This window comes from Gordonibacter sp. RACS_AR68, assembly GCF_030418485.1.
In the GTDB taxonomy this organism is placed as follows: domain Bacteria; phylum Actinomycetota; class Coriobacteriia; order Coriobacteriales; family Eggerthellaceae; genus Gordonibacter; species Gordonibacter urolithinfaciens.
In genome coordinates this window covers 1-56,288 of sequence record NZ_JAIPUP010000009.1, presented here as the reverse complement: position 1 = coordinate 56,288, position 56,288 = coordinate 1, and the positions used below count along the sequence as shown (strand labels likewise).

Sequence of the window (56,288 nt, the reverse complement as noted above, 5' to 3'; positions counted from 1 at the left end):
ATTCATCTCGCAATATCCGGTTTTCAAGGTTCCCGCCTCCCCTTCCGGGGGGCCTCGCCGCCTCCCTTCCGGGCGAGCGGCGCAAGGAGATACTTTACCTTCCCGTTGCCATCCTGTCAAGGACTTTTTTCAGGAACTTTCGTTCCGAGTCCGTCCGGGAGGCCCCGGGCCGCGTCCTCCTCGAAAACGCAGCCCGAATATAATACGCTCCCCGCCGCGGCCTGGCAAGGGGGTATTTCGGAAAATCTTCGGGACGGGGGCGCCGGGAGGGCGTTTTCGCAGGCGGGGGGCGGGAAAGAAGATCCCGCGGCCTCCCCTTCCCGGGAGGCCGCGGGGCGCGGGCGGGGCGGAAGGGGGGATCCGGGGGCCGCGGGGAGGCGCGCGGCAAGCCGATGCGGCGGCATCGGGCCTTTGGCGCGCTGCCGTGGCGGCGGGAGGGGCGGGGCAGGATCCCGAAGGGGGGTTTCCTACAGCGCCTCCAAAAACGCGGCCACGGCGTCGATCTGGCCCTCGGGGGTCGAGGCGCCGGCGGTGATGCCAACGGCGCCGCAGCCGGCGAGCCAGGCGGGGTCGATCTCGTCGGGCGACTCTATGTGATGGGTGCGGGGGCAGGCGGCGGCGCAGATGTCGGCAAGGCGCGAGGTGTTCGACGAGTTGCGGCCGCCGATGACCACGATGGCGTCCACCTCGTCGGCGAGGGCGGCGGCAGCCTCCTGGCGCTGGCGCGTGGCGAAGCAGATGGTGTTCTTCACGAGCAGCTGCACGCCGCGCTGCTCGAGCGCGGCCACGACGGCGTCCAGGACCTCGCGCGTCTGGGTTGTCTGCACGACGACGCCCACGGGGCCGTCGAGCGTATCCGGCAGGTCATCCGGGCCGGCCACCACGCTCACCGGCGCACCGGCCTCGCGCGCGCACGCCACGAGCCCTTCCACCTCGGGATGGCCCGCCTCCCCCACCACCACCACATGGCGGCCCTGCTCGGCAAGGTCGGCCGCCGCACGCTGGGCGCGCGCCACGTGCGGGCACGTGGCATCCACGAGCGGCAGGCCGCACGCCGCCACCGACCGCTTCACCGCGGGCGTCACGCCATGGCTGCGGATGACCACTGTGCCGGCGCCCGCCACGTCCTCCACGCCGTCGACGGCCCGCACGCCGCGTTCCGCCAGCTGTGCCACCACCTGCGGGTTGTGGATGAGCGGGCCCAGCGTGTAGGCCCTCCCCCCGTCCTCGACGGCCTTGAGCGCCAGGTCGAGCGCGCGCTGCACGCCGTAGCAGGCGCCGGCGTACGCGGCGCGCACCACCCTCACGAGCGCTCCCCGGCCGGCACGGCGGAAACCTCCGCCTTGGCGGCGCGCTTCGCGCGGATGCCCGCCACGACCTCGGCCGTGGTGTGCTCGGGCACGGGATGCTCCTCGAACACGGCCGTGAAGTCGCGTCCACCGGGGAACAGCGCGGGCATGTCCACCTGCTCGCGCGGCACGCGCAGCGACAGCGCGAAGCACTCGCGCATGGCGTACCACGTACAGCCCTCCAGGCGGTCCTCCTTCGGCAGGAAGTCGAAGTCCTCCACGAGCAGGGGGTTGCCGTACTCGATGGTGATCTTGGGGAAGCGCAGGCGCTCGCCCTTCCTCTTCACGTTCTCGGCGTTGCGCACGGTCATGGGCAGGAGGGGGGCCTTCCCCATCTTCGCGACGAACGCGGCGCCGGAATGGATCTCGGGGGTCTTCGTGCCTTTGCCGCGGCGCGTGCCCTCGGGCAGGATGCCCACGATCTCGTCGTTTTTCAGCATGCGCGTCGCGCGCTTGATGGCGGTGCGGTCGGCGGAGTCGCGCTTGACGGGGAACGCGCCCACGCGCGAGAGGATCTGTCCCACTAGGCCGTGGGCGTTGTCGAACAGGCTCTCGCGGCCCATGAAGCGCAGCCATTGCTGCGGGCGCGTGGCCAGGTACATGAACGCTACATCCAGAAACGAGGTGTGGTTCGCCACCACCACCACGCCGCTCTCCTTGTCGAAACCGCGGATGCTCTCGCGGTTGTCCACACGGTAGCGGAAGCATATCTTGAACACGAACACGAGGAATCCCCAGATAAGGTTGCCTGCCCAGTGGGGAGCCTGCTTCTCGTCGGACGTGCCGCCGAGCGGCATGTCCCATATCTTCTCGTACGGGAGGATCAGGCTCATCGCGCGGCCCTCTCGCGCGCGAGCTCCACGATCTCGTCGATGACATCCTCTATGTAGCGGCCCGTGGAGTCGAGGCGCACGGCATCTTCGGCGGGCTTGAGGGGCGAGGCAGCGCGCGAGGAGTCGTGCTCGTCGCGGCGCCGCAGGTCGGCGAGGACCTCGTCGAAGTCGATGGAGCCGATGGAGCGGTCGGCGTTCTGGCGCACGCGGCGGTGCGCACGCTCCTCGTCCGATGCGGTGAGGAATACCTTCACCTCCGCCTCGGGGAACACCACCGTGCCGATGTCGCGGCCCTCCACCACGTAATCGCCCGCGCGGCCGATGCGGCGCTGCTGCCCCACGAGCGCCTCGCGCACGGAGGGCGCGGCCGACACGGGGCTCACGGCGCGGTCGATCTCGGCCGTGCGGATGGCGCGCGTGACGTCCTCGCCGCCGATGGACACGCTTTTAGGGGCCGGGTCGCCCGGCTCGTGCCCGAACGCGATGTCGTGCGTACGGGCCAGCCGACCGAGCGCTGCGTCGTCGTCGAACGGCACGCCGTCCTGCAGGGCGCGCCACGCCACGGCGCGGTACATGGCGCCCGTGTCGAGGCAGGAGAAGCCGAGCTTCTTCGCCACGGCCTTCGCGACCGTGGACTTTCCGGCCCCGCTGGGGCCGTCTATGGCGATGATCATCGAGCCAACCTTTCGATATCGTCCAGGAACCGGGGATAGCTGATCTTAACGGAGTCGAAGTTCTCCACTTCTACGGGGACGCCGCCCGTGAGGCCCACGAGCGCCCACGTCATGGCGAGACGGTGGTCGCCGTGCGAGTCGAACACGAGGCCCGCAGGGGCGCGCAGGCCGGGCTGGCCCTCCACATAGAGGTCGTTGCCGTCGATGTAGGCCTCCACGCCCAGCTGGCCGAGGCCCTCCACGACGGCCGCGAGGCGGTCGGTCTCCTTCACGCGCAGCTCGCCCACCTCGCGGAACACCGTCACGCCGCGGGCGTGCGCCGCCACGAGCGCGAGCACCGGAACCTCGTCGACGATGGCGGCGATCTTCTCGGCCGGCACCTCGCAGCCATGGAGGCTCGGGGTGTGGCACGCCGCTATCATGCCGTAGGGCTCCTTGCCCGCCGCCCCCGCGTGGCGCACCGACACGTCGGCGCCCATGCGCTCGAGCGTGCGGGTGAAGCCGATGCGCGCCGTGTTCAGGCTCACGTTCTCCACCTGGAGGGAGCTGCCGGGCTTGAGCACCGCGGCGCACACGAGGAACGCGGCCGAGGACGGGTCGCCTGGAACGCGCACCTCGGCCGCCTGGAGCACGCGGGGGCCGGTCACGCTGGCCGTGCGGTCGGCTGCCGTGGTGGGCACGCCGAACTCGGGCAGCATCAGCTCGGTGTGGTTGCGCGACGGGGCGGGCTCGTTCAAGGTGGTCGTGCCGCGCGCGTAGACGCCCGCCAGCAACACTGCGGTTTTGAGCTGGGCCGACGCCATGGGTGCATCATAGGTGACCGCGCGCAGGTCACGCGTGCCCACCTCGGTTATAGGCAGCGTCTCGCGGCCGCCGGGCTCGAAGCGCGCGCCCATCTTCATGAGCGGCGCGGTGATGCGGCGCATGGGGCGACGCTGGAGCGAATCGTCGCCCGTGATCTCCACGGGCACGTCCCACGGCGCGAGCACGCCCATGAGCAGGCGCGCCGTGGTCCCGGAGTTGCCGCAGTCGATGGGAGCGTCCGGCTTGCGCGGGCCGGAGGCACCCCAGCCCGTGATGCCGCCGGCCAGGCTGCCGTCAGGCTGACGTTCTAGCGAGACCCGGGCACCGAGCTGGCTCACCGCCTTGATGGACGAGCGCACGTCCTCGGAGTCCAGCACGCCGGACACGCGCGAGGTGCCCTCGGCCATGGCCGCGAACAGCACGGCGCGGTGCGAGATGGACTTGTCGCCCGGCACGGTGGCGGCGCCGCGCAACGGCGCGGGCAAAGGCTCGATGACCGTGCGGCCGACCTCGGGCTGCAGAGACGGTGCGGATGCGGCTGATGCGACGGGCTCATGCGACATGGGTATGCTCCTTGGCCGAAAGCGGACTGAACGACACCGAGAAACCGGCGTTGATGAGCTGGGCTGACAGCTGGCCGACATCGCCCTCGTCGGTGAGCACGAGGCTCAAGACGGCGCTGTCGGCCGTTATATGGTCGATCTCGATGGACTGGATGTTGCAGCCCACGGAGCTGGCGATGGTGGTAACCTCGGCCACGACGCCGGTGCGGTCCTCCATGGGGATACGCACCTCGAGCAGCTTCTCGGTCGAGGGCACCCATGCCGCGGGAAGCGCCCGCCGTGCCTCGGCGGCCTCGGCGAGCAGTGCGGTCATGCGGGCGCGGTCTCCGGAGGCAAGCGCCTCGGCGAACGAGCCGATGATGCCCTGCACCTCCGCGAGGCCCTCCCCGAGCGCCGCGGCGTTGTCGAAGGCGATGCCGCACCACAGCTCCGGCGAGCCGGCGGCGATGCGGGTGGTATCCTTGAAGCCGCCGGCCGCCAGGCGCATGAGCGCCTGCTGGTCGTCGGCATGGCGGCAGGCCAGCTGCACAAGCGACGAGGCCATGATATGCGGCACGTGGCTCACCACGGCCACCGCCTCGTCATGGTCCTCGCGCGGCAGGGCGATCACGCGGGCGCCGAGCGACGTTACCAGCTCGTGCAGGCGCGGGAAGTGCTCGGCCGGCGTAGCCGCGTCGGGACAGAGTATCCAGTGCGCGCCCTGGAACAGGTCGGCACGGGCGCCATCAATGCCGTTCTTCTCCGAACCGGCCATGGGATGACCCGGCACGTAGTTCTCGGGATGCGGCAGCATGCGCGCGGCAACCGCCGCGATGCGGGATTTCGTTGAGGCGGTGTCCGTGACGATGCCGTCGAAATCCCAAGCAGCCAGACGCTCGAGGTACTGCTCCACCACGTCCACGGGGGCAGCGAGCACCACGAGGTCGCACTCCCCGCGCACGGAGCGCTCGAACGCCGGGTCGTCCGGCTCCCAGGCGGCGTCGACCCAACCGCGCTCGAGCGCGACGGCGCGCGTGCGGTCGTCCACATCCACGCCGGAGAGCCGGATGTCCGGCTGCGCGGCGCGCACGGCAGCGGCGAACGAGGCGCCCACCAGGCCGAGGCCCACGATGACGATGTGCCTGAACGCGGCTTGGCCGGATTGTTCGGTATGAGGTTCGATCATGGGACGATGCCGCCCTTCCTGCCTGTCGTGAGGCCGGGGCACGGCACGGCGCCGCTCCCCCGGCCTGACCATTCTAACATTATTATAGACCGACCAACGGCCGCCCGTCACCGGCCCGCGGCGCGCTCGAGCGCCTGCACCTCGGCAGGCTCCAGCACGCGCCGCTCGCCGCGCGGCAGGCCGCCCAGCTCCACGGGGCCGAACGCATCGCGGTGCAGCGCGAGCACCGGGTGCCCGATGGCGGCCAGCATGCGCCTCACCTGGCGCTTGCGCCCCTCGTGCAGGCCTATGCGCACGATCGAGCGGTCGCGTGCCCTCGCCGAGCACGCGCGGGCGTACTGGCGCGACGCCCCCTCCGGCGCGGCAGGCGGCACATCGAGGACCGCCAGCGCCGCTGCGGCCGCCTCGCCCTCCACGAGCGCTACCCGCGCCGGCAGCGTGGGGCCATCGTCCAACTCGATGCCCTCGCGCAGGTGCTCGAGCTGGGCCGCACTCGGCCGACCTTCCACGAGCGCCGTGTACACCTTCTCCACATGGCCGCGCGGGCGCAAGAGCGCATGCCCCAGCTCGCCGTCGGTGGAGAACAGCAGCAAACCCGTGGTGTCGCGATCGAGCCGCCCGATGGGGAACAGGCCCGGATGCTCGGCTGCGGGCACGAGCTCCGCCACGGTGGGGCGACCATGCGGGTCGGACATGGTGGTAACGTAACCGGCCGGCTTGTGCAGCATGAGCGTGACCGGGCCGTCCGCCAGGCGCACGACGCGACCGTCCACCGCCACCTCGTCGACGAGCGGATCCACCTTGCTGCCCAGCTCCGTGACCACCTCGCCGTTAACCGTGACGCGCCCGGCCGTCATGAGGTTCTCCGAGCCCCGGCGGCTGGCCGCCCCGGCGCGCGCAAGGAACTTCTGCAGACGCATGGGAACGATGCGGGGGTTGTCGTTTTCTTCGCTCACAGGTCCTCCAAAGTCAGCGAGGGCTTTCGTGGTGCCCGAGATCGGCGCGTTTCGCGGCCGAGCGTGCTTCCGCACGCGAGGGCAAGCGAAAAAGCGTCGAGACCGGGTGCCGCGGAAGCCCGCAGCGTCGGCCCGTTCCGCCGTTCGGCAGAACGGCGGAACCGATTATTCATCTTCCGTCTCGAACGTCAGGCTGTCGAAGTCGATCTTCTCCACAAGCCCGAGGCTCGAGGCCATGGCCTCGGCGAGCAGGCTTTGGGCCGCCTCGCCCGCGGCGTCCTCGGCAGCCTCGTCCATGCGGGCGAAGAGCGTTTGGCCTGCACCGGCGCCGGCCGAGCCGCCCAGCTGCTCGCCCAGCGTCACCGCCGCCTCCCCCTCCCCGTCGAAGTCGAACTCCACACCGTCGAAGCCGTCGTCGGAAGCGTTCGCCTCCGCGCCGCCAATGCGGACGTCTTCCGCCACGCGCACGGGCTCGCGCGTGGCGCTCAGGCGCTCGCGGATGAACGCGCGCGTGTCATCGTCGGGCGCGAACTGGTCCAGGTCGGGCAGGTCGGCCACGCTGCGCAAACCGAACTTCTCCAGGAAGGCGCGCGTCGTGGCGTAGAGGGTGGGGCTGCCCGGCGCGTCGGCCGTGCCCGCCTCGCGCACGAGGCCCTTCTCCACCAGCGAGTTGATGGAGCTGTCCGAGTTCACGCCGCGCACGCTGGCCACGCCGGCGCGCGTGACGGGCTGCGAGTACGCCACGATGGCAAGCGTCTCCATGGCGGCCTGCGAGAGCTTCCGCGTGTCCCACGACAGCACGTACTTCTCCACCAGCTCGTGGTACACCGGATGCGTGTACAGGCGCCATCCGCCGGCCACCTCGCGCAGCTGCACGCCACGCTCCTCGCCCTCGAAGCGCGTGCGCAAGCCCACGAGCGCGCGCTCCACGTCGGCCGGCTCAACCTCCAGCATGTCGGCGAGCGCGATGGTGCCAACCGGCTCGTCGGTCACGAACAAGAGCGCCTCGAGGGCGCCCGCCATCTGGCTTTCCTGCAATCCCTGGAACACGGGCCCAACCTTTCCCTACTCTTCCCCTACCGAGGTCAGCGCGTCGTCGCCGGTGAGCACGAGCTCGCCCGAGCCCTCGATGTAGCGGATGTCGATGTCGCCGAACTGCTCCTGCTGCTCGATCTTCACCATGGCGCGCTTGTACAGCTCCAACACCGCCAAAAACGTCACCACCACCACGGGCAGCGGCGTGCCCTCGTCCACGAGCTCCGAGAACCGCAGGCGCTTCTTGTTCACGATGCGCTGGTGGATGGCCCGCACGTGCACCTCCACCGGGATGGGCTTCGCGGCGATGTGCTCGGACTCCAGCAGGAACACCTCGCGGCGCGCGTAGGCCTGGGCAGCCAGGAGCGCCAGGCCGTCCAACGTCACGTCCTTCAGGTAGTCGGGCATGAGGTTCAGGAAGCACGCGTCCGGCCCGAACGGGCGCGCGTGCATGCGGCCCTCGGCCAAGAAGCGTGCGAGCAGCGTGGAGGCCGCGTTCTTGAACTGCTTGTACGCGAGCAGCCGGTCCACCAGCATATCGCGCGCCTCGCTGGGCGCGAGCTCGGCGATGTCGTCGTCCACGGCGTCGCGGTCGCGCGGGATGAGGCTCTCGGCCTTGATCTCCAGCAGCGTGGACGCCACCAGCAGAAAGTCGCTCGCCACGTCGAGGTCGAGGTTGTCCATGCGGCCCACCTCGGCCAGGTACTGGTCGGCGATCTGCGTGATGGAGATGGCCCCTATGTCCACCTTCTGGCGGCTGACCAGGTAGAGCAAGAGGTCGAACGGCCCCTCGAAGCTGTCTATGCGAACCTTGTACGACACGCCCGCCCCGCTATCCGGCGAACGAGAACAGCAGGTCGAACACGTTGCCCGCCGTGACGTCCAGGTAGATGCCGATGAGGTTGAAGTGCAGCACGTACGGCACGAGGAGTACCACGACGAGGAACACCGGCATCGCATAGCGCTGCACCTTGTAATACTGGGGCAGGTACTTCTTCGGCAGGAAGAACGCGAAAATGGACGAGCCGTCGAGCGGCGGGATGGGCAGCAGGTTGAAGAACATGAGGTACAGGTTGATGAGCGAGAACATGGGGAGGAACATGGTGTAGAAGTAGTAGAACAGGTCGTTTTGCGCCAGCACGTTCACCGGCAGCAGCAGCGACACCGCCGTGAAGACGAGCGCGCCCAAGATGGCCAGCGCGAGGTTGGCCGCCGGGCCCGCCAGCCCCACGATAAGGTCGCCCTTGCGCGCGTCCTTGAAGTAGGCCGGGTTGTAGGGCACGGGCTTCGCGTAGCCGAAAACGGGCATGTTCATGGCCATGAGCAGAAGCGGCATGATGACCGTGCCGAAGGGATCGATGTGCTTGAGCGGGTTCAGCGACAGGCGCCCGGCACGCTGGGCCGTGGAATCGCCCAGCTTGTAGGCGGCGAAGCCGTGGCAAGCCTCGTGGCACACGATGGCCGGCACGAAGCTTAGTATGGAGCAGATAAGGTAAGGTATCGAAATCATGATGCGACCAGTCTAGCGCAAAGGGCCGCACCCGCCGTCCCAGCCGGGGAAACTTCACAAACTCCCGCAGGGGGACCCGGCAGGAGGGAGAGAAGGCAGGGAGGCGCCAGTCGGAGCGAATGCAGCCTGCTCGTAGCCGGCGCAGAACCAGAGCCGCCCGCCTGCCTTCCTTAGCCGCCATTCTCGGAGCCGCTGCGCCCGGGGCGGTTTCGCATGCTCGCTTTGACAAGGCCCTTCGCCTTGTCCGGCACCCCAGGGGCGGGCACATCCTGCGGCTTTGCAATCTTCAGCTCCTTTTCAAATTTCCTACCACGCCTTCCGCAGAACGAGCAGAACGCTCCGCATAGACTTGCCACGACGCCCCCCCCTTTTTTTCAGCCCACCCTTCCTTCACCCGCCCTCCTTCACGCCGCATCATGCCCGAGGTTTTGGGGACTTGGGTGCTCCCGGAATCCCAGGAGTGGAAGGAGCCGTGAACACCCCGGGGACGCTCGGCGCCACCGGAGCTCCCGGGACTCCGGGAGGCATCGGCGCTCCAAGGGTGCCGGGTGCTCCCAAGGCGCCCGGCAAGCCAGGCCCCTCGGGGCTAGGCAACTCCGCCCCGCATTTGACGCAGGCGGTATCGATGGACGCATTGGCGGTTCCGCATTCGGGACACGTCTTGCCAGCAGAAGCGCCCGCAGGTCTAAAGCACATAGTCTTTCCTTTCGGGTAGTTTTTAACTCCGGCGCCGAGCAACCGCTCCCCCGGCCGTCCAGGGTTAAGGCCAGGGCGACAAGCGCCCCTCGGCCTTAAGCAGGGAACGCGACGCCGCTGATGATGGGAAGCCAGATGACGCTCGCGACCAAGAGGATGACCGTCGGCGCCCAGGATTTCCTCACATACTCGGCCATGGAGATCCAACCTTTGTCGTAGCCGATCAGGATGATGGAATCCAACGGGAAGAACGTGCTCACCACACCCAGGCCGCCGCCGATGCACGCCACGATGCCAGGATTGACGACCATGCTGCCGGCAGCCATGTTGACAGCGGACACCACGGCAACCAACAGGGGAATGGCAACAGAGATGACGGGAGGGCCGATGGGGATGAACAGGTGGAGAACCAAGGTTACCAAGCACATGACGAGCACGATGAGCAGGGCCGGCCACGCTTCCACCCCAACGAGCAGCGTGTTGACGAACCACGTGGCCACTCCGGTTCCCACGAGGCCGGTGGCCAGCACCTGGATGCCTATGACCATCATGATGACCTCCCAGGGTATGCTTTCGTAGAACTCCTTTTTGGTCAGCAGGCTCAGCCCGGGCAAGAAGGCGAGAACGCAGAAGATCAGCGCGACCATGATGGAATTGATCTGCGGAAGCCACGTGCTTGCTATCATCAAGCCGAAGGCAATGACATACCAGACGATGAGCTTGATTTCCTTGACGGTGATTCCCTGGATGCCTTCGAGCTTCGACTCTACCACCAGGTAGGCGTCTTGTTTGATATCCTCGAGCTTGAAGACCCTCACTATCCACAGGCTGGAGAGGAACGTTACCGCAAGCGCGAGGGGTATGTTGGCGATGCACCAGCCCAAAAACGTCACACGAAAACCGATTGCCGTCTCCAACATGCTTATGACCAGCATGTTGGAGGAGTTGCCAAGAGGGGTGCCGATGCCGCCTATGAGAGCGGCGGCCGGGATGCCGAGTGTGAGGGCCTTGCCAAGGCCGGAAAGCTTCTTGACGCCGTTGTTCGCCTCGACGATGGAGAGGCTGATGCCCACGAAGATGGCAGATGCCGCAAGGTCGGCGATGAACATGGAGAAAATGCCCGTAACCATCATGAGACCGACAACGATCTTCCTCGAATCCCCCTTGGACCACTTCAAAACGGCATTTGCAACGCGGAACGGGATCGGCGTGGCCATGACCGCTGCGGTGACGGCAAAGATGAACAGGCAGTAGATCGGAACCATCAAGCTCGATTGGTTGAACACGGACTGTACGACCGCCCCGTTTTCCAGTGTGGTGGTGGCAAACGGCAAAACGCCGGTCATAGGCAGCAGGACGTAGATCAGCACAACCGTGACTATGAACGGAAGCGCTTCCGTCACCCACAGGATAATGCAGCAGAGCAGGATGCCCACAGCAGACATGGCCTCGCGGGAGAGGCTTTCCGGCACAGGGCAGGCGAACTGGAAGAACGAGAACACTGCGGCTGCTGCGATTATTGCGATCAGCCGCTTCATGGACTCCTTGCCGAACTTCCCCCGAATCGAGGAATCGATAGCAATCTCGGTCATAATTCCCCCTGTCGTTGTGAAGACGAATCGCGAAAAACTCGCCTCTGAGACTTCCATTCCACGCCCCGAGGCGAAAAGGGCGGACGCGGCGCCAGTAGGCGCCCCCCTCCGTCCGCCCGAACGCGCACCACCGCTAAGGAACGAACACGGCGGCCTTCCTTGGCTTGTCCAGGAGCTTCCGGCCGCACTCCTCGATCGTGCCGTATTCCAGGACCTTCGCCTGGCAGCACTGCACGCAGGAAGGCAGCTTGCCCTTGGCGATGCGATCCTCGCAGAGGTCGCACAGCTCCGTCGGATAGGCTATGAAGTCCCAGTGCCAGGAACCGTCGGGATGCTGGTAGGGACGATCCTCGAGAACCTTGATCCCGTTCTCGGTCTTGGAAAGCCCCAGATGCGTGCGGCAGGCGATCTCACAGCTGTGGCAGCCCGAGCAATACTCGAAGTCGATGTACAAAGCACCTTGCGTCATGGTTTGCTCCTCCTCTCTATTTCTGCAGGTAGACTGCAGTGGACTCGTCAGCAGGGCGCCATGTTTGCTGGACCGTGAACTCCTCTTGGCGACTTGGCTCGAGAACGATGCCGTTGGCATCCGGATCGTTCGGGCCGCCACGGCCGTCGACCCTCTTGATGCTCACCATCATCTGCTTGAACGTGTTGCCGAAGCCGAGCTTGCCGTTCACGCTATTGGGCATCAGCATGTTGACGTTGGACTTCCAGTTTCCGTAGAGGTTGGGCACTTCCCCGTTCTCCTCGGGGTACCAGAAGCCGTGCATGCAGTGGACAACGCCCTTCTTCATGGTGGGAACCACGCGCGCGAGCTGTCGGATGCTCCCATAGGGGGAGGATATCTCCACCCAGTCGCCCTCCTCTATGCCGTAGGTCTCGGCATCGTATACGTTGATGTCGACCATAGGCCAAGGAGTGAGCTGGCGCAGGCTCGGAACCTGCTTATGCTCTGAGTGGAAGAACTCCTGCTGGCGAGCGCCGGTGATCATCATCAGCGGGTATTCCCGGCCGAGCTCCGGCAAGGCGCCGGGGCTGTAGACCGGAGGCTCGTAATACGGCAGCGGATCCTCGCCCCAGTTCTGGTACATGAGCGAGTAGAGCTCGACACGGCCGGTGGTGGTGGGAAACCCGGGCTGCCCGTCAGGACGCAGCTTGCCGATCTTGTACTTGTAATAGGGTTCCTCGGACATGACGACCACCTTGTCGCGCAGCTCCCGGAAGGGCAGCCAGCTGCGCATGACATGGAAGTTGTCGTAGTCTTCCTGGGTCTCGAAGCGGTTCCAGAACCCGGGATGGAGCTTCTTTCCCACCATCATCATGATCTCGATGTCGCTCTTGCACTCGCCCACCTGCACGCACTTGTTCTGGGCACCGTAGAACGAGGCGTTGGAGGCATAGTGCGTGACCACCATGCCGTCGTGCTCGATGGTGGAGGCGACCGGGAACACCACGTCGCAGCAGCTCATGATAGTCGGGTTCATGAAGCAGTCGCAGGCGTAGTTGAAGTCGAGCTGCTTGAGCGCCTTGTACCAGCGCTGCGGCTCGGCGGAGATGGCCGTGCCGACCGGGTTGGAGGAGACGAAGCCGGCCATATGCACCTTGTAGGGCTGTTCGGTCTCGAGCGCCTTCAGAAACTCGTCGGGGTGCGCCGTCCACATGATGGATCCGACCGCAGGGTACTTGTCCACGCCGATACGCTTAGTGTCCCACATCTCCTGGGTCATGATGCCGTTCTTCAGCGCCAGCATGAGCGTGGAGTCGTTCTCGTCCTCGATGCGCTGGCTTGCGTCGATACCACCTCCGTCGTGCACGCGGTTGCCGCCGTCGTCGCCCATGCCGAGCGTCGTGCCACCAGGGGCGTCGATGAAGCCGGTGATGGTCATGAGCGCGATGAGGCACTGGCCGAGCTGGGTGCCGTTCGGGTTCTCGTCGACTGCAAGGCCCCAGGCGAGCGCCGAAGGGCGCGCGGAGCCGTACATCCGGGCGGCCTTCCAGATGAGGTCTTCGGGGACACCGCATATTTCGGCGGCCTTGGAAGGCGGCATGGTCTGGCAACGCTCTACGAGCTCGTCATAGCCGTAGGTCCAGGCATCTATCCACTCGCGGTCGACCAGGCCTTCCTTGTCCATGACGTAGATCCAGGCCATGGCCATGGCCGTGTCGGTGCCGGGATTCACCTGGAGCACGATCTCGGAGCGGGAGCCCAGCCAGTGGATGCGCGGGTCGACGCAGATGACCTTCGTGCCAAACTGGCGCATCATCTCGATGAGGGCATGGCCGTACATGCCGTCGGGGTTGGAGCGCAGCGGCTCCTTGCCCCAGCACACCACGACCTCGGGCGCCACCCAACCCTCGTGCTCGTAACGGTCGGCGAACTTCTGGGCGTAGTCGATCTCGGGATAGCCGCCGCCCAGCATGAACGCGGTGTTGGAGATACGCGGCCCGTAGCAGGACCAGCCGGCCTGGGCATAAACGGCATTTGGGGTGCCGAACACCAGGTTCGCCCACTGCGTGTACCAATAGTTCGCCTCACGGCCGGTACCACCGAACACGCAGATGGTCTCGGCGCCGTACTGCTCGATGATCTCCCGCGCAGCATCCGCCACCAGGTCGGTGGCCTCTTCCCAGCTGCAGCTCTCCCACTTGTCGAGCCCGCGGTCCTCCCGGGCGCGCTTCATGGGATGGACGATTCGATCCTCATGGTAGACGTACTCGGTCAGGGCCAGGCAGCGAGGGCACAGCGCGCCCTTGGTGATGGGATGCTCGGGGTCGCCCTCCACCTCCACCACGACGCCGTCCTTCACATGGACCTGCAGTCCGCACCCTACGGGGTGGCACCCCGGAGGCGACCATGCGCAGGTACGGAAGATCGTCTCCTCCCCCTCTTCCCTTTTCCACTCAGTCACCGTTTTCCTCCTCACCTCGTGCAATAGTTGGCAATTCGGGTCTGCGTACGCTTTTTCGACCTGAGTCCATTGTGCGGTGGGAGTATCCGTTGGAAAAGATGCCTGAAATCTGTCGCTAACGTGGTTTCGAAGAGGGTCGACAAACCATGTTTGTCAACCAAGCAAATTTGAGCCTATGCGTCGAGGTAGCTCTTCCTAAGCCCTTGAATGAACCGCATGATGGTTGCCAAGCGGTTCGACCGCTTCGGATACAAGGCGTAGATGCACCAGTCGTACCGGGTATCGTCGAACGGGACGGCGCGCATGCCCTCGGGAAGGCTCTCGACAAAGTAGCTCGTCGCGATGCCCACTGCCTCGTTGCGCTTTATCCCATAGAGCCCCGAGGCGGTCGCTGCGATGGACAGGTTGGAGAAATCGTAGCCCAGGGAACCCAGCTGGGAGAAAAGCGGCTCGTATTGAAAGGACGACTCCGACATAAGCGCTATACGCTGATCCTTCAAGTCGAAGACGGAGAGCTGGGATCTTCGAGCCAGAGGGGACATTTCGTTTACGAGGACGTACGCCTTCAGGCGGTTGACCTCCTCGAAGCCACATTCGGGAAAATCGCGCTGCATGCACAGGGCCAGGCCCACGTCAGCTTCGTCGGTGCAGATAGCATGGTAGCAGTCCTCGCAGCCAACCTCGAGCAGTTTGATGCCCCGATCGAACTGGTAGAGGTACGACTCGACCTTTTCCGGAACCCGAGCCAGAAGGTTGTACGTCACCGCCGCGCGCAGCCCTGCCTCTGCAGGCACTTGGCCGACCGACAGCGCCTGCAGCGCGTCAACGCGACTCAGTATCTCGTCGACACGACCCGCGACCTCTTGGCCTGCAGGCGTGACGACCACGCTGTTGCCCCGCCGCTCGAAGAGGGGGAGGTTCAGCTCGCGCTCCAAAGCATTAACCGAATGGGCGATGTTCTGACGCGACGTGAAGCACTGCCCTGCCGCCCGCGCGAAGCTCGAGTGGTTCGCCGCCGCCAGGAAATAACGCAACTGTTGAATCTCCATAATGGCCCAACCCCAAAGCGCACTATCGGATCTGCTCGCCGTTGCCGAGGCGTCGCATCCAGAGGCTTCTGCGCGCCATCGCATTATCCCATGATACTATTCAGAGCGCCGTTCCGAGGCGGAAACAATCGATTATATCCAACCAGGCGGAGTTTGCGGGCATTCAAGGAGCCGGAGGAGTTGACGCACGGCGGAAGCGTCAGGTTCCAACGGCAGAATGCGGGTCAGCCGCATCATGGTTCACTCCGCCTGCCGCTGGAGGCCTGCCTCCCACCGCTCGCGTTGGTGGCTATCCGCAGCAGACGCCCTAAACACCGCCTGCCATCGAAGACCCGATATGAAGCAGCGGGCATGGTACCCTGCGGATGCGGTTTCGCAACCGCATGACAGATGCAAGGCCGCTTCGCATCCCGCCTCTCTTACGGCGCCCGCCCTACCGAAAAGGAGCACCCAGCATGCCAGACATCCTTCCCAGCCCTATCCTCGCAGGCCAGACCGCCGTCATCACCGGAGGCGCGTCCGGCATCGGCAAGAGCATCGTCCGGCGCTTCCTGGAGGCGGGCGCTAACTGCCTGGCCGCTGACCTCAACGAGGAGGCCCTCGCCGCGCTCAAGCAGGAGTTCGCCGCGTACGTCGACAAGCTTGACGTCGTCAAGGTCGACGTGTCGGACCGCGACGCCGTTGAGGGCATGGTCGACCGCGCCGTGCAGACGTTCGGCCAGATGGACGTCATCGTGAACAACGCCGGCATCATGGACAACCTGCTGCCCATCGCCGAGATGGACGACGACGTGTGGGAGCGCCTGATGAAAGTGAACCTCAACAGCGTCATGTACGGCACCCGCAAGGCCGTGCGCTACTTCCTCGACCGCGGCCAGGGCGGCGTCATCATCAACACCGCATCGCTGTCGGGCCTGTGCGCCGGGCGCGGCGGCTGCGCCTACACGGCCTCGAAGTTCGCCGTCGTGGGCCTGACGAAGAACGTCGCGTTCATGTACGCCGACACCGGCATCCGCTGCAACGCCATCTGCCCCGGCAACACGCAGACGAACATCGGCGTGGGCATGCGCCAGCCCAGCGAGCGCGGCATGGCGAAGGCCACGACGGGCTACGCCGGCGCCACCCGCTCCGGCACTCCCGAGGAGATATCCGCCGCCGCCTTGTTCCTGGCCTCCGACCAGGCCGGGTTCATCAACGGCGAGACGCTCACCATCGACGGCGGCTGGAGCGCGTACTAGGCTCCCTCGCGCGGACGCGCGGTACGGCACCCGGGGCGAACCTGCTCGGCGTGCGCCGAAGGCGAAGATGCTCGCAGCACCGCATCGGCAGGCCCCTTGCTCGCACAGGCGCATGTCGCGGCGCAAGGAAGGCGATGATCAAGCGCGGCCCTTCCGCGTTGGCACGCCATGGTGCGCGCGACGTTTGCAGCCAAAGGTAAGGCGCACTTTGAGAACCATTGACGCGCAATAAGGACCCCGGTGCCAAAAACGGGCCGGTTTGGCAATCCATACTGGAAAGATAGGTTTAAGAGAAAGAAAACCGACCTGGGCAAACGCTCTCCTTGCGGGCCGCTGGGCCTCGAAAAGACCCAAACATCCCCGACAAGGTTGCCAAACCGGCTCGTTTTTGGCAAAGAAGGACCTTTTCTGCGTCAGCGGCAGGCAGGGGAACCCGCCGCCGCGGGCGGGCGCCTCATGCGCCGGCGCACCCTCCGAGACCGTAGTAACCCTGCTGGCGAAGGGCCTCGTAGACCGCCACGGCCGCGGCGTTGGAGAGGTTGAGGCTGCGCAGGCCCTCTCGCATGGGGATGCGCACGCAGCGGTCCGCATGCGCCTCGATGATCCCCAAGCCCAGGCCGCGGCTCTCGCGGCCGAACACGAGGAAGGCGCCCGGCCCGTAGAAGACCTCGGCGAAGGAGCGGTGCGCCTGGCCGGTGAACAGATGCAGCTCGGAGCCGCCGTGCGCCTCGAAGAACGCTTCGGCGCACGGCCAGCGTACAAGGTCAACCTCGTCCCAGTAGTCACAGCCGGCACGCGCGAGCTGCTTGCTCGTGAGGCGGAAGCCCATCGGCTCCACAAGGTGCAGCCGCGTGCCCGTGCAGGCGCACGTCCGCGCGATGTTGCCCGTGTTCTGCGGAATCTCCGGCTCTACGAGGACGATGTTCAACGGCTCGCTCACAGCCCCTCCGCCTGCCTGGCCATCTCTTCCTCCAACTCCTCGGTGAGCGAGAACCACTCCTCCTCGGCGGCGGCCAAGCGCTGCTTGATCTTGGCGTGCTCGGCCACGGCGTCGGACGAGGCATCCTCGTTGATGTAGAAGTCTGGGTCGGCCATAAGCTCCAGGAGCTCCGCCATGCGCGCGTTGTCGCGCTCCATCTGGCGATCCAGCTCGGCGATGCGCTTGCGGTGGTTCTTCAGCGCGGCGTAGGCGCGGTTGCGCGCCTCGGCCTCGCGGCGCTTCTGCTCCTTGGTCTTGGGCGCGCTCTCGCGCGGGGCCGTGAGCTCGACGGGCTGGCCGGCGGGTTTCGCGGCGGCGACCGCTGCCGAGGCCGGGCGGTCGCGGCGGTTCACGTTCACCACCGTCTTGGAGCCGTATCCGCCTGACCCCTTCGCGGTCTTGCCGCCTTCGCCCTTGCCAGGGCCGCCCTCCCCCATGACCTCGTCCACGAGCGAGCGCTCCTCGGGCGCGGGGCCGTCGAGCTGGCCGCTCTTGAACAGGTAGTAGTCGTAGTCGCCGTCGTAGTTGGTCACGCGGCCCGGCTCCACCTCCACGATGCGGTTCGCCACGCCCTTGATAAGGTGGCGGTCGTGCGTGATGAAGAGTATGGTGCCCTCGAACGCCTTGAGCGCCTGCTCCAGGATGTCGGCGCTCGCAATGTCCAGGTGGTTCGTGGGCTCGTCCAGGCACAGCAGCGGCCGGGGCGCCACGAGCATCTTCGCCAGCGCCAGGCGGCTCTTCTCGCCGCCGGAAAGCACGCTCACGCGCTTGTCCACCGCGTCGCCCGTGAACAGGAACGCGCCCAGGAGCGTGCGCACCTGGGAGATGGTCCAGCCGGGCGCCACGCGGTCCAGCTCCTCGAACACGGTGTTGCCGGGGTGCAGCTCCTCCAGCTGGTGCTGCGCGTAGTACGTCTTCGTCACATGCACGCCGTACTCGATGGTGCCCGCGTCGGGCGCAAGCGCGCCGGCCACCATCTTCAGCAGCGTGGACTTTCCCGCGCCGTTGGGGCCCACGAGCGCTATCTTGTCGCCGCGGTACATGGTGAAGTCGAAGCCGTCGTACACCGTCTTCTCGCCGAAACGCTTCACCAGGCCGCGGGCGCGCACCACCTCGTCGCCGGTGCGCGGGGGCTGCTTGAAGTTGAAGTGCACGGTCTTCTTCTCCTCGGGAAGCTCGATGCGCTTGATCTTCTCCAGCTTCTTCACGCGATCCTGCACCTGCTTGGACTTCGTGGCCTTGTAGCGGAACTTCTCGACGAACGCCTCCATATGGGCGATCTCCTCGGCCTGCTTGGCGGCCTCGGCGCGCAGGCGCTCCAGGCGCTCCTCGCGGATGCGCAGGTAGTCCGAGTAGTTGCCCTTGTAAAGGTTCACCTGGCCGTTGTCCACCTCGGCCACGCGGTCCACCATGTTGTCCATGAACGCGCGGTCGTGGCTCACCACCACCACGGTGCCGGCGTAGCCGCGCAGGAAGCCCTCGAGCCACTTCACGCTCTCCAGGTCCAGGTGGTTCGTGGGCTCGTCGAGCAGCAGCACCTCGGGGTTGCGGATGAGCAGCTTCGCCAGCGCGATGCGCATCTGCCAGCCGCCCGAGAACTCCGTGGTGGAGCGGCGCAGGTCGGCCTCCTTGAACCCGAGGCCGAACATGACGCTGCGCACCTTCGCCTCGATGGTGTAGCCCCCCAGCACCTCGTAGGCGTCGCGGGCGCGCCCGGCGGCGGCCAGCTGCTGCTCGGAGGGGTCATCGCCCAGCTCGTGCTCCAGCTTGTAGAGGCGCCGCTCGGCTTCCAGCACCTCTACCTGGGAGGACATGACCTCCTCGAAGATGGGCTGGTCGGCCATCTCGATGGCCTCCTGCTCCAGGTAGCCCACGCGCGCGCCCTTGGCGAACAGCACGCGGCCCTCGTCGGCGTCCTCCTGGCCGGATATGATGTTGAGCATGGTGGTCTTGCCGGCGCCGTTGGGGCCCACGAGCGCCAGGCGCTCGTACTCCTCGAGGCGGAACGTCACGTCGTGGAAGAGCTGGCGCCCTCCGAACGACTTCGCTATATGTTCGAGCTGCATGATCATGGTGCGTGCGTGCTTTCTGTCGCAGGTTTCATCGCGGCGCCGGAGGAACCGGCAGCGCCTTTGCCCGCCCGCCCGGCGATGCGCGGTCGGCCAGGGGGCGCAACTTGTCTATGATAGCGGAAGAGGCCGCGTACGGCTAACGGCTTCGCCGATCCCAGAAAGCAACCACGAACGAGCACGACGGGAGGCACTTCGCATGACCAGGAATCCGAACACCAGCATCGCCGACCTCCATCCGACAGACGCAGTCCACACCACCTCGAAGGCGGATCCCCGCACGCTCGGCTCGCTTCTGGCCGCAGGGTTCATCATCGTGGTGTCGTTCATCGTCCGGCACTTCTACCAATAGCGTCGCCGCAGCCTCGGCGCGTTTTCGCGCAACCCCTTGACTTGGAGCGTGCTCCATGTGCTTCAATGCGGGGCGGAGCGGGAAAGGAGCCATAAGATGAAGATCGCGGAAGTGAGCAAGCAGTACGGGTTGAGCGCCGACACCCTGCGCTATTACGAGCGCATCGGCCTCTTGCCAGGAGTCACGCGCAATGCAAGCGGCATACGCGACTACAGCGAGCAGGATTGCGCACGCGTGCAGTTCGTCAAGTGCATGCGCGGTGCCGGCGTGTCCATCGAGGCGCTCATCGAGTACATGCAGCTGTTCGAGCAGGGCGAGCAAACGGCAACTGCGCGCAAGACGCTGCTGGAGGAACAGCGCGAGCTGGTGGAGAAGCGCATTGCCGACATGCAGGCCGGCCTCGATCGCCTGAACGCCAAGATAGAGAACTACGAGGAGATGCTGGCCGCCGAGCGCGTGATCCGCGGCGATGCATGAGAGCCCTCGCCCACGGCGGAGCACCCAGTTGTCGGCAAGTTTTGAAGATTCCCGGCAAGAGCCCAAAATCAGCCCTTGCACAATGACGGAACTACCGTTAGAATATCCAAGCACGTTGCGACAACGCAGCGAAAACGGTCGCTTGGCTCAGCGGGAGAGCATCGCCTTCACACGGCGGGGGTCACAGGTTCAAATCCTGTAGCGACCACCAGAAACTTGCAGGCCAGAAGCATATCTTGCTTCTGGCCTTTTCATTTCCCAACAGACGACGACCCGTCCGCAAATCATACGCAAATGAATATCGGCAGGCTATCCTGACCTCGATAATGGGAGTTTCCAGGTTTGTCCTGCCTCATGCACCACCTGTATAGCAGAACGCCCAAAAGGCGAGGCCGAAGAGGGATATCACCGTGACGGCTGCGAGTATATAGCCCGACCAGCCCTCCCGCGGCCCCTTCTCTATCGCGTTGTCCAAGAGGCGCCCCAGCATTTCGCTCCTTCTGACCAAACGCTCAAGCGGGCCGACAAGCTCCGAGACCAGGAAGGCCGCGAAGATCATGAGAGGAAACGAGAACACGAGGAAAAAGCCTATCGGGTTTGCGAGGATCGCCAGCCCGCTCGGATCCAACTCGATTCCCAGCCATTCGAACATCCCCGCTCCTCTCTAGGGCACTCGCAGGGTGAAACGCCAAGCGCAGCTGCAGGTGTCATCGGTTACGTTAGGATAACAGCTCAGGCAGGTGCAGGACAGACGCTCGTCGATGCCGCGGGCGAACGCCGGATGCTCCACGACTCCCACTTGCTTGCAGGGATGGTAGCCCAACCCTTTTCCATGGCGCGCCTGCTGCACGCGGCACGTCTCGATGCGGTACACTACGGCGCCCTCCTCACGGCGCACGGTGCACGCGTTCGCCACCGACTGGAAGCGCAGCAGCAACGCTGCGGCCAGGCCGTCCAGGCCGGGATGCTCCCCCAGCCCCAGCAGCGCCTTGAGCCGCCGCGCCTCGGTGAGCCCGAAGCGCTCCCACGCCTCGCAGTCGTAGCGCATGGCCGCCTCCATGCCAACGTCGCGCTCCGTCGCCTGGAACCACACCCCGTCGAGCGCGATGGCGTTTTTTGCGTATGCCTCGACTAGCTGCTCCAACCGCTCCCGCGACAGATGCGCCAACGCTTCGTTCATGGAAGGCCCCTTTCGTCAGATCCCCACAGTGAGAGCAGCTGACACGGCCACGCCGCATGCCGCCTCTGCCACGATCGACCACTCCACAGCAGAACCTCCTTCACCTGCGGCCGTCCAGCACCCCGGCAGACCTTAGCCGAAATAGATGCCGATGAGCTGCGCATCCGAGTTGAGCGATATCTGGTAGACGACCGTGGCGTTCTCGTATACGGCAGCCATGCGCACCACGGTTCCGGTCACGCCCCCTTGGGTGAGATCGGACACGTACGCTTTACCGAACGACACGAACGCGCCCCAGTTCTCGCCGACGGCGGCACGGGCCTGGTCGATACCCTCCTTGGACAGGACCTTCGCCATGGTTTCGTCCGACAGCGCGCGCAGGGCGTCGAAATCGTCCGCGTCGAGCAGCGTCACAACCTCCTGCGCACGCTCCACGGCAGCCTGCTCGTCGAGCCCGGTTGCAGCGCCGGGCGACGTCGCCTTCGGGAACACCCACCAGGCGGCCGCCGCGAGCACCGCCACCACCACGACCACCGCGACGGCCGCGACGCCGGCCGCCCTTAGACGACGGCGCTTCCTGCCGGCGGCGAGCTCGCCCTCGGACAAGCCCTCGTTGAACTCGCGGGCGACCTCGCGCGGGTCGCCCATACGGGCCTCCACCTGCTCCCACGCCTCGCCCGCGGCGAGCGCAGAGGAGATGTCGGACTCCAGGTCGTGCACGAACTCGTCGCGGCGCGCCTTCGAGCACGCCAGGCGCTTCGCCACCGCTTTCGCATAGGCCTTCTCGTTCATCGCTCCTCCTCCATGATCGACCGCACGCATCCGTCGAACTCGTTCCATACCGCGTACATCTCGTCCAGCGCCTCTCGGCCCTGCTCCGTGATGGCGTAGTACTTGCGCGCGGGCTCTTTCGCCGTTTTGGCCGCTAGGCGGCTCGCCACCAGGCCGTTGTCCTCCATCCGGTACAGAATGGGGTACAGCGTGCCCTCCTTCAGCGACACGGTGCCGTCCGAGCGCTCGCACAGCTCGCCGATAAGCTGGTAGCCGTACTTCTCCTCGTGCTCGAGCAGTTTCAGCACGAGCATGTCCAGCGCGCCCTTCTTCATCTGCTGGGCGAACCTCTGCTGCATCGACGCTCCTCGTTTCTGTTACTTAGCATTACTAAATATAGATGATCGTCCCACGCTGTGCAACGGATGAAACCGCAAGCGGCAAGAGGAACCGCGAGCGGCCGCGCGGAAGAACCGCTATACTGGACGGCAACGTTTTGCCCGCATGATACATGAAAGAGACTTGAACCCATGAGCATCGACAGCTACGAAGCCAGCCGCAAGCGCTCCGACGAGATCCGCGCGGACCTGCCCGAGCACCCCGAGAAGTACACCATGTTGACCGGCGACCGCCCCACCGGGCGTCTGCACCTTGGCCACTACTTCGGCACTATCCGCGAGCGCGTGGCGCTGCAGGACCTGGGCATCGCCACGCGCATCATCATCGCCGACTACCAGGTGATCACCGACCGCGACACCACGGCGAACATCGCCGACAACGTGCGCAACATGGTGGTGGACTACCTGGCTTGCGGCATCGATCCCGAAAAGACCATCATCTTCACGCATTCGGCGGTGCCGGCCCTGAACCAGCTCATGCTGCCGTTCCTGTCGCTCGTCACCGAGTCCGAGCTTCTGCGCAACCCCACGGTGAAGGCCGAGCAGGACGCCTCGGGCCACGCGCTCACGGGCCTTCTGCTCACCTACCCCGTGCACCAGGCGTGCGACATCCTGTTCTGCAAGGGCAACATCGTGCCCGTGGGCAAGGACCAGATGCCCCACATCGAGCAGACGCGCCAGATAGCCCGCCGCTTCAACGAGCGCTACGGCCACGTGTTCCCCGAGCCCGACGGCCTGCTGAACGACGCGCCGGCCATCCCCGGCCTGGACGGCCGCAAGATGTCGAAGAGCTACGGCAACGCCATCAGCCTGTCGGCGACCGACGCCGAGACGGCGAAGCTCATCAAGAAGTCGCAGACCGACGCCGACCGGAACATCACCTACGACCCCGAAGGCCGCCCCGGCGTGTCGGCGCTGCTCACCACGGCAGCGCTCTGCACGGGCCGCACGGAGGCCGACATCGCCGCCGAGATAGGCGACGGCGGGTCGGGCACGCTCAAGAAGTACGTCACCGAGAGCGTGAACGCCTACCTGGCCCCCATCCGCGCGCGCCGCGAGGAGCTGCTGGGCGACCTGGACTATATCGAGGACGTGCTGCACGAGGGCAACCGCCGCGCCAACGAGATCGCGGACGCCACGCTCGACGAGGTGCGCGAGACCATGGGCATGGTGTACTAGGCGGCACCTAAGAACAGCATATAGAAAAAAGGCCGGGTGCAGGAAGCATCCGGCCTTGTCATCTCTGGTGGGCCCAGCAGGACTCGAACCTGCAACCAAGGGATTATGAGTCCCCTGCTCCGCCATTGAGCTATAGGCCCTCGAACAGCGCCTCGCCATTCTATATCAAAATCGGCCCCCTTGCCAAGAGAACGTCGCGCCCGAGCGAAAAACCCCGCAAGGCAACGACAACCGCGCGTCGAGCGAAGGAGCTTAGGCACCCTGGGCCGGGGCAGATCCTCCCATGAGCCTCAGCAGCAGCAAGGACAGCGCCGCGCCGGTCAGGCTCACCGCCACGAGGATAGCCGAGAGGACCGCTGGCGCGCTTTCCATGAGGCCGCCGATAAGCGGCGTGCCGATGCCAGCCAGGTTGCCCATGAGCATGAACAGCCCGATGGCCGCGCCGGCGAAGGCGGGCGATGCGGGCGTCTCGGGCACGATGGTGAACCCCACCGCCGGCATGATGGAGAGGGCCAGCCCGCCCAGCAGCATGAAGGGGACGATCTGGTCGACCGTGTACACGTAGGCCCCGCCCAGCACCGCAGCTGCCAGCGCCATGCTCGCCGCCAGCAGCATGATGCGACCGCGCAACGTGCGCACTCGCACGAGCACGAGCCCTGTGGCGAACGCCCCCGAGATCATACCGATGGTGAGCAGGCTCGTATATGAGTTGGCCTCGGCGGCGCCCAGGCCGAGCTGCGTCTGGCAGTAGAGCGGCGCCAGCGTCAGAAGCGACAGCACGCCGACGTTGTACAGGAGGAACACGGACGACACCACCCAGGTGGCGGGCGACTTCAGCGCACCGGCGAGCGAGGTCAGCAGGACGCTTCCTCCCGCGCCCGCTCCCGCCTCCGGCCGCGGCCCCTCACGCACCGCAAGTGCATAGACCGCCGCCAGAGCCGCGGTCAGCGCCGCGCACAGCCACCAGAGGCCCTTCCAGCTGGACGCCACGGCCGGGTCGATGACGAGGTTCGCCACGTTGAGCACGGCAAGCATGCCCAAATCCATCCAGCACGACCAGACGGCCATAGGGATGCCGCGCCTCTCGGGCGGGAAGGCCTCCGCGATGATGGCCGGCGAGACGACGCCGGTGAGCCCGTAGCCCACGCCCTCGAGCGCACGCGACGCCAGAAGGGGGCCGATATCGGTGCAGAGGGCGCCCACCGCGCTGCCGAGCGCCGCGCACGCCAGGCCGAACAGTCCCACCCGCTTCGGCCCGAACCGGTCGGCCAGACCGCCCGCCGGCAGCACCAGGACCACAGCCACCACGGTGCACACCGTGACGAGCCAGCTCCCCGCGCTCGCACCGATCCCCAGGTCTGCCGTAAGCAAGCTCAACGAAGCCGACACCTTGAAGAGGTTCATGACGATGACAATGCCCGCCGCAATGGCCAGCACGCCCATCAACATCGAGCTACGGCGTGCGCTCCTGCGCGCCGCTCCCCTGTCCGAAACGCCCATGAGTCCCCCGACCCCCTGTTTGTCCCACTCGCCGGCTCCTGTCGGCTCCTGGCCCCTGCGCCGCACGTCGCCAAGCCGGTTTCGGGATCGCATTCCGCCTTCGCAGCTCCGAAAAGAAAAAGGCCAGAAGCGCGTTGCTTCTGGCCTGTGGTTTCATGGCTCCCCGGGTAGGATTCGAACCTACAACCCTCCGGTTAACAGCCGGATGCTCTGCCGTTGAGCTACCGAGGAATGAGCCTTGGCGCTTCCCGTCTCGGTCGCGCGCAAGTGAAGATTATACCGGAACGCAGCCTTTGCGCAAGACCGAATTTGCGTAAATTCACTTACCCTCAAATTCGGCGGCAGATTCAGCACCTGCAATGCTCGACGCAACGGAGCCGCGTTGGGCAGTTCGTTCCAATATCGGATGCGACATGCAGCTTCGGCATCATTACGCAGCCCTGGCGGGATCTCCCACATCATCAAACACGCGAAGCGGGTACGCCGGCTCGATCGCAACTGCCCCGTGGCGGCCTAGCAGCCGCCTCCTCTCCATCCCTACCCTTTTAGCACGCCCTTCGCACCGGCGCCCCTTCCTGGGCTTGCTTCTTAATTCATAGCGTATTCCCAGTTGGGAGTCTCATACCAAGAGGATTATCGCCGAAAACGCTCGGGTTGGAATAATGAAAAGGGCTTCCTCATCATCTGCGGGGGACGCCGCTCCACGAATCCTCCTTATTCTGGCCCCGTTCGGAATCGTGCCCGCCCACCGCGCGCGCAAGCCGCGACGGAACCGGGCCGGAGACGACCCCGATGCGAGACGAGAACCGATGAGAAGCAACGAGAAGGAGGAACGTATGGCCGATTCAGCCCAGGCCCCCGTGCAGGAGCACTGGAGCGAGACCAACGGGAAGAAGTACCGCCGCGGCTCGCGCCTGCCGAAGAAGACCGACACGCGCCCGCCCGTGCCTGCTGCCGAGACGCCGAAAGTGCCTTGGACGTGGGAGGAGGACGGCATGACCGTCATCCGCGGCACCGCGCGCAGCGCGCCTGGATGCCACAACGTGTGCGGCATCCTGTCCTACGTGAAGGACGGCAAGCTGGTGAAAGTGGAGGGCGACCCGGAGGACCCCTACAACCAGGGACGCCTGTGCAGCCGCTGCCTCTGCATCCCCGACTACGTCTACCATGAGGACCGCCTGACCAAACCGATGAAGCGCGACCGCGCCGACCGCGGCAAGGACAAGTTCGTGGAGATCAGCTGGGACGAGGCCTACGACATCATCGTGCGCGAGTTCAAGCGCGTCGTCGACACGTACGGCGCCGACAAGATCGCCATGTGCCAGGGCACGGGCCGCGATATCCACCAGGTAACGCGCCTGAACGCCTGCGTGGGCTCCCCGAACGAGGGCGTGCCCTACTTCGCCGGCAACTCGTGCTACCTGCCCCGCATCGCGTCGATGGCCTGCATGCTGGGCGGCGCGTGCGTCATGGACTGCTCGCAGTTCCTCCCCCAGCGCTACGATGATCCCCGCTACACGGTGCCCGAGTACTGCATCGTGTGGGGCCACCAACCCTTCTACAGCAACGCAGACGGCTTCTACGGCCATTGGATCACCGACCTCATGAAGCGCGGCATGAAGGTGGCCGTGGTGGACCCGCAGCTCACGTGGCTCGCGGCCCGCGCCGGCGAGGACTGGCTGCGCGTGCGTCCCGGCGGCGACGGCGCGCTGGCCATGGCCATGCTGAAGGTCGTCTGCGACGAGAAGCTCTACGACCAGGACTTCTGCGACAAGTGGGTGTACGGCCTGGAAGCCGTGTGCGAGCGCGTGGCGGAGATGGACCTGGACGACCTGTGCGAGAGGGCCTGGGTGGCCAAGGAGGACGTGCAGCGCGTGGCGCGCACCTACGCCGCATCGAAGCCCGCCGCCATCCAATGGGGCGTGGCGCTCGACCAGCAGACGGGCGGCCAGCAGGCAGCGCACGCCATCACGGCCCTGTGGTGCATCACCGGCAACCTCGACGTGCCCGGCGGCAACGTGATGGGCGACGCCTGCTGGGGCATCGAGCAGCCGAACTGGACCGGCACCTGGGGCTGGGACGAGCTCATGACCGAGGAGGAGCAGTCCAAGCGCATCGGCGTGGAGCGCTACCCCATGTTCGCCGTGGGCTTCAAGAACCTGTCCTCCAACGCCACCATCGAGGCGTGGCAGCGCGGCGAGATACCCATCCGCGCGGCCTACATCGTGACGAACAACTTCCTGGCCACCATGGGCGCCCAGGCCGCCCAGCAGCTGGAATGGTACAAGCAGATCGACTTCATCGTGGTGTCCGACCTGTTCATGACCCCCACCATGATGGCGCTGGCCGACGTGGTGCTGCCCGCCGCCACCTACGAGGAGCGCGACGGCTTCGGCGGGCTCAACGCCTACCGCATCAGCTGCATCAACAAGGCCATCGAGCCCGTGGGCGACTCCAAGCCCGACAACACCATCTTCCTGGAGCTGGGCAAGCGCCTGACGGCGGCCATCAAGCCCGAGAACCAGGACATCGCCTGGCCTTGGGACGACGTGCAGGAGATGTGGGACTACGCCCTTGAGGACGGCGGCTTCACCTGGGACGAGCTGCGCGAGTCCACGTGGAAGTACCCCGAGTTCAAGTACCGCAAGTACGAGACGGGAGACCTGCGCCCCGACGGCCAGCCGGGCTTCCGCACCGAGACGGGCCGCGCGGAGATCTACTCCATGGTGTTCCACCACACGTCGTGGTCGGGCCTCGACCCGCTGCCGAGCTACGTCGAGCCGGTGGAGAGCCCCTACAGCGCCCCCGAGGACGTGGAGGAGTACCCCTACATCGTCACGTCCGGCGCGCGCGTTCCGCACTTCTTCCACTCCGAGCAGCGCCAGGTCAAGAAGCTGCGCGCCCTGCACCCCGACCCGCTCGTGTACCTGCACCCCGACACCGCAGCCGCCAACGGAATCGAGGAGGGCGACTGGGTGTGGCTGGAGAACAAGCACGGCAAGTGCAAGTACAAGGCCGCCTTCAACGACACCTACGACCCGCGCGTCATGCAGGCCGAGCACGGCTGGTGGTTCCCCGAGCGCAAGGACGCGGCCGAGGAGAACGTGGAGAACGAGCAAGAGGGCCTGTTCGGCGTGCTGGAGTCCAACATCAACAACCTCGTGCCCTTCGACGCCGGCGTATCGGGCTTCGGCTCGAACTACAAGGCCATGATGTGCAAGATCCGCAAGGCCGACTAGCAGCCGCGCGACGGAAAGGATGAGAGACATGGCTTACCAGGGAATTTTGGTCGACGTCGACTACTGCACCGGCTGCGAGGCGTGCGTGCTGGCCTGCCAGCAGGAACACGGCTACACCGAGGCGCAGTTCGGCCTGAAGATCACGAAGCTGGGCCCGCTGCACATCGACGAGGCCAAGAAGGACTACCAGTACGACTTCATCCCCCAGTTCACCAAGTGGTGCGACCTGTGCGCCGAGCGCGTGGGCAAGGGCAAGCAGCCCACGTGCGTGCAGCACTGCCAGGCCCAGTGCCTGGACTGGGGAGACGTGGAGGACCTCGCGAAGAAGGTCGACCGCGAGAAGCAGATGATCGTCGCCATCAACGAGGCGTAGATCTGTCGGGCCGCGGGCGCCGTGCCAAGGCGGGGCGCCCGCGGAAAAGGGAACCAGGAAGGAGGACGGACATGGCCCAGAGATTCGAGGACGATTTCGGCGGGAGGATCGCCGAGAAGCTGATGAACGTCGACGTTCACCTGACGCGCGACTTCAGCCGCTCGGTCACCGAGCTCGAACGCGAGCAGGGCCGCATCGACTGGAAGGACCGCTGCGGCGCCAACATGAAGAAGATCGCGGAGCGCGAAGTTACACCGATCTACCGGTAACCCGGGCGGGCTGCCCGCCCCGCGCCTCGCCGCCCTGCGGCCAAGCGGCGCGGGGCGGGCGCCCGTCGAGAGAAAAAGGAGAGAACATGGCAGACAACAAGGTCATCGACATCAACATGCACTTCCTGCCCACCGACCTGTTCACGAACGAGGAGGTGCTCAACGGCTTTCTGTACTCCGCCCCCATCACCATGGGGCTCAAGGCCTACCGCGGCAAGACGCCCGACAGCGCCAAGGACCAGATCGTGCTTGCCACCGAGGACGGCAAGGACATCCTGAACTACGTGGAGGGCGACTACACGCTGGAGACGAAGCTCCGCGCCATGGACGAGGTGGGCGTTGACATCGCGCTTCTGCGCATGCCGGTGTGGCAGGAATGGCTGCCGCTCGACATGTGCAAGATCGTGAACGACCAGGCCGCCGAGATGTGCCGTCAGTCGGAAGGGCGCCTGTACGCCAACGCCGTGCTGCCGCCGTGGGGCCGCAAGGAGGATATCTACGAGCTGGAGCGCTGCCTGGGCGACCTCGGCATGGTGGGCGTGCAATTCGCCTGCTGCTACGGCGACAAGTTCCTCGACGACGAGCTGTTCAAGCCCTACCTGAAGGTGCTCAACGACAAGAAGGTGCCCTGCGCCATCCACCATACGCCCGGACAGAACTCGTTCGGCAACTTCGCCGACTACACGCCCCTGCGACGCGAGCTCGGCCGTATCCACGTGCAGGCCACCGCAGTGGGCCGCGAGGTGTACTCGGGCATGTTCGACGAGTTCCCCGACCTCAAGTTCATCCACACGATGTTCGGCGGCAACTGGTTCGCGCTCAAGGACCTGCTCGCCCCGCACGTGTCGGTGAAGAAGAAGGAGGCTATGAACCGCCTGGCCACCAACGTCGACCGCGAGGCGTACGACCGCTACCTAGCCAACAACATCTACTTCGACATGACGCACCCCATGAGCTGGAGCAAGGACCAGCTCGAGCTCGCCGTGAAGACGTGCGGCGCCGACCACCTGCTTCTGGGCTCTTCGTTCCCCGTGTTCTACGAGTGGATGGCCCGCTCGGTGGGCTCGGTGAAGGCCCTCGACGTCACGCAGGAGGAGAAGGACCTCATGCTGGGCGGCAACGCGGCGAAGCTGTTCAACCTGTAGGGAAAGACGGGAGGGGCGGAGCCCCTTCCCGGCAGATCCGTCGACGCCGCGCAAGGAGGCGTCCGATGAAAGAGGGGAAACCATCATGAGCAATCCGAATGCCGCCGTAGCGGCAAGGGAAGCCAAACCTGTTGAGAAGACGCCGTCGTACGCCTGGCCATGCCTCATCACGTCGGTCCTGGCCGGCATCGCGCTGGTCTTCGCCTGGCAGTGGCTGCCGGGCATCACGTTCCCGGTGTTCAAGAACTGGCTGGCCGAGAACAACGCGCTGTTCGCCAACCCGGCCAACTTCGAGCTGATGTCGAACGTCATGGGCCTCGTGCCTATCGGCGCGCTGATCATGGCCCTGCCCGCCTCGTACCTGGTGCGCAAGATCGGCCCGAAAGCCGCGACCGTCGCCGGCCTCGCGCTCGGCGCCGTCGGCACGGCCGTGAGCGCCGTCTTCGTGGGCGACAACTTCTACGCGTTCCTCGTGGGGCGCTTCATTCTGGGCGTGGCCCTGGCCACCACCATCGTCGCAGGCCCCACCTGCGTGTCGGTGTGGTTCCCCGATGCCACGCGCGGGCGCGCCATGGCCATCTGGTCCATCTGGGCGCCCGTGGGCATCTTCGTCATCAACTTCATCGGCAACAACGTGTTCGAGATGGCGGGCAGCGACATGGTGGCGTTCCAGTGGATCTGGGTCGCTGTCATCGTCGTGTTCGCCGTGATCTTCGCCATCGTGTTCCGCGAGCCGCGCGAGAACGAGCGGTCGCAGGTGTCTCCCGAGCGCAAGTCCTTCAAAGAGGTCCTTCCGTTCTTCAAGAGCCGCCAGCTGTGGTGCCTGATCCTCATGTTCGCCATCTACAACTACGTCAACTACGGCTTCAGCCAGTACCTGAAGACCTGGATGCAAACCCCCGAGCTGCTGGGCGGCCTGGGCTGGGATGCGGCGGCCGCCGGCCTGTGGGGCGGCCTGATCTGCGCGTGCGGCGCGCTGGCCCCCATCGGCGGCTTGATCCTCGACAAGACGCCCAGGGATAAGAAGTACCTCTGCGTCGTGGTGGGCATCCTGTTCCTGGCGCTCGCATCCGCCACGTTCTCGCAGGTCACGTTCTTCCTCCCCTACGTCGTGTTCTTCTGCGCCGGCAACATGCTGCTCAATGCCTGCTGCCGCCCGCTCGTGCCGACGTTCGTGTTCAAGGGCGGCGCCACGGCCGTGGCCTTCGGCTTGTCGTTCCTGACGCTGGGCCAGTACGCGGGCCAGATGTTCACGAGCTACGTCATGCATCCGTTCAGCGACACGCTGACCGCCGCCTCCAATGTGGCCATCGAGGCCAAGCAGGCCGTGCTCGCTTCCGGCGGCACCCCGGCCGACTTCGGCCCCGCCATCGCACAAGCGGCCCAGGAGGCCGCCGCCGCTGGTATCCACGTCGACCCTATGCTTGCCGTGTATGCGCTCGTGCCCGTGAGCATCGTGGGCATCCTACTCGCCTTCGGCGTGAAGCCCTCTAAGAAGCAGGCCGCGAGCGCTCCCGCCGGCAAACCCGCAGACGAGGCAGCCGCACAGCACTAAGACCTTACACCCAACTTCAAAGCGGCGGAGCGGAATTCAATTCAACGCTTTGCCGCTTGCGGAGCAGCTCCAGTCAGCATAAGGGCAGAGTCCTTGCCTACGGAAAAACCAATTTCACGGGGCGACTGCGGCGAGCAGCGCCCCTTCCCTCAAGCCTGTATCCCCGCGTTCGCGGAGAGAAGGGACTAATCATGAGCAACAACCATCAAAACGACGTGGCCCGCAACCGCCAGCGCAAGGGCTGGATCGTGCTCTTCGCCTTGCTGTTCTGCGGCATCATCGTCATTATGAACCAGTTCAAGGTGCCCACGTTCATGGGCGCCCTCATGCACGACTTCGGGACCGATCCGGGCACCACCGGCTGGCTCATGTCGGTCATCGCCGTGGCCGGCATTATCACCGCGTTCCCCTCGGCGTTCCTGCTCAACCGCTTCGGCCCGAAGCGCGTGGGCCTCGTGGGCCTGGCCTTCATGGTGGCCGGATGCGCCGTGGGCGCGCTGTCATACTCGTTCGCGCAGCTCATCGCAGGACGCGTGCTCGAGGGCATCGGCGTGGCCATGATGGGCGTGGTGGCCACCACCGTCATCTCCATGTACTTCCCCCGCGAGAAGGCGGGGCTTCCCATGGGCATCTGGAACCTGTGGTACGTCGTGGGTTCCACGCTCGCCTACAACATCGGCGTGCCGGTGGCGCTCGCGCTCACGGGAGACCCGACCAACTGGCATGCCTGGTGGTGGTTCTCCGACGTGCTCGCCCTCGTGTCCTTCGTGGTGTTCGCGCTGTTCGTGAGCGTGCCGCATGCCGGGCGCGGCGTGGCCGCCAAGCGCGAGCGGGAGACGGGCGAGAAGCAGCACCGCCCCGCCGCCATCCTGCTCGAGGGATTCAAGGTGAAGCGCATGTGGCTGTTCGGCCTGGGGTTCTGCTTCCTCATGTTCACCTCGCTCTCGGTGCTCACCTGGGTGCCCACCTACGTGCAGGGCGTGGAGCTGGAACGCATGCTGGCAGAAGGCATGGACCTTGCCGCCGCTCAGGCACAGGCCGGCGTGTCCGGCGGATCCATGGCCTCGCTCGGCTTCGCGGCCTCCATCCCCATGGCGCTGGTCACGGCTTTCCTGCTGGGGAAGTTCCAGACGCTTAAGGCGCGCAACGTCATGGTGATCATCGCGGGGTTCTGCGCGTTTTTCTACGTGGGCGCGTTCCTGGTTCCCTACGAGTACCTGCCCGCCTATCTGGTGCTCTTGGGCCTCGAGAGCGGCTGGACGAGCGGCGTGGTGTGGTCGATGGTGCCCGTGACCATGCCCAAGCGCGTGACCATGCCGGTGGGCATGGCCATCATCATCTTCTTCCAGGGCATCTCGAACCTTCTGTGCACGCCGGTGGTGGGCTATATCATAGGCGAGGCCCAGGTATGGACCAACGTGGCGCCGCTCTGCGCGGCCACGGCGGCCGTGGGCACGCTGCTGTGGATCGTCTACGTGGCCATGAAGCCGCCGGTGTTCGAGGAAGACGAGGACGCCGCGCAGGATACAGCACGCTCGGACGGTCCGATGGGCGAAGGACGCCCGGCGGCCGCATAAGCCTTCGGAGCCGCAGGAGGGGTGCGAAGGGCACCCCTCCTGCGCATGGCCGTAGGCCGCGCCGAAGAACATCGGCCACCGCCAAGCAAGACGAGGTAGAGAAGGAAACCATGTACGAGAAGCGCATGAACGACCAACCGGGGGAACAGCCCGACGCCGTCACGGGCGCCACGAGCCTGGCCGATGCGGCGGCCGCCCTCGACCCCGGCCAGCACGGAGGCGCTCCGGCGGCGCCTCCCCCCTGCCCGCCTCCGGGCACCTGCGATGCCGACGCCGTCACCGGCGCCACCCCCGGCGTTGCCAGCGCATGCCGCGAGCTGGGCATGTCGTCGGTGGACAGCGTCGTTCGCGAACGCGGGATCAAGCCGCCGGGGGTAGCCTGAGGGCGGCGGACGGCTCCCTGTGCCGACGGGCACGCATGCGCATCTGATGGAGCTTGCCCTGCTTCCGACCGTCGGCAAACTATAGGGAGCGGCTCTCCGCCTGCGCCGGAACGGCCCTCTCGCTCTCCTTTTGATGTATACTGAGGTTCCGGAGATGTTGGGGTCCGCGTCCTGAATCGGTGTCCGGCAGGCCGCGCCGATCGTGCTCAGTTTCTCCAACGACGTTCAAGCCGGGCACTGCGGGGGGAATCAGATGGACGACGGCAAGACCGTGGACATGCGCCGCATCGGCGCCATGGAGCTGCTGGGGATCGGCGGGTTCTCCTGCTTTTTCGGGTGGATGCTCGTATCGTACTATTGGCTTTTCGCCGAGTTCATCCAGGACACCCCCGTAGCCGAGCGCGACGCCATCCAGTTATTCGTTTTCGCAGGTCTGGCACTGGGATATTTGTCCCTGCACCTTCTTGCCAAGAACTCCCGGTTCGATCCGTTCAGGCTGTCCGCGCTTGCGACCGATGCTGCGCTGGCGCTGCTCTTGCCCATCGCCGCCCTGTTTCTGGGCCTCGGCGTGGACGTACCCTCCCCAGTGCTGTGCGTCGTGAACCTTTGCGCGGGCCTGGGCGGCGCATCGCTGACGGTGAGCTGGCTCGATGCGAGCAGCCGTATCAGGGTGAAGAGCTTTCCTCGCTTCACGAGCCTGTCGCTCGTGGGCGGCGGGGCGCTGTTCGTCCTCGCCGCCATCGTTCCCGAGGCCGTACAGCCCGTGTTCTGCATCGTCTATGCGCTGCTTAGCGTCGGCCTCCTCCGTTTCGCCGGCGAGCGAGCCGAAGGCAACGCCGATGCGCCCCCCGCCGGCTCGTGCAAGAACACCTGGGAGTTCACCTGGGAGATAGAACCCTCGCTCGTGGCGTTCGGCATCGTGTTCGGCCTGACGTTCGTGTACCTGTTCAACTCAGGCCAGCAAGACGTGCTCGTGGGCCTTCTGTTCGTGATACCCGGTGCCGGCTTGATCGCCGTGCTCGCGCTTTCGGGCAAAGCCGTGGGCATCACCGTCATCCAGCGCGTGTTGCTGTGCATCACCGTGCTGGCATGCCTCTCCATGCCCTTCGCCACCGAGGCCATCCAGCTGGCATGCTCGTGCCTGGTCGTGGCGTCGTGGGCGGCGTTCGTATCGGTGAACTACGCGTTCATCGTGAAGAAGAGCGTCGAACGCTGGGACACGCCGGTGTTCCGCCAGGCGCCAGCGCGCCTCGTGTTCAGCGCGCTGGGCTTCCTCGTGGGCTGGGGCGTGGCCACGGGCATGACCATGGCCTACGGTGCCCATTCCGACGCGTTCATGATCGTGCGCCTATGCATGGCGTTCGTGCTCGTTGCGGTGGTCATGCTGTTCTTCCCCTCGAAAGAGCACCATGCGCCAGACGGCGGGACGATCGGCGCCCGCGAACCCGCCGCTCCCGTGCCGTCCAACCTTAGCGAGAAGGAGCTCTTCGAGCGCCGCTGCGCCGCCGTGGCCGAGCTCTACCAGCTCTCCCCGCGCGAGACCGATATCTTGAAGTTCCTGGCGAAGGGGCGCAACGCCGCCTACATCCAGGGCAAGCTCACCATATCGCCCCACACGGTGAAGAGCCACATCTACAGCATCTACCGCAAGCTCGACATCCACTCCCAGCAGAAGCTCATGGACTTCGTGGAGGAGTTCCCGGTGGAGGACTAGCGGGACGGCGCGGGAAAGCGGCAATGCGCCGGAAGGCTAGAGTCCCTCGTAATGGGTCCACATGCGCACGACTTTGACCGTGCCATCGAATTCCTCGCCACCCTCGGCAAAGGGCTCTGCATATACCTGATAAACGAGCCGATGCTGCAGGTTGATGCGCCGCGAATAGAGGCCCGAGAGGTTCCCCACAAGCGTTTCGTAGGCAGGAGCCTCTTGAAAGGGATCATTCTTAAGCACCTCGACAAGTGCTTTCGCCTTCTTGTCGAGACCAGCGGCTTTAAGCTTCTTTGCATCCTTTGCAGCCTGCTTCGTGAACTTCACTGCATACATAACTACCACTCAAGTCGGTCTTCAGAAAGGCAGTCCTCGGGTTTTTCCGCCATGCCGGCCCGCAGCGATTCGCTCATGCCGGGAATGCCGTTGAGGAAAAGCGTTTCCTCGATAGCCGCCCAATCGGATTCGCCGATAAGCACTGCCCCCTTCCCCTTGCTGTTCGTGATGGCGATGGGCGTGCAGTTCTCGTTCACCTGGGCGATGGTCTGGTAGATATTCTGCCGCAAAGCCGTTGCAGTGATCGAAGTCATGGCCTGTCTCCTTACCTCGTTTCTTTTGCTCTATAGTAGCGTACGCAATTACGTACGTCAAGGAACCTCGTCTTCATACCAAGGAGCCTCGCCTACCCCTTTTCCATCGTCCCTGTTCATCGCGTCATACCAACGTACTGATTCCCAATCTGCATACTCATCACGCGATAGGCTCATACCTATCGCGTGCTTTACTCGCTGGCAACCCCAGAGGGGAGGGCCGATTGGGGCGGACACCCGACAGGCCCGGAGACCGAGAGGAGTTGCGATGGTAGAGAACGCTGTCGCGGAGAAGGACCGCGACGAGATCGGCACGTCCAAGGAGGAGAACCAGTTCAACTTCGGCGCCGGCAAGAGGCAGGAAGTGGATCCTCGCTGGAAGCATCCGAAGCCCTTCCAGTACGAGGAGGACGGCATGGTGGTCACCCGCACCTCGGTGTGGAGCGCGCCGGGCTGCCACGAGGGCTGTGGCGTGCTGGTGTACTCCGACAAGGAGACCGGCAAGTTCATCAAGTGCGAGGGCGACCCGGACGACCCGTACAACCGCGGCGCGCTGTGCCCGAGGTGCCTGGCCTTCAAGCAGGTGGAGTTCCACCCCGACCGCATCCTGCACCCCATGAAGCGTGCCGGCGAGCGCGGGAGCGGCCAGTGGGAGCGCATCACGTGGGACGAGGCGCTGGAAACCTGCTACAAGGAATTCCGTCGCATCTCCATGACCTACGGCGGCGACTCCATCCACTGCCTGCGCGGCACCGCACGCGACAACCAGTGGCAGGTCGGCCGCATGGCGAACACGTTCGGCAGCCCCAACGAGTACGGCTTCCTGTCCGGCACCGCCTGCTACCTGCCCCGCCTGTCGCTCATGATCATGACCTACGGCGGCATGCTCATCGCCGACTTCTCGCAGTTCTCGGCGCTGCGCTACGACGACCCCGAGTGGGTGTGCCCCGAGTGCACCATCGTTTGGGGCTGCAACCCCACCATCTCCAACCCCGACTTCTTCATGGGACACTGGGTCACCGACGCCATGAAGCTCGGCTGCAAGCTCATCTCCGTCGAGCCGCGCGTCACCTGGCTCGCCGCGCACGCCGACATCCATCTGCAGCTGCGCCCCGGCACCGACACGGGCCTCGCTCTCGGCATGATCAAGGTCATCATCGACGAGGACCTCTACGACCATGACTTCGTGGAGCGCTGGACCTACGGCTTCGACGAGCTGGCCGAGCGCGCCCGCGAGCTGTCGCTGGACCAGGTGGAGGCCATGACGTGGGTCCCCAAGGAGAAGATCATCGCCGCTGCGCGCCTGTTCGCCACGTCCAAGCCGGCCAACGTCGTGTGGGGCCTCGCCGTGGACATGCAGAGCCAGGGCACGCCCTGCGCCGCCGCCATCGCCGCGCTGTGGACCATCACCGGCAACCTCGACGTGCCGGGCGGCATGTGCTACACCGCCTCCCCCATGGGCGTCGACCAGCCGTCCGCCGGCGCATGGGGCATCTACGACCTCATCAACGAGGAGATGCAGAAGAAGCGCGTGGGCTGGAAAGAATTCCCCATGTACCGCTACGGCCTCACCCAGGCCATGCCCGACATGTGCCTGGAGTATATGGAGGAGGGCAAGGTCAAGGGCGTGTGGATCCAGACATCCAACGGCATTGCCTGCATGAGCTGCGAGACCGAGCGCTGGTACCAGGCCATGAAGAAGCCGGAGTTCATCGCCGCCGTGGACATCTTCATGACGCCTACCATCCAGTCGTGCGCCGACATCGTCATGCCGGTGCAGACGTGGGCCGAGAAGCACTCCGTACGCGCCCACTACTACTTCCTGTCCGCTATCACGGGCGGCTGCGCGGCCGAGGGCGAGGCGAAGTCGGACTGCGAGATCAACCGCGAGCTTGCCCAGTACTTCGACAACGACGACGAGTTCAACCAGGCCATCGGCCGCCCCGAGGGCAAGCAGCACACCTGGCCGTGGGCGACCGAGGACGAGGTGTACGACGAGATCGTGAGCCCCTCCGGCTTCACGTTCCACGAGCTCATGGAGCACGGCCCGGTCTACCAGAAGTACGTGTACAAGAAGTACGAGAAGGGCCTCATGCGCCCCGACGGCCAGCCCGGCTTCAACACCCCCACGGGCCGCATCGAGTTCTACTCCACGCTGTTCGAGAAGTTCGGCTACGACCCGCTGCCCTACATCGAGGAGCCGGGCATCGGGCCCGTCACCACGCCCGACCTGTACGAGGAGTACCCGCTCATCATGATCACGGGCGCACGCACCACGTCGTTCTTCCACTCGGAGCACCGCCAGATCCCCTACCTGCGCCAGCTCACGCCCGACCCGTGGGTGCAGATCCACCCGCGCACGGCGAAAGACCTCAACATCTCCGAGGGCGACTGGGTGTGGATCGAGAACCACCGCGGCCGCTGCCGCCAGCGCGCCCGCCTCACCTTCGAGGTGCACGAGAAGGAGATCGCCGCGCAGCACGGCTGGTGGTTCCCCGAGCAGGACGGCGCCGAGCCGAACCTGTACGGCTTCCGCCAGTCCAACATCAACCAGCTGCTCGCCAACAAGCCCGGCACCACCGGCTTCGGCGCCGATCTGAAGTGCACGCTCTGCAAGGTGTACCGCTGCAAGGAGGAGGAACTGTAATGGCCATGAACGGAATTCTCGTCGACTACCAGTACTGCACGGGGTGCTACTCGTGCGAGGTGGCCTGCCAGGCCGAGCACGAGCTGCCGCTCGAGCAGTGGGGCGTGAAGGTCATGCAGAACGGCCCATGGCCGGTGAAGGACGCCGAGGGCAACGAGACGGATAATTACGTCTACGACTTCATCCCCGCGTTCACGAAGATCTGCGATCTGTGCGCCGACCGCCGGGAGAAGGGCAAGATCCCCTCCTGCGTGTTCCACTGCCAGGCCAAGTGCATGGAGTTCGGCCCGGTGGACGAGCTCGCGAAGCGCTTGGACGCCAAGCCGCAGCAGTACCTGTGGGTGCCGCCCTGCGCGTAGCGCCTTGAGCTGGGACGGCCGCCGAGCCGTCCCAGCTCTCCCCAAGATGCCGGCAGCCCCGAGCGACGGCCGGCATCTTGGGGAGAACCTCGGTTGAAAAGGAGACCGGCTGTGGACTACCAAAAGCTTGAAGAGGGCATCGAGAAGGCACCGCTCGCCTCGCGCCCCGCACTGGAACGCCTGCTGCTGTACGTGTCGGCAGGCCCGGACGTATCGCCCGACTACGCGCCGTACCTGGAAGGCTCGGCATCCTACCAGGACTTTTTCAACGCCATCTACGCCGACGACGCCCAGAAGGGCACGTCGGTATGGGCGGAGTGGGCGGCGCTCAAACGCAAGAGCTGGATCGGCCGCTTCGAACCCGTCCTGGCCGTGGAGAACCTGCGCCTCAAGGGCGACGGGCTGCCGGTGCAGTTCGGCACGGGCCTGTTCCTGGCCCCTACCGGCAGCCGCGACAGCATCGCGAACCTCTACGTGTTCGAACGTGGCGCGTTCAACGTGGAGGCGGCCGAGTTCGTCACGTCGATCGGCGGCACGTTCTCCTGCGCCGGCTACGACTTCGCCGGCATCTACGGCGTGTACAAGTACCGCGGCAGCGTGATACTCGAGCAATGGGAGGCCGAGCGGGACCCCGTGCCAGCGAAGAAGGGCTAGCGGCGTAGATCCGCCGCGCCGTGGCCGAGAAAGGAGATTCAGCCATGGGCCGCAAGAAGAAAATGACCCCCGCCCAGAAAGCCGCCGCCCGCCGGACGAGCACCGCCACGGCAAAGGCGATCGAAGCAGCCGAAGCGCCAGCCGAGCCCGCACCTGAGCGGCCCGAGCAGACCCCGCCGTCCCCCTCGGCAAGAGACGTGCTCGTAGGCGCTGCCGGCATCGCACTCGTAGCTGTCGCCGGCTACTTCTCCACAGCCGGTCTGGGCTAGCGCCGCGTCCGGAAACGGCTCCGCCTATCGGGCCGTTTCCGGACGATCGTCGCCTCCGTCCTCCCCTGCCGGCGCTTTAGCTCCGAACAGGCGCTCTTCAGAGAGCCGCGGAGCCTTGTCGCTCAGCTTGTAGTAGGCGGCGCGCGTCGAGTTCGCGATGCTCGCCAGCTCGTGCGCCTCCAGGTACTCGCTCTTGTTCTTCTCCTTGACGATGTAGCTCATGAGCCCGATGTAGGACGCGGTGAGCAGCTCGACGTAGTAGGGTCGCAGCCTGTCGCGCGGGGCGCGGTCGTCGTCCATCATCTGGTTGAGCTCCTGCCTAATCTGGTTCTGCAGGCGTACGGTGAAGTACGGGTCGCCGTGGGGGCCGATCAGCGCCCTCAAGACCCGCTCGTGCTCGATGCAGACCTCGAACCAGTTCTCCATGCACTCGAACGGCATGCCCGCTATGTCGCCCTTGTAGGCGTCCCCGTCGGACCGGTAGAGGCTCAACAGGCCGAGGAGCGTGCCCTCTATGCCCTCCAGCACGTCGATGGTGTCCCGGAAATGCACGTAGAAGGTCGACCTGGCAACGTTTGACCGCTCGACCAGCTCCTTCACCCGGATGGAGTCGTAGGGCTTCTCCTCCATGAGGTCGATGTACGTCTCGACGACAGCCCGCCTCGCCGCCGAGGCCCTCGAGCCCGAATCCATATCCGCACCGCCTTCCCTGCCCCGCGATCGTTCCCCGATTCTAGATCAGGCGGCGCCTCCCTGCAAAGGCAGGCGCCGCCGCCTCGCCTTATAGCTTGCCGCGGGCCCTGGCTAGAAGATAGGATGGCCCGGGTGCCTCCCCTCGTCCACGACGAACGGCTTAGAACGGTCGTAGCGCGGCCCTATGACGGGCACCTGCAAGTAGGACTCGTATTCGCCGCCCGTATGGATGATATGGCTCCCCCGGTTGTCCGTCTCCCACATGAGGGGCTCGATCCAATGCTCGTCGCGGAGGTAGCGCCCCGCAACCTGCACGCGGAGGATCTCGCCTTTGCGCCACAGGCGGCTCGTGGGGTTGATCTCCACGTCTATGGGGACGATCTCGCCGGCGGAGAGCTTCAGCTCCCTGCGGTGCGCCTGCACGGGCTGGAAGTCGCTCGAGAGCACCTCGTCCAACTCGCGGTGCGAGACCCGCATCTTTCCCCAGGCGCCCGGATGGGGCGCCGTGCCGTCGAATACCGTCACCGGAATCTCGGTCCCGTTCTCGTGGATCTTCTTCACGGTGACGAACAGGTCCATGTCATCGTGCCCGTCCGCCTCGACGAAGGCGTGGAGCTTCATATACCCCGTGAGCTCGGTGTCCTCCTCGAACCGGTAGTCGAACTCCGCGTTGCCCTCGTCGCCGTCATAGGAGACGGAGGCGGGCGCGGCCGGGCCCTCCTCTTCAAGGCTCATGGCCCCGGCGTTCAGGTAGAGCTTCCGGTACTCGGTCCTCGCCAGGGGAAACTCGCGCTCCGGACGCCTCGTTACATAGTCCTCGTCGTAGGCGTCCATCACGTCGATGCGCACCTTCGGGGTGAGCTCCCACCCGTTGTGGACGTCCTTGCAGTAGCGGTCGAAGAACGCCTTGAGCTCCTCCATATTCTGACGCGTGTAGAAATCGGGCCACTCGAACTCGCGGTGCACCCGGAGCCACTTCTTCTCCGAGGAAATCTTGCGGTACCCGTTGATAGAGCCGCGGAGGTGGAAATGGTTCCACCCGGCCGCCACGTAGGCGGGCACGGTGACCTTGCCGAAATCGGGGATCTTGTTCTCCCAGTAGGCGTTCATCAGGGGGTAGCGCAGGGCCATGGCCGCCTGGTCGTCGATGCCCTTGAGTCCGCAGGCGCCCGCGGTGGCGAAGCTGGTGAAGCGGACGCAGGGTATGCCCCCCTCGTAGAGCGACTCCCGGTACATGTCGCTCATGCCCTCCCACGGCGCGATGCAGGCGAGGTGGGGCGGCTGCTGCGCGGCGATGTGCCACTGGGTAATGGCCAGCGCGGAGGAGCCGGCCATGGTCACGCGCCCGTTGCACCAGGGCTGCTGCGCGGCCCACTCGACTACGTCGTAGCCATCTCTGGCCTCCTCCTCGCAGAACTGGTCGTGGAGGCCCTCCGAGTAGCCGATGCCGCGGGGGTCGACGTTGACGACCGCGTACCCGTTGGGACACCAGTAGAGCGGGTCGGCCGCCTCGAACTTCGCGCTGGGCGAGACGGCCCCGAACGGCACGCCCGGCGTGTAGCCCACGTCCTCGCCCGTGCGGAAATCGTTCGGGCGCTTCCCGTAATTCGACCAGGCCAGGATCGCCGGCACCTTCGCGTCCGAGTCCTGCGGCCTGAAGACGTCGCAGTAGAGCGTTATTCCGTCGCGCATCTTGACCGCCACATCCTGCTCGCACACGATGCCGGGCGCCGCCTCGTACGTGCGCTGGTTGAACGCGCAGGGCTTGGCCAGCTGCTTTTCCTCGTCGGACAGGACCTCCCACTCCTCGAACGTGACGGGCCTCAGCTCCTTCTGGTAAATCCTCTCGATCCTCTCGCCCTTGATGGTGGTTTCGAGGGTGAACCGCTCTCTTTCCATCGGCATCATAGCATCTCCCATCTAGTCGCACGTAACAGTGTTCTCGGCCTCGCCAACCTCAAGAAAGCGCGCCCTCCACGGCGCCTTCCGCCGGCTTCTGCGGGGAAGGCCCGCTCGGATCGAACCCGCTTATCGCAGAGGCGAGCCTCATCGCCAAGGGCAGCGTCACCAAGATGACGAGGTAGCCCGCGCCCAGCAGCGGCGGGTACACCATCATCCAGATCCCCACACAGGCACCCAGGCCCAGGGATTGCGCGTTCGTCATCCAGACGCACGAGACGCTCACCAAGGTGATGAGGGTGAAGGCGAGGACGAGGCTGCTCACGATATGGGTGACGACCTTGTTCTCGATATGCAGGACAGCGCACAGCTTGCGCCCCCAGGAGAGCGCAGGGAAAAGGTCGCCCACCACATAGCCCGCGCAGAAGCTCATGAGAAACGAGACGCCGAAGCCCAACAGGGTGAAGATTGGCAAAGACTCATTACCCGGAATGCCCTGTACGGTTGAAAGAATAATCACGCTCAGAACAACGCACATGACCATGCACATCACGATATTGAGAACACGTCCGAACCCACCCGGCCCTTTGAAGATCATCATTTCCTCCTTTGCTGCTTTCGGTTTTGGCTCGAAGCTTCGATAGCATCATTATGCTCGGCAGAAACCTTTTCGACATGGACGCTCGGCCGAGGAGTGTCCGATTATCAGCCTCTCGGAACAAGGCGACCGCCATGCGTCCTCCTTGTCATGCCGTTCGCCATCAGCCGGCCATGAGAAATCGCGATGGCAGGCAGGAAAAGTGTTGCCACGCCAACAGGCTTTGCCGGAGCGCGCATGGCTTAATAGGAGGCATAGGAACGGGGCCCCGAAGCGAGCAATTGAATAGAAAGGCGGTGTTTGCCTTGGCTCATCAGCGGGTTGACGGCAAAGACAAGCGGTTCGCTTTGCAGTTCTACGGCACGCAGGGATTCGCGGCTCTTCCGATCCTTCTCTACATGATCATTGCAGCGATCATCTCCATCGGCATACGCTACTACGGCATGGAGGCGCTCATCTTCGCCTCGGTCATCGGCTTGCTTGCCGGATTCTTCCTTTGCCGGAACAAGCTGGAGTACTGGGCCTCGTGCGTGCGCGGCCTCACCCAGTTCGGCAATGCGAACCTCATCTTCATCTTCATCATCATCGCCGTGTTCGGCAAGGTGCTCGTCGCCGGCGACATCGGCGGCGGCCTTCTCTGGATAGGCCTGAACTGCGGGCTGCAGGGAGGGGCCTTCGTCGTTCTGGTGTTCGTCGGCTGCGCCGTCTTCGCCACGGGATCGGGCGCCCCGTTTCCCGCCTTGCTGGCGCTCGTGCCCATCTTCTACCCGTCCGGCGTCATGCTGGGGGCGGACCCGACCGTGCTCGTGGGAGCCATGATCAGCGGCGTGTTCTTCGGCGACGCGCTCTCCCCCAGCTCCCAGGTCATCCATGTGACCATCAACTCGCAACACGACCCGGGAACGGGCAGGCCGGCCGACCTCGTGGAGGTGATGAAGGCCCGGTCGCCCTACCTCGTGGCCATCGCCCTCGTCTCCGCAGCGCTTTTCTTCCTCCTCGGCGGCGCCGGCGCGGCAACCGTCTCGCCGCAGGAGCTGGCCGGCATGGCGGATGCCCGCGGCCTGTTCATGTTCGTCCCCATCGCGCTTCTGCTGGCCATCTGCGTAAAGACCCGCAACCTGCTCATGGGCGTGAGCTGGGCCATCCTCGCAGGCGTTGTCCTCGGGCTTGCGAGCGGCCTCATGGAGCCCGCAGCGCTCGCCTCCTTCGACTTCGCCAAGCAGCAGATGCACGGCGTGTTCATGGACGGCGTGACCAGCTCGGTGAACCTCGTGTTCGCCAGCATCCTCCTGTTCGGCATGATCCAGATCGCCGTCGAGGGCGGCATCTTGGAGAAGTGCTGCGACTTCCTCATGGGCCTCAAGATGGCCAAGAGGCCGGCGGGCGCCGAGGGCATCGTCGCGCTGGGCACCGGCGTCATCTGCTGCCTGCTTTCGGGGTCCGAGCTGCCCACCGTCATCATGTTCAAGGACGTGGTGGAGAACATAGGCCAGAGGTCGGGCATCTCGGCGAACCGCCGGAGCATCCTGCTCACCGCCATGGCCACGAACATCCCGGCCATCGTGCCCGTGAACTCCATCTTCATCATGGGCTCCATCACCCTCGTGGCGGGCCTGGCCGGCGCCAACCCGGCGCTGCCCCTCGTGGCGCCCGTCCCGATATTCACCTGTTGCTTCTATCCCCTGATGCTGGCCGCGGTCTGCTTCGGCTGGGTCGTGTTCGGCTGGGGACGGAAGGCCACGGCATGCAAACCCGCAATCGAGAAGAAGGACCTGGTGGCGAACAATGGCTGAGACGTACGACATGATCATCGTGGGCGGGGGTGCCGGAGGGCTTTCGGCCGCCGTCTACGCCGGGCGGGCCGAGCGCAAGGCGCTCCTCATCGAGAAGGGGAGCTACGGCGGGCGCATCAACGAGACGCGCGAGATACGCAACTACCCGGGTACGATCGGCGACACCGGGATCGGGCTCATGGAGAAGTTCAAGGCCCACGCGCTCGCCTTCCCCACCAACGAGCTCAAGCGCACCACGGTCACCGGCATCAAGCAGCTGGACAACGGGAACTTCCTCGTGCAGACGAAGCGGCGCGGCGACTTCGAGACGCGCTGCGTCCTGCTGGACCTGGGCACGAAACCGCGCGTGCTGGGCATACCCGGCGAGCAGGAGTTCGCCGGCCACGGCGTGGCCTACTGCGCCACCTGCGACGCCGAGATGTTCAAGGGCAAGGAGATCTACGTGCTGGGCGCAGGCGACCAGGCCATCGAGGAGGCCGACTACCTCACGGGCTTCGCGTCGAAGGTGACGGTGATCGTGCTGCACGAGGAGGGGCATCTCGACTGCAACGAGGTGGCCGCCGCAACGGCGTTCCGCAACCCGAAGATCGACTTCGTGTGGAACTCGACCCTAGAGGAGATCAAAGGACGCGACGAGGTGGAGGGGCTCGTCATCAAGAACGTGGTGACGGGCACGTCGAACGAGGTGGAGACGGACGGCATCTTCTTCTTCGTGGGCATGATACCGCAGACCGAGCTGATTCGCGACCTGGTGGAATGCGACGACAAGGGCTACATCGCGGTCAACGAGAAGAAGGAGACCAGCGTGCCCGGCATCTACGCCGTGGGCGACTGCACGCAGACCTTCCTGCGCCAGGTGGTCACCGCGGCAGCCGACGGCGCCATCGCGGCGACGGCCAGCGAGCGCTACGTGAAGGAGAAGAAGCAGATCGACTCCCTGCTCACGCCCGACGCGGGCAAGGTGGCGTTCGTCTTCTACGACCCCTACGACAGCGAGCAGATAGAGCAGGTGTCCGCGCTGGAGGAGAAACTGCGCGGCGAATGGCGCGTCGAGCGCCAGGACATCACCCGGCAGTCGCTGCTGTACGGCCGCCTGGGACTGCACGCCTCCCCCGCAACCGCCTTCTACTTCGGCGGCAAGCTGATGGGAACGGAGGTGTAGGCCCGGCAACCAGCAGGAGCGCCGATCGCCTCGCGGGCAGGCTTTACGCCCCCTCGGGGTGATCGGGACGAACCGAACGATGAAAACGACCAAGGCAACCAGAAGCGACGAAAACGGAGGAACGAACCATGGGTCAACCGAGCGTATTCCCTCACGGCACCACCATCTACAACCCCGAGAAGTGCTGGAACGGGTACACCATCGTGCCCCTCATCAACGACGGCGTGCTGCTGTTCGACATGAACGGCAACGAGGTGCGGCGCTGGAACATGCAGGCCATGCCGCCGAAGCTGCTGCCGGGCGGCTACGTCATGGGCTATGCAGGCACCCGGCATCCCGACTACGGCATGCAGGACGGCGTGAACCTGCAGGAGATCGACTACGACGGCAACATCGTGTGGCAGTTCGACCGCTTCGAGAACATCGACGACCCCGGCCGCGACCACCGCTGGATGGCGCGCCAGCACCACGACTTCCAGCGCGAGGGCAACCCCGTGGGCTACTACGTGCCGGGCATGGACGCCAAGCCGCTCGAGGGCAACACGCTCATCCTCGCCCACCAGACGCTGCACAACCCCAACGTCTCCGACAAGAAGCTGCTCGACGACTGCATGTACGAGGTGGACTGGGAGGGCAACATCGTGTGGAAGTGGTCCATCACCGACCACTTCGACGAGCTGGGCTTCGACGAGGCGGCGAAGAACGTGCTGGCCCGCGACCCGAACATGCGCACCTCGGACGGCGGCGTGGGCGACTACCTGCATGTGAACTGCATGAGCTACCTGGGACCGAACAAGTGGCACGACCAGGGCGACCTGCGCTTCAAGCCCGACAACATCATCTTCGACTCGCGCGAGGCCAACATCCTGGCCATCATCGACAAGGAGACGGGCAAGATCGTGTGGAAGATAGGCCCCGACTTCAACGCCACCCCAGAGCTGAGGAAGCTCGGCTGGATCATCGGCCAGCACCACCTGCACATGATACCGAGGGGCCTGCCGGGCGAGGGCAACCTGCTCGTGTTCGACAACGGCGGCTGGGGCGGCTACGGCGTGCCGAACCCCGGCTCGCGCGACGGCTCCAAGAACGCCCTGCGCGACTACAGCCGCATCATCGAGTTCGACCCCACCACGCTCGAGATCGTGTGGAAGCTCACGCCGAAGGAGCTGGGCCACGCCATACCCACCGATGCGAGCAAGTTCTACAGCCCCTACGTGTCGAGCGCCCAGCGCCTGCCGAACGGCAACACGCTGGTGGACGAGGGCAGCGACGGCCGCTTGATCGAGGTCACGCCCGACCACGAGATCGTGTGGGAATGGATCTGCCCCTACTACAGCCACAACGACGAGGGGCCGCGCAACAACATGGTCTACCGCGCCTACCGCTACCCCTACAGCTACGTGCCGCAGGAGCCGGTGCCGCAGGAGGTGCCCGTGGAGCGCATCGACAACGCCACGTGGCGCCTGCCCAACGCCGGCGCGTTCGGCGCCAAGACGGTGGTGGACGTGGAGGGCACGCTGCCCTACTACCCGGACGTGGCCCTCTGCGTGGCCACGGACGACGAGGCCGACCTGAGCCTGCGCGAGAAGGTGTTCTCCGTGGACACCGACGTGTTCGTGCCCGTCGATACCATGGGCGCCTGGAACGACGAGGTGCTGAAGGCCGAGGGGAAGCCGGTGCTCGTGCTGTTCGGCGCCGAGCGCTGCGTGCACTGCAAGGCGCTCCACCCCGTGCTGGAGGAGGCCTTGGGCGAAGAGTACGAAGGCATGTTCCGGATCCGCTACGTTGACGTGGACAAGAGCCCCGAGATCGCGAAGGGCTGCCAGGCCCTCGGCATTCCGGTGGTGGCCGTGTTCAACCAGGGCAAGGAGGTGTTGCGGTTCGCCGGCGAAAGAGATTATGATGACGTCTGCGAGCTGCTGGACCGCGCGCTCGCGTAAGAAGGCCTGAATGCGAAGCGGCGGCCTCGCACCCGCGGGCCGCCGCAAGGCCGCCGTCCCCGCCGCAAGGCGGCAAGCTGCCGGCGGCCCGCCCAACGAGAGGGGTCTGACGTTGATCCGGAACGAGCTTGGGAAGCCCTTCGCCCCCGCACCCCCTTCGCCGGGGGGCTGGGGCTCCTTGGAGCGGGACGCCGCAGGACTGCCCTCGTTCGCCAGCTCCTGCCTGGCGCATCCCGTGTACGGCGACCTCCTGCGGCGCCAAACGTACAAGACGGCCGAGACGGTCCACGCGCAGGGGACGCCCATCAGGGAGTTCGGCATCGTGACCGAGGGGTGCCTGAAAACGGCACGCTACACCGTCGACGGCCACGAGCTGTGCAACGGGTACTTCGAGAAGGACGACGTGTTCCCCGAGCTGCTCTACTTCACCGGCGAGAAGGTGTATACCTACAACCTGCTGGCCGTGAGGAAGACCATGGTCATGTGGCTGGACACGTCGTTCTTCGAGCTGATGTTGAGGACGGACAGCCAGATGCTGTACCGCTTCATGCTCTACTTGTCGAAGCGGGGGCTGAAGAACCAGATGCTTCTGTGCTGCCTGCGCTACCAGACCATACGGGAGCGCATAGCCTTCTGGGTGCTGTGGATGGACGACATCGCGCAGGACGGCTTCGTGGAGCTGCCCTCGTCCCAGACGATCTGGGCGAACGAGCTGCGCGTCTCCCGCCCGTCGCTCAACCAGGAGGCCAAGCGCATGGAGAAGCAGGGCTACTTCCGCATGGACGGCTGCCGGCTGGAAGTGCTCGACCGGGAGGGCCTCGAGCTCTTGCTGTAGCCGTTGCTGCAGGCTTTCAGCGCATGAGGCGCAAGCGCTCCTCCACCAGGTCGATGAGCTCCTGCTGGGCGTGCACGCCCACCTTCTGGTAGATGTGGTACACGTGCGTCTTGACCGTGTGGTACGAGATGTGCAGGTCCTTGCCGATGCGATCGGTGCTGTAGCCGCGCACCAAGAGCTCCATGACCTCGCGCTCGCGCGGCGACAGGCCGTAGCGCAGCACGATGGCGTCGTGTACGCGCCCCACCGTCTCCTCCGGCACATGGGCGGCCCCGCCCGCCGCGTCGCTGTACCTCCACACGTAGCGCGTGAGCATGGCCACGATGGCCACCACCAGCCCCACGCACACGGCCGGCAGCAGCACCCTGAGCGCGTCGTCGGTCATCAGCATGCCGTAGCCCGCGGCCCATCCCAGCACGAGGCCCGCAAGCTGCGGGTAGCGCCCCGTCGCCCACGACTTCGCCCCCGGCAGCCGGTTGGCCGCGATGATCTCGCGCAGCCGCACCACGTTGAGCACGTCGTAGGTGGTGAAGCACATGACCAGCAGGCTGCAGCACAGCACGAGCCCGAAGGGGTTGCTGAACGGGAGCAGGAGCAGCAGGAACGCCGCGATGGGGAACAGGAGGGTCAGGAGCACGCGCACGGACACGCGGTCCTTCAGGAACACGCTGTACAGTACGAGGAAGATGCCGGGCACGCACAGCGACAGCCAGATGAACTCCAGGCTGTTCGACATGATGCTGAGCGATATGCCCAGGCAGTACGCAAGGCCGAACACCACGCTCAGCAGGAACAGCTCGCCGCGGAAGCTCAAGAGGGCCGCCACGGCCGCGTTGCCGGCATCCGGAGACGGCACGTCCCCGCGCGCGGAGGGGGCGCGTGCGGCGTCCGGGACCTCCTCGGGCTGGCGCAGCGGCGCGAAGGCGGCGATGCACACCACGAATACCGTCAGCACGAGCCGGATGCCGTCCTGCAGGCCCAGCAGAAGCAGGTAGAAGAACCCCGAGAGGAAGAGCGCGAGCGCGTTGACGGCGCAGAACCTCCCCTGCCCCGCATCTTGCAATCCGCCGAAGAGGCGCAGGAAGGCCGCCGCCGTGCCGGCGCCCATGAGCAGCCATACGGCGAGGACCACCGGGAGCGCCACGGGCACGCCGGCCCGCGCGAGCGCCGACACCACGACGATCGATGTTCCGGATGCCGCCGAGAAAAGCGCCAGGAACGGCGTGCGCTCGAGGAACGCCGCCGTGCGCAGCAGCGAGACCGCCACCATGAACAGCGCGGCCCCCAGGAAACCGAACCCCTTCTGCAAGATATCGAAGCGCACGAACGCGTCCGAGGAGACCACGAACACGTCGAGCGAGTAGGCAAGGTACAGCCATATCCAGTAGCACGACACCGCGACGGTCGGAAGCACCTGCCATTCGTGCACGAGCGAGTCGGTTGACGCTCCCCGGCCGCCGGCAAGACCGTGCAGCGCGCGCGAGACGCGCCCCTTCGGTTTCCGCTCCTTCACCTCGCACCCCCTTCTGCAAGGCCGCCGCACCGGGTGCCCCCAAGGCGGCACGGGGTGCGAGCGACGGGCTAACCTGAGTCGCTACCTCATTGTTTTACCTGATCACAAGCATATTCTAACAGTTCTTCCAACGTCGCTCCCGGAGGGGTTGCCCGCGGGGTCCCCTGCTCCCCGAGCACGCGGCGCCCCGCCTCCTGCAAGGCGCCGCACACGGTCGCCCCCGTCGCCGCGTCGACGGCCGGTCCGCCTTCCTCCCCATCCCGCATCGCCAGCCTCCTCCGCCGTTTCCATCGCCTTGCCGTCTCGCCCCACGGCCACCCTCCCCGCCGGGCCCCGGGGCCCCGACGCGCGCCGTATCGGGCGCGGGCCGGGGCGGAGAGGGGGCCTGAACGCCGCGCCGCGTCAGCGCAACGCCACGATCGCCTGCTTCGCCTTGGCGCCCAGCTTGCCCGCCAGCTCGTCGAGCGGGCCGTACTCCAGGCACTTCGCCTGGCAGTGCTTCACGCACGTGGGCACGCCGCCCGCCGCCGTGCGCGCGGCGCACAGGTCGCACTGGTCGGTGAACGCCGGCTGGTAGCCCACCTGCCAGCGGTCGTTCTCGGGCCCGTAGCTCCACGGCCCCACCTCGCACACCACCACGCCGCACTGGCCCTGCGGGAACCCGTTCTCAACCGCGCACGCCATCTCGCACGAATGGCATCCCGTGCACCACTCGTAGTCCACCAGCAGCCCGTATTCCGCCATGTCACTCGCCCTCCTTCATCTTGTACACCTTGCACAGGTTCGTCTTGTAGTTGCCGCCGAAGCCGCTCTTGCCGTTGCCCCAGGGTATGAGGTTGTTGATGCACAGGTCCCCGATGTCGTAGAGGTTCTCGGGGTCGCCCTCGGGGTTCCACCAGCCGTGGTCGGCCGCCACGATGCGCGGGTCGAAGATGGGCGTCTCCTTCACGCGGCGCTTCGCGCGCCCGAGCATGTTCTCCACCCACACCCAGTCGCCGTCCGCCACGCCCAGCTCGGCGCACGTCTCGGGGTGGATCTCGATCCACGGGTCGGGGTGCATGGCCAGAAGGCGCTTGGCCTGGCGATGCTCCGAATGGAAGAACGGCCAGCGGCGCGCGCCCGTGCACAGCACGAGCGGGTACTCGTCCAGGAGCTCGGGCGTGGCCAGGGGGCCGGGCGCGGGCTCGTCGAACACGGGCAGCGGGTCGAGCCCGGCGTTCTTGTAGTACGTCGACCACAGCTCGATGCGCCCCGTGGCCGTGTAGAAGCCGGGGCTGCCGTCGGGGCGCAGGAGGCCCTTCTCGTGCTTGCCGTACTCGAACGGCAAATACACCGGCGCCGCCTCGCGCAGCTCGGGGAACGTGATGCCGGAGGAGGCGATCATCTCGGTGAACATGTCCTCGACGTTCTCCCACGGCCACGCCTCGGGGGCCAGGCGGCGGCCCAGCTCCAGGTTCATCTCCATGTCGGACTTGCACTCGCCCACCTGGCACACCTTGTTGATGGCCTCGGCGCGCTGCGCGCCGTCGCCCAGGCGCACGCCGTCGCGCTCGGGGAACATGGCCGCCGGCAGCACCACGTCGTAGAACGCCATGATCGTGGGCGTCATGAACAGGTCGGCGCCCGCCACGAAGTCCAGCTTGCGGAAGCACTCCGCCACCTCGGTGGAGTTCGCCGACATGCAGGCCAGGAAGTTCGACGTCTGCACCCAGGCGGCCTTGATGGGGTACGGCCTGCCCGTCTTCATCGCCTCGACGGTGGTGTTCGGGTGCGCCGCCTGGAAGCCCAGGCGGAACAGCGAGTACTTGTCCAGGCCGAGGCGCTTCTCGTTCTGCTCGTCGCCCAGAAGCTCGAAGCCCCAGCCGCCGCCGTAGTTCAGGATCTCGGGCGGCACGATGATGCCGCCGGGCACCTCCACGTTGCCCGTCACCTGGAAGAGCGCCATGATGGCCTGGCCGGCCGGCAGCGCCTCCTTCGTCATGTCCACGGCCACGCCCCACTGCAGCGTCGCGGGCCTGCTCGCCGCCAGGATGCGCGCGGCTTTGCGGATGCGCTCGGCCGGAACCCACGTGGTGGTCTCGGCGTACTCGGGCGTGAACGGCTGCACGTGCTCGGAGAGCTCCTCGAAGCCGTAGCACCAGCGGTCGACGAAGTCGTGGTCGTACAGGTCCTCGTTGATGATGACGTTCATCATGGCGAGCGCCAGCGCGGCGTCGGTGCCCGGGCGCACCGGCAGGTGCACCTCGGCCTTGGCGGAGAGCCACGTGACCTTGGGGTCGATCATCACGATCTTCATGCCGCGCTTCATGAGGTCCACCACCCAGTGGCCGAAGAAGCCGTCCGAGTTGGCGATGAGCGGGTAGTTGCCCCACACGAACATGGTCTCGGGCATCTGCCATGCGGGGTTGTCGTAGCGGTCGGGGAACTGCTGGGCGCAGTCGGCCACCCAGAACGCGCCCGTCGTGGCGATGCAGCCGGCCACGCGCGGCAGGTAGCACGCGTTGCCGGAGAAGATGTTCACGAAGTTCGGCGAGCCGAACGACCAGCACAGGCGTGTGATGTACGGCGCGATGTCGCGCCCGGTGCCGCACGAGAAGATGACGGACTCGGGGCCGTAGGCCTCCTTCACCTTGTTGAGCTCACAGGCGATGAGGTCGAGCGCCTCGTCCCAGCCGATGCGCTCCCAGCGGTCGCGGCCGCGGTCGGCCTTCGCGCGGCGCAGCGGATGCGTGAGGCGCTTCGGGTTGTTCACCATCTCGGGCAAATCCAGGCAGCGCACGCACAGGCGCCCCTCGTTGAACGGGTTCTCCGGATCGCCCTCCACCTTCACGAGCTCTCCCTCGTCGTTGGTGTAGAGCAGCACGCCGCAGCCCAGGTGGCACCCCGGTCCCGACCAAGCGCTCCCGCGCGTGACCGTCAGGTCGCCGTCCCGGTACGTGTAGGGATTCTCGTGCTTCACGAACCGGTAGTCTCGCTCCTCCATAGTCCTCTCCTTTCCTCGTTCTTCTCGTTCTTTCTAGCGACTGGCGGTTTCCGCCTCGGCCGGATCCGCGGGCGCGTCGGCGGACGCCGCCGCCTCGGCCGGGTCCTTCAGGAACTTGAGCAGCGCCAGGCAGGCCGCCACGCCCACGATGCCGATGCCCACGAGCAGCATGATGGCCGCGCCCCAGCCGGACGTCTCGATGAGCGTGCCGATGGACGCGTTGCCGAACCCGCCGATGGAGCGGCCGAGCGCGATGACGCCGAACGTCGTGCCGATGTAGACGGGCGCCACGGCAGCCGACGGCGCGATGGGCCAGATGACGGCCGGCACGAGCTGCAGCACGATGCCGGTGACGATCATGACGGCCACGGTGGCCTGCGGCGGCACGTTAAAGGCCAGGATGGCGATGAGCGCCGTGAGCACCATGCTGGCCACGAGCAGCCAGATGCGGCTCTTCAGCCTCACCACCTTGTTGAGCACGGGCGTCATGAGCACCACGCCCAAGATCATGCCCACCGTGATAAGGCTCGAGTACAGGTTGGAATCCTCCAGGCTGTAGCCCAGCTCCTCCATGCAGTACGTGGGCGCGAACGTGGACACGGCGTACATGATGAACGCGAACATGGCGAACACCACGGCCAACAGCCACGTGGAGGGCGACTTCATGCCCGCGACCAGCGATATCTTCGGCGCATCCTCCGCCGCGTAGCCGTCGGGCGCCTTCACGAATACCAGGTACAGCACGGCGGCCGCCACGAGCAGCGCCGTGGAGAGCCACCACACGTTCGTCCACGTGCCGGGGTCGTCGGCCGCGATGAACAGGTTGGCCCCCGTGAAGATGGCGAGCATGCCGATGGGCACCCACCCCGACCAGATGGCCATGGGCGCGCCGCTCTTCTCGGGCGGGAACCACATGGCGATGATAGCCGGCACGGCCACGCCGATCAGCGCGAAGCTCAGGCCCTCCACGAAACGGCTGAACAGCAAGAGCTCGATATTCGGCGCGAACGACCCTATCAGGCTGCCCACCGCCGCCGAGAGGATGGCGAACAGGCCCACCTTCTTCGGGCCGAACCTGTCGGTGAGCCCGCCCGACGGCAGCGCGAGCACGAGACCCGTGACGGTGGGCACCGTCATGAGCCAGCCTCCCAGCGCCGGCCCGATCCCCAGGTCGGCCATGAGCAGCCCCATGGTGGGCGGCACCTTGAACATGTTGATGGCGATGGCCACTGCAGCCAGCATTCCCACGAGCGTGACGATCCAGCTCCTCGCCGATGACGGCCTTCGTGCTTCCATAAACCCCTCCTTCTCCCGTTTTCCTTCGGTTCGTCCTGCGGCCCTCTTGCGGGCCGCGGCTTGCCGAGGACTCTAGGAGCCGGGCGAGGGGGTGTAATCGGGAAAAAGCGCGTATTAGGGGCGCGAGGGCATCGGAAAAAACGTAGTAGGAAGGTCCTATCAGGCAAAACCGCCCGCCGCAGACGCGACGGGCGGTTTTTTCGCGAGGGGGCTAGGCACGCCTCACAAGGTAGCACTGGTGGATCTTGGGGTTGCGCTCGAAGTCATGGGGGATCGTGGACGCCGTGATGTCCTGCAGGGCCACGCCGTACTTAGCCAGCGCCTCCACATCGGGCCTGAACGTGCGCAGGTTGCACGAGAACACGGCCTCGCCGCCCTCGGTGAGCAGGCGCGTCACGCCGATGAGCAGCTCCACGTGGTCTCGCTGCACGTCCCACGTGCGACTGCCCATGGCCTTCGAGTTGGAGAACGTGGGCGGGTCCACGAAGATCAGGTCGTAGCGCAGGGGCTTGCGGCGCGTCTCGGTGATCCAGGCCATGACGTCGGCGCGCTCGAAGGAGTGCTCGGGCCCCGAGAAGCCGTTGCCGGCCATGTTGCGCCGCGCCCAGTCCAGGTAGGTCTGCGAGAGGTCCACCGTCGTCGTCTCCACCGCCCCGCCTCCGGCCGCATGCACGGTTGCCGTGCCCGTGTAGGCGAACAGGTTGAGGAAGCGCTTGCCCGCCGCCTTCGCGCCTACGAGCTCGCGCGTGGCGCGGTGGTCCAGGAAGATGCCCGTGTCCAGGTAGCCCGACAGGTCCACCTCCATGAGGTAGCCGTCCTCGTCGATCTGCGTCACGTAGCTGCGCCGGCCGGCATCGCGGTACTGCGAGCCGCCCTTGTCGCGCCGGCGCGTCTTGGCGAACACATGGTCCGGGCGGATGCCCAGCGCCACGGGCGCCAACGCCAGAACGTCGTCGAAGCGCCGACGCGCGTGGGCAGGGTCGACCGAGGAGGGCGCGGCGTACTCGGCGATGTGCAGGTACGTGTTGCCCTCGGCCTCGCCAGCGCCCACGTACACGTCGATTGCCACGGCGTAGTCGGGCAGGTCGGCGTCGTAGACGCGGTAGCACGAGATCCCTTCGCGGCGCGCCCACTTGCGGCGCTCCTTGGCAACCTTGAACAGGCGGGACGAGAACTGCTCGGAAGCGGGTTCCAGCACCTCCACGCGGTGCTCGGCGCCGCCGGCGGGATCGGGCACCACGACGACGGCCGCCTCGGCGGGCGGCGCGTAGAACACGAGCGCCTCCGTGGCCACGCGGTCGCGCCCGAACTCGACGCGCGCGCCCGGCGCCGTGCCGAAGCGGTCTTCCACGGCCTCGCTGCCCGCCACCGCGAACACGGAGCCCGCCGGGGCCGCCGTGGCGGCCGCCACGAACGCGGCGGCGTCGGCCTGGGCGCTCGCCTCCGACGAGCGCTCGCGGGCGCCCAGCACGCGCTCCACGAGGCATCCGGAGGCCTCCGCCCCGTCCGTTACGCCCGCCGTTTCCC

50 protein-coding genes and 3 tRNA genes are annotated in these 56,288 nt (G+C 65.9%); 21 read left to right on the top strand and 32 right to left on the bottom strand.

What is annotated here, in order from left to right:
- Positions 1-467: 467 nt before the first annotated feature.
- The 13 genes from ispH to K9U15_RS14055 form a co-directional block, all read right to left on the bottom strand.
- Positions 468-1,307, bottom strand: a complete 840-nt coding sequence (gene ispH / locus K9U15_RS14115) for a 4-hydroxy-3-methylbut-2-enyl diphosphate reductase (protein WP_096228387.1) — start codon at positions 1,305-1,307, stop codon at positions 468-470.
- Positions 1,304-2,182 (bottom strand): 1-acyl-sn-glycerol-3-phosphate acyltransferase, encoded by an 879-nt coding sequence (locus K9U15_RS14110; protein ID WP_096228386.1) that lies wholly within the window; start codon positions 2,180-2,182, stop codon positions 1,304-1,306. Before K9U15_RS14110 ends, ispH begins: the two co-directional genes overlap by 4 nt.
- Entirely contained in the window at positions 2,179-2,856 is a 678-nt protein-coding gene (gene cmk / locus K9U15_RS14105; protein WP_123674219.1) for a (d)CMP kinase, read from the bottom strand. Before cmk ends, K9U15_RS14110 begins: the two co-directional genes overlap by 4 nt.
- The gene (aroA, locus tag K9U15_RS14100; RefSeq protein ID WP_096228384.1) at positions 2,853-4,223 is read right to left on the bottom strand and encodes a 3-phosphoshikimate 1-carboxyvinyltransferase; all 1,371 of its coding nucleotides are present in this window, start codon (positions 4,221-4,223) and stop codon (positions 2,853-2,855) included. The genes cmk and aroA overlap by 4 nt, the downstream gene beginning before the upstream one ends.
- Positions 4,213-5,388 (bottom strand): prephenate dehydrogenase/arogenate dehydrogenase family protein, encoded by a 1,176-nt coding sequence (locus K9U15_RS14095; RefSeq protein WP_096228383.1) that lies wholly within the window; start codon positions 5,386-5,388, stop codon positions 4,213-4,215. Before K9U15_RS14095 ends, aroA begins: the two co-directional genes overlap by 11 nt.
- A 107-nt stretch (positions 5,389-5,495) precedes the next feature.
- Positions 5,496-6,308 carry a pseudouridine synthase gene (locus tag K9U15_RS14090; protein ID WP_096228692.1) on the bottom strand — a complete coding sequence of 271 codons (813 nt, stop codon included), beginning with the start codon at positions 6,306-6,308 and terminating at the stop codon, positions 5,496-5,498.
- A gap of 201 nt (positions 6,309-6,509) precedes the next feature.
- Positions 6,510-7,394 carry an SMC-Scp complex subunit ScpB gene (scpB, locus tag K9U15_RS14085; RefSeq protein ID WP_096228382.1) on the bottom strand — a complete coding sequence of 295 codons (885 nt, stop codon included), beginning with the start codon at positions 7,392-7,394 and terminating at the stop codon, positions 6,510-6,512.
- Between the two features lie 15 nt (positions 7,395-7,409).
- Positions 7,410-8,201: a ScpA family protein gene (locus K9U15_RS14080; protein ID WP_087190636.1), complete on the bottom strand. Its 792-nt coding sequence runs from the start codon at positions 8,199-8,201 to the stop codon at positions 7,410-7,412.
- Between the two features lie 10 nt (positions 8,202-8,211).
- A complete protein-coding gene (locus K9U15_RS14075; protein ID WP_123674220.1) occupies positions 8,212-8,889 on the bottom strand; it encodes a site-2 protease family protein in 678 nt (225 codons plus the stop codon).
- A 791-nt stretch (positions 8,890-9,680) separates the two neighbouring features.
- Positions 9,681-11,177, bottom strand: a complete 1,497-nt coding sequence (locus K9U15_RS14070; RefSeq protein WP_301156416.1) for an SLC13 family permease — start codon at positions 11,175-11,177, stop codon at positions 9,681-9,683.
- 133 nt (positions 11,178-11,310) lie between these two features.
- Complete coding sequence (locus K9U15_RS14065; RefSeq protein ID WP_096228378.1) at positions 11,311-11,646, bottom strand: oxidoreductase; 336 nt, start codon at positions 11,644-11,646, stop codon at positions 11,311-11,313.
- Between the two features lie 16 nt (positions 11,647-11,662).
- Positions 11,663-14,089, bottom strand: coding sequence for a molybdopterin-dependent oxidoreductase (locus K9U15_RS14060; RefSeq protein ID WP_301156415.1), 2,427 nt, complete (start codon positions 14,087-14,089; stop codon positions 11,663-11,665).
- 173 nt (positions 14,090-14,262) lie between these two features.
- A complete protein-coding gene (locus K9U15_RS14055) occupies positions 14,263-15,138 on the bottom strand; it encodes a LysR family transcriptional regulator (RefSeq protein WP_161959758.1) in 876 nt (291 codons plus the stop codon).
- A gap of 455 nt (positions 15,139-15,593) precedes the next feature.
- Here K9U15_RS14055 and K9U15_RS14050 point away from each other — a divergent pair, with 455 nt between their 5' ends.
- Positions 15,594-16,376 (top strand): glucose 1-dehydrogenase, encoded by a 783-nt coding sequence (locus tag K9U15_RS14050; RefSeq protein WP_301156413.1) that lies wholly within the window; start codon positions 15,594-15,596, stop codon positions 16,374-16,376.
- A gap of 454 nt (positions 16,377-16,830) precedes the next feature.
- Here K9U15_RS14050 and K9U15_RS14045 read toward each other — a convergent pair whose 3' ends face one another.
- Together K9U15_RS14045 and K9U15_RS14040 are read right to left on the bottom strand one after the other, a co-directional pair.
- Entirely contained in the window at positions 16,831-17,316 is a 486-nt protein-coding gene (locus K9U15_RS14045) for a tRNA (cytidine(34)-2'-O)-methyltransferase (RefSeq protein WP_123674225.1), read from the bottom strand.
- On the bottom strand, positions 17,313-19,427 hold the full coding sequence (locus tag K9U15_RS14040; RefSeq protein ID WP_301156411.1) for an ABC-F family ATP-binding cassette domain-containing protein: 2,115 nt from the start codon (positions 19,425-19,427) through the stop codon (positions 17,313-17,315). The genes K9U15_RS14045 and K9U15_RS14040 overlap by 4 nt, the downstream gene beginning before the upstream one ends.
- 196 nt (positions 19,428-19,623) lie before the next feature.
- Between K9U15_RS14040 and K9U15_RS14035 the strand changes: the two genes are divergently transcribed.
- The 3 genes from K9U15_RS14035 (at position 19,624) to K9U15_RS14025 (ending at position 20,464) form a co-directional block, all read left to right on the top strand.
- The gene (locus K9U15_RS14035; RefSeq protein WP_161959759.1) at positions 19,624-19,776 is read left to right on the top strand and encodes a hypothetical protein; all 153 of its coding nucleotides are present in this window, start codon (positions 19,624-19,626) and stop codon (positions 19,774-19,776) included.
- A gap of 96 nt (positions 19,777-19,872) precedes the next feature.
- Positions 19,873-20,253 carry a MerR family transcriptional regulator gene (locus K9U15_RS14030; protein WP_096228372.1) on the top strand — a complete coding sequence of 127 codons (381 nt, stop codon included), beginning with the start codon at positions 19,873-19,875 and terminating at the stop codon, positions 20,251-20,253.
- Between the two features lie 136 nt (positions 20,254-20,389).
- Positions 20,390-20,464, top strand: a tRNA-Val gene (locus K9U15_RS14025).
- Positions 20,465-20,605: 141 nt separating this feature from the next.
- Here the strand turns inward: K9U15_RS14025 and K9U15_RS14020 are convergent.
- The 4 genes from K9U15_RS14020 to K9U15_RS14005 form a co-directional block, all read right to left on the bottom strand.
- Positions 20,606-20,905 (bottom strand): hypothetical protein, encoded by a 300-nt coding sequence (locus K9U15_RS14020; RefSeq protein WP_096228371.1) that lies wholly within the window; start codon positions 20,903-20,905, stop codon positions 20,606-20,608.
- 12 nt (positions 20,906-20,917) lie between these two features.
- Positions 20,918-21,433 carry a DUF6125 family protein gene (locus K9U15_RS14015; protein ID WP_301156408.1) on the bottom strand — a complete coding sequence of 172 codons (516 nt, stop codon included), beginning with the start codon at positions 21,431-21,433 and terminating at the stop codon, positions 20,918-20,920.
- 132 nt (positions 21,434-21,565) lie between these two features.
- On the bottom strand, positions 21,566-22,225 hold the full coding sequence (locus tag K9U15_RS14010) for a DUF3887 domain-containing protein (protein WP_123674228.1): 660 nt from the start codon (positions 22,223-22,225) through the stop codon (positions 21,566-21,568).
- A complete protein-coding gene (locus tag K9U15_RS14005) occupies positions 22,222-22,563 on the bottom strand; it encodes a PadR family transcriptional regulator (RefSeq protein WP_096228368.1) in 342 nt (113 codons plus the stop codon). The genes K9U15_RS14010 and K9U15_RS14005 overlap by 4 nt, the downstream gene beginning before the upstream one ends.
- Before the next feature lie 171 nt (positions 22,564-22,734).
- Between K9U15_RS14005 and trpS the strand changes: the two genes are divergently transcribed.
- The gene (trpS, locus tag K9U15_RS14000) at positions 22,735-23,781 is read left to right on the top strand and encodes a tryptophan--tRNA ligase (RefSeq protein WP_123674229.1); all 1,047 of its coding nucleotides are present in this window, start codon (positions 22,735-22,737) and stop codon (positions 23,779-23,781) included.
- A gap of 65 nt (positions 23,782-23,846) precedes the next feature.
- Here trpS and K9U15_RS13995 read toward each other — a convergent pair.
- From K9U15_RS13995 to K9U15_RS13985, 3 genes are all read right to left on the bottom strand, one after another.
- Positions 23,847-23,921 (bottom strand) — tRNA-Ile (locus tag K9U15_RS13995).
- 112 nt (positions 23,922-24,033) lie between these two features.
- Positions 24,034-25,281 carry a CynX/NimT family MFS transporter gene (locus K9U15_RS13990; protein ID WP_161959760.1) on the bottom strand — a complete coding sequence of 416 codons (1,248 nt, stop codon included), beginning with the start codon at positions 25,279-25,281 and terminating at the stop codon, positions 24,034-24,036.
- Between the two features lie 156 nt (positions 25,282-25,437).
- Positions 25,438-25,512: transfer RNA gene (locus tag K9U15_RS13985), tRNA-Asn, on the bottom strand.
- 605 nt (positions 25,513-26,117) lie between these two features.
- Between K9U15_RS13985 and K9U15_RS13980 the strand changes: the two genes are divergently transcribed.
- The 8 genes from K9U15_RS13980 (at position 26,118) to K9U15_RS13945 (ending at position 35,536) form a co-directional block, all read left to right on the top strand.
- A complete protein-coding gene (locus K9U15_RS13980) occupies positions 26,118-28,520 on the top strand; it encodes a molybdopterin-dependent oxidoreductase (RefSeq protein WP_161959475.1) in 2,403 nt (800 codons plus the stop codon).
- Between the two features lie 28 nt (positions 28,521-28,548).
- On the top strand, positions 28,549-28,893 hold the full coding sequence (locus K9U15_RS13975) for an oxidoreductase (RefSeq protein WP_087190620.1): 345 nt from the start codon (positions 28,549-28,551) through the stop codon (positions 28,891-28,893).
- Positions 28,894-28,964: 71 nt separating this feature from the next.
- Positions 28,965-29,162 (top strand): hypothetical protein, encoded by a 198-nt coding sequence (locus K9U15_RS13970; protein WP_015539933.1) that lies wholly within the window; start codon positions 28,965-28,967, stop codon positions 29,160-29,162.
- A gap of 86 nt (positions 29,163-29,248) precedes the next feature.
- Entirely contained in the window at positions 29,249-30,307 is a 1,059-nt protein-coding gene (locus K9U15_RS13965) for an amidohydrolase family protein (RefSeq protein WP_301156404.1), read from the top strand.
- Between the two features lie 85 nt (positions 30,308-30,392).
- Positions 30,393-31,862 (top strand): nitrate/nitrite transporter, encoded by a 1,470-nt coding sequence (locus K9U15_RS13960; protein ID WP_123674242.1) that lies wholly within the window; start codon positions 30,393-30,395, stop codon positions 31,860-31,862.
- A 191-nt stretch (positions 31,863-32,053) separates the two neighbouring features.
- Entirely contained in the window at positions 32,054-33,439 is a 1,386-nt protein-coding gene (locus K9U15_RS13955) for a CynX/NimT family MFS transporter (RefSeq protein ID WP_096228361.1), read from the top strand.
- A gap of 110 nt (positions 33,440-33,549) precedes the next feature.
- Positions 33,550-33,822, top strand: a complete 273-nt coding sequence (locus K9U15_RS13950; RefSeq protein ID WP_087190615.1) for a hypothetical protein — start codon at positions 33,550-33,552, stop codon at positions 33,820-33,822.
- Positions 33,823-34,075: 253 nt separating this feature from the next.
- Entirely contained in the window at positions 34,076-35,536 is a 1,461-nt protein-coding gene (locus K9U15_RS13945; protein WP_096228360.1) for a helix-turn-helix transcriptional regulator, read from the top strand.
- A 36-nt stretch (positions 35,537-35,572) separates the two neighbouring features.
- Here the strand turns inward: K9U15_RS13945 and K9U15_RS13940 are convergent, their stop codons facing one another.
- Together K9U15_RS13940 and K9U15_RS13935 are read right to left on the bottom strand one after the other, a co-directional pair.
- Positions 35,573-35,866: a Txe/YoeB family addiction module toxin gene (locus tag K9U15_RS13940; RefSeq protein ID WP_087190613.1), complete on the bottom strand. Its 294-nt coding sequence runs from the start codon at positions 35,864-35,866 to the stop codon at positions 35,573-35,575.
- 2 nt (positions 35,867-35,868) lie between these two features.
- Positions 35,869-36,120: a type II toxin-antitoxin system Phd/YefM family antitoxin gene (locus K9U15_RS13935; protein ID WP_087190612.1), complete on the bottom strand. Its 252-nt coding sequence runs from the start codon at positions 36,118-36,120 to the stop codon at positions 35,869-35,871.
- A gap of 268 nt (positions 36,121-36,388) precedes the next feature.
- Between K9U15_RS13935 and K9U15_RS13930 the strand changes: the two genes are divergently transcribed.
- The 4 genes from K9U15_RS13930 to K9U15_RS13915 all read left to right on the top strand — a co-directional run bounded on the left by K9U15_RS13930 (position 36,389) and on the right by K9U15_RS13915 (position 40,049).
- Positions 36,389-38,767, top strand: coding sequence for a molybdopterin-dependent oxidoreductase (locus tag K9U15_RS13930; protein WP_161959474.1), 2,379 nt, complete (start codon positions 36,389-36,391; stop codon positions 38,765-38,767).
- A complete protein-coding gene (locus K9U15_RS13925; protein ID WP_301156399.1) occupies positions 38,767-39,126 on the top strand; it encodes a 4Fe-4S dicluster domain-containing protein in 360 nt (119 codons plus the stop codon). The genes K9U15_RS13930 and K9U15_RS13925 overlap by 1 nt, the downstream gene beginning before the upstream one ends.
- 111 nt (positions 39,127-39,237) lie before the next feature.
- Entirely contained in the window at positions 39,238-39,780 is a 543-nt protein-coding gene (locus K9U15_RS13920) for a hypothetical protein (protein WP_096228357.1), read from the top strand.
- A 44-nt stretch (positions 39,781-39,824) separates the two neighbouring features.
- Positions 39,825-40,049, top strand: coding sequence for a hypothetical protein (locus tag K9U15_RS13915; RefSeq protein ID WP_096228356.1), 225 nt, complete (start codon positions 39,825-39,827; stop codon positions 40,047-40,049).
- 24 nt (positions 40,050-40,073) lie between these two features.
- Here the strand turns inward: K9U15_RS13915 and K9U15_RS13910 are convergent, their stop codons facing one another.
- From K9U15_RS13910 to K9U15_RS13900, 3 genes are all read right to left on the bottom strand, one after another.
- Entirely contained in the window at positions 40,074-40,742 is a 669-nt protein-coding gene (locus K9U15_RS13910; RefSeq protein ID WP_123674243.1) for a TetR/AcrR family transcriptional regulator, read from the bottom strand.
- A 111-nt stretch (positions 40,743-40,853) separates the two neighbouring features.
- Entirely contained in the window at positions 40,854-42,650 is a 1,797-nt protein-coding gene (locus K9U15_RS13905; protein WP_301156395.1) for a CocE/NonD family hydrolase, read from the bottom strand.
- A gap of 49 nt (positions 42,651-42,699) precedes the next feature.
- Positions 42,700-43,242, bottom strand: coding sequence for a hypothetical protein (locus K9U15_RS13900; protein WP_096228354.1), 543 nt, complete (start codon positions 43,240-43,242; stop codon positions 42,700-42,702).
- A 302-nt stretch (positions 43,243-43,544) separates the two neighbouring features.
- Between K9U15_RS13900 and K9U15_RS13895 the strand changes: the two genes are divergently transcribed.
- The 4 genes from K9U15_RS13895 to K9U15_RS13880 all read left to right on the top strand — a co-directional run bounded on the left by K9U15_RS13895 (position 43,545) and on the right by K9U15_RS13880 (position 48,969).
- Positions 43,545-45,032, top strand: coding sequence for a hypothetical protein (locus K9U15_RS13895; protein WP_096228353.1), 1,488 nt, complete (start codon positions 43,545-43,547; stop codon positions 45,030-45,032).
- Positions 45,025-46,194 (top strand): NAD(P)/FAD-dependent oxidoreductase, encoded by a 1,170-nt coding sequence (locus K9U15_RS13890; RefSeq protein WP_087190602.1) that lies wholly within the window; start codon positions 45,025-45,027, stop codon positions 46,192-46,194. The genes K9U15_RS13895 and K9U15_RS13890 overlap by 8 nt, the downstream gene beginning before the upstream one ends.
- A gap of 128 nt (positions 46,195-46,322) precedes the next feature.
- Positions 46,323-48,134 carry an aryl-sulfate sulfotransferase gene (locus tag K9U15_RS13885; protein ID WP_301156394.1) on the top strand — a complete coding sequence of 604 codons (1,812 nt, stop codon included), beginning with the start codon at positions 46,323-46,325 and terminating at the stop codon, positions 48,132-48,134.
- 178 nt (positions 48,135-48,312) lie between these two features.
- Positions 48,313-48,969, top strand: coding sequence for a Crp/Fnr family transcriptional regulator (locus K9U15_RS13880; RefSeq protein ID WP_123674246.1), 657 nt, complete (start codon positions 48,313-48,315; stop codon positions 48,967-48,969).
- Positions 48,970-48,985: 16 nt separating this feature from the next.
- Here the strand turns inward: K9U15_RS13880 and K9U15_RS13875 are convergent, their stop codons facing one another.
- The 5 genes from K9U15_RS13875 to K9U15_RS13855 all read right to left on the bottom strand — a co-directional run.
- The gene (locus tag K9U15_RS13875; protein WP_123674247.1) at positions 48,986-50,482 is read right to left on the bottom strand and encodes a helix-turn-helix transcriptional regulator; all 1,497 of its coding nucleotides are present in this window, start codon (positions 50,480-50,482) and stop codon (positions 48,986-48,988) included.
- A gap of 402 nt (positions 50,483-50,884) precedes the next feature.
- Positions 50,885-51,226, bottom strand: a complete 342-nt coding sequence (locus tag K9U15_RS13870; protein WP_123674248.1) for an oxidoreductase — start codon at positions 51,224-51,226, stop codon at positions 50,885-50,887.
- A 1-nt stretch (position 51,227) separates the two neighbouring features.
- A complete protein-coding gene (locus tag K9U15_RS13865; protein WP_123674249.1) occupies positions 51,228-53,465 on the bottom strand; it encodes a molybdopterin-dependent oxidoreductase in 2,238 nt (745 codons plus the stop codon).
- A gap of 33 nt (positions 53,466-53,498) precedes the next feature.
- Positions 53,499-54,761, bottom strand: coding sequence for a CynX/NimT family MFS transporter (locus K9U15_RS13860; protein WP_096228347.1), 1,263 nt, complete (start codon positions 54,759-54,761; stop codon positions 53,499-53,501).
- 211 nt (positions 54,762-54,972) lie between these two features.
- The coding region (locus K9U15_RS13855; protein ID WP_301156393.1) for a class I SAM-dependent methyltransferase at positions 54,973-56,288 on the bottom strand (1,316 nt) is incomplete at its 5' end.

Bases quoted from the DNA above. Each gene is read 5' to 3' on its own strand.
- K9U15_RS14110 (WP_096228386.1), bottom strand. From the start codon at position 2,182: ATGAGCCTGATCCTCCCGTACGAGAAGATATGGGACATGCCGCTCGGC.
- cmk (WP_123674219.1), bottom strand. From the start codon at position 2,856: ATGATCATCGCCATAGACGGCCCCAGCGGGGCCGGAAAGTCCACGGTC.
- aroA (WP_096228384.1), bottom strand. From the start codon at position 4,223: ATGTCGCATGAGCCCGTCGCATCAGCCGCATCCGCACCGTCTCTGCAG.
- K9U15_RS14095 (WP_096228383.1), bottom strand. From the start codon at position 5,388: ATGATCGAACCTCATACCGAACAATCCGGCCAAGCCGCGTTCAGGCAC.
- K9U15_RS14090 (WP_096228692.1), bottom strand. From the start codon at position 6,308: ATGCGTCTGCAGAAGTTCCTTGCGCGCGCCGGGGCGGCCAGCCGCCGG.
- K9U15_RS14075 (WP_123674220.1), bottom strand. From the start codon at position 8,889: ATGATTTCGATACCTTACCTTATCTGCTCCATACTAAGCTTCGTGCCG.
- K9U15_RS14070 (WP_301156416.1), bottom strand. From the start codon at position 11,177: ATGACCGAGATTGCTATCGATTCCTCGATTCGGGGGAAGTTCGGCAAG.
- K9U15_RS14065 (WP_096228378.1), bottom strand. From the start codon at position 11,646: ATGACGCAAGGTGCTTTGTACATCGACTTCGAGTATTGCTCGGGCTGC.
- K9U15_RS14055 (WP_161959758.1), bottom strand. From the start codon at position 15,138: ATGGAGATTCAACAGTTGCGTTATTTCCTGGCGGCGGCGAACCACTCG.
- K9U15_RS14050 (WP_301156413.1), top strand. From the start codon at position 15,594: ATGCCAGACATCCTTCCCAGCCCTATCCTCGCAGGCCAGACCGCCGTC.
- K9U15_RS14040 (WP_301156411.1), bottom strand. From the start codon at position 19,427: ATGATCATGCAGCTCGAACATATAGCGAAGTCGTTCGGAGGGCGCCAG.
- K9U15_RS14035 (WP_161959759.1), top strand. From the start codon at position 19,624: ATGACCAGGAATCCGAACACCAGCATCGCCGACCTCCATCCGACAGAC.
- K9U15_RS14030 (WP_096228372.1), top strand. From the start codon at position 19,873: ATGAAGATCGCGGAAGTGAGCAAGCAGTACGGGTTGAGCGCCGACACC.
- K9U15_RS14020 (WP_096228371.1), bottom strand. From the start codon at position 20,905: ATGTTCGAATGGCTGGGAATCGAGTTGGATCCGAGCGGGCTGGCGATC.
- K9U15_RS14015 (WP_301156408.1), bottom strand. From the start codon at position 21,433: ATGAACGAAGCGTTGGCGCATCTGTCGCGGGAGCGGTTGGAGCAGCTA.
- K9U15_RS14010 (WP_123674228.1), bottom strand. From the start codon at position 22,225: ATGAACGAGAAGGCCTATGCGAAAGCGGTGGCGAAGCGCCTGGCGTGC.
- K9U15_RS14005 (WP_096228368.1), bottom strand. From the start codon at position 22,563: ATGCAGCAGAGGTTCGCCCAGCAGATGAAGAAGGGCGCGCTGGACATG.
- trpS (WP_123674229.1), top strand. From the start codon at position 22,735: ATGAGCATCGACAGCTACGAAGCCAGCCGCAAGCGCTCCGACGAGATC.
- K9U15_RS13990 (WP_161959760.1), bottom strand. From the start codon at position 25,281: ATGGGCGTTTCGGACAGGGGAGCGGCGCGCAGGAGCGCACGCCGTAGC.
- K9U15_RS13980 (WP_161959475.1), top strand. From the start codon at position 26,118: ATGGCCGATTCAGCCCAGGCCCCCGTGCAGGAGCACTGGAGCGAGACC.
- K9U15_RS13975 (WP_087190620.1), top strand. From the start codon at position 28,549: ATGGCTTACCAGGGAATTTTGGTCGACGTCGACTACTGCACCGGCTGC.
- K9U15_RS13970 (WP_015539933.1), top strand. From the start codon at position 28,965: ATGGCCCAGAGATTCGAGGACGATTTCGGCGGGAGGATCGCCGAGAAG.
- K9U15_RS13965 (WP_301156404.1), top strand. From the start codon at position 29,249: ATGGCAGACAACAAGGTCATCGACATCAACATGCACTTCCTGCCCACC.
- K9U15_RS13960 (WP_123674242.1), top strand. From the start codon at position 30,393: ATGAGCAATCCGAATGCCGCCGTAGCGGCAAGGGAAGCCAAACCTGTT.
- K9U15_RS13955 (WP_096228361.1), top strand. From the start codon at position 32,054: ATGAGCAACAACCATCAAAACGACGTGGCCCGCAACCGCCAGCGCAAG.
- K9U15_RS13950 (WP_087190615.1), top strand. From the start codon at position 33,550: ATGTACGAGAAGCGCATGAACGACCAACCGGGGGAACAGCCCGACGCC.
- K9U15_RS13945 (WP_096228360.1), top strand. From the start codon at position 34,076: ATGGACGACGGCAAGACCGTGGACATGCGCCGCATCGGCGCCATGGAG.
- K9U15_RS13940 (WP_087190613.1), bottom strand. From the start codon at position 35,866: ATGTATGCAGTGAAGTTCACGAAGCAGGCTGCAAAGGATGCAAAGAAG.
- K9U15_RS13935 (WP_087190612.1), bottom strand. From the start codon at position 36,120: ATGACTTCGATCACTGCAACGGCTTTGCGGCAGAATATCTACCAGACC.
- K9U15_RS13930 (WP_161959474.1), top strand. From the start codon at position 36,389: ATGGTAGAGAACGCTGTCGCGGAGAAGGACCGCGACGAGATCGGCACG.
- K9U15_RS13925 (WP_301156399.1), top strand. From the start codon at position 38,767: ATGGCCATGAACGGAATTCTCGTCGACTACCAGTACTGCACGGGGTGC.
- K9U15_RS13915 (WP_096228356.1), top strand. From the start codon at position 39,825: ATGGGCCGCAAGAAGAAAATGACCCCCGCCCAGAAAGCCGCCGCCCGC.
- K9U15_RS13910 (WP_123674243.1), bottom strand. From the start codon at position 40,742: ATGGATTCGGGCTCGAGGGCCTCGGCGGCGAGGCGGGCTGTCGTCGAG.
- K9U15_RS13905 (WP_301156395.1), bottom strand. From the start codon at position 42,650: ATGATGCCGATGGAAAGAGAGCGGTTCACCCTCGAAACCACCATCAAG.
- K9U15_RS13900 (WP_096228354.1), bottom strand. From the start codon at position 43,242: ATGATGATCTTCAAAGGGCCGGGTGGGTTCGGACGTGTTCTCAATATC.
- K9U15_RS13890 (WP_087190602.1), top strand. From the start codon at position 45,025: ATGGCTGAGACGTACGACATGATCATCGTGGGCGGGGGTGCCGGAGGG.
- K9U15_RS13885 (WP_301156394.1), top strand. From the start codon at position 46,323: ATGGGTCAACCGAGCGTATTCCCTCACGGCACCACCATCTACAACCCC.
- K9U15_RS13870 (WP_123674248.1), bottom strand. From the start codon at position 51,226: ATGGCGGAATACGGGCTGCTGGTGGACTACGAGTGGTGCACGGGATGC.
- K9U15_RS13865 (WP_123674249.1), bottom strand. From the start codon at position 53,465: ATGGAGGAGCGAGACTACCGGTTCGTGAAGCACGAGAATCCCTACACG.
- K9U15_RS13860 (WP_096228347.1), bottom strand. From the start codon at position 54,761: ATGGAAGCACGAAGGCCGTCATCGGCGAGGAGCTGGATCGTCACGCTC.